General features: G+C 59.1%; 54 protein-coding genes, 1 tRNA gene and 1 pseudogene (2 of these 56 running past the window's edge). 24 read left to right on the top strand and 32 right to left on the bottom strand.

Annotation, left to right across the window (positions count from 1 at the left end; all coding sequences use genetic code 11):
* Positions 1-479, top strand: partial view of a CoA transferase gene (locus M5G26_RS25370; RefSeq protein ID WP_273916794.1) — the 3' end only. It extends 871 nt beyond the left edge of the window; only the last 479 of its 1,350 coding nucleotides appear in the window; its start codon lies beyond the left edge, outside the window; it ends in the stop codon at positions 477-479.
* Positions 480-688: 209 nt separating this feature from the next.
* On the opposite strand, the gene M5G26_RS25375 is transcribed toward M5G26_RS25370, so the two are convergent.
* Both M5G26_RS25375 and arcD (M5G26_RS25380) read right to left on the bottom strand, forming a co-directional pair.
* On the bottom strand, positions 689-1,552 hold the full coding sequence (locus M5G26_RS25375) for a DNA-3-methyladenine glycosylase family protein (protein WP_273916795.1): 864 nt from the start codon (positions 1,550-1,552) through the stop codon (positions 689-691).
* Entirely contained in the window at positions 1,549-2,976 is a 1,428-nt protein-coding gene (gene arcD, locus M5G26_RS25380; protein WP_007908041.1) for an arginine-ornithine antiporter, read from the bottom strand. Before arcD (M5G26_RS25380) ends, M5G26_RS25375 begins: the two co-directional genes overlap by 4 nt.
* 437 nt (positions 2,977-3,413) lie before the next feature.
* Between arcD (M5G26_RS25380) and arcD (M5G26_RS25385) the strand changes: the two genes are divergently transcribed.
* The 12 genes from arcD (M5G26_RS25385) (at position 3,414) to M5G26_RS25440 (ending at position 18,168) form a co-directional block, all read left to right on the top strand.
* A complete protein-coding gene (arcD, locus tag M5G26_RS25385) occupies positions 3,414-4,841 on the top strand; it encodes an arginine-ornithine antiporter (RefSeq protein WP_007908042.1) in 1,428 nt (475 codons plus the stop codon).
* Between the two features lie 33 nt (positions 4,842-4,874).
* A complete protein-coding gene (gene arcA, locus M5G26_RS25390; protein WP_038366599.1) occupies positions 4,875-6,131 on the top strand; it encodes an arginine deiminase in 1,257 nt (418 codons plus the stop codon).
* Between the two features lie 69 nt (positions 6,132-6,200).
* On the top strand, positions 6,201-7,211 hold the full coding sequence (locus M5G26_RS25395; protein WP_008086805.1) for an ornithine carbamoyltransferase: 1,011 nt from the start codon (positions 6,201-6,203) through the stop codon (positions 7,209-7,211).
* 141 nt (positions 7,212-7,352) lie between these two features.
* Complete coding sequence (arcC, locus tag M5G26_RS25400) at positions 7,353-8,282, top strand: carbamate kinase (RefSeq protein ID WP_273916796.1); 930 nt, start codon at positions 7,353-7,355, stop codon at positions 8,280-8,282.
* Positions 8,283-8,343: 61 nt separating this feature from the next.
* On the top strand, positions 8,344-8,706 hold the full coding sequence (locus M5G26_RS25405; RefSeq protein ID WP_007908047.1) for a DUF5064 family protein: 363 nt from the start codon (positions 8,344-8,346) through the stop codon (positions 8,704-8,706).
* Positions 8,707-8,968: 262 nt separating this feature from the next.
* Positions 8,969-10,477: a sigma-54-dependent transcriptional regulator gene (locus tag M5G26_RS25410; protein ID WP_122598777.1), complete on the top strand. Its 1,509-nt coding sequence runs from the start codon at positions 8,969-8,971 to the stop codon at positions 10,475-10,477.
* Between the two features lie 439 nt (positions 10,478-10,916).
* Positions 10,917-11,300 (top strand): glycine cleavage system protein GcvH, encoded by a 384-nt coding sequence (gcvH, locus tag M5G26_RS25415; RefSeq protein WP_016983835.1) that lies wholly within the window; start codon positions 10,917-10,919, stop codon positions 11,298-11,300.
* A gap of 11 nt (positions 11,301-11,311) precedes the next feature.
* Entirely contained in the window at positions 11,312-14,164 is a 2,853-nt protein-coding gene (gene gcvP, locus M5G26_RS25420; RefSeq protein ID WP_273916797.1) for an aminomethyl-transferring glycine dehydrogenase, read from the top strand.
* A 186-nt stretch (positions 14,165-14,350) separates the two neighbouring features.
* Positions 14,351-15,727 carry an L-serine ammonia-lyase gene (locus tag M5G26_RS25425; RefSeq protein WP_273916798.1) on the top strand — a complete coding sequence of 459 codons (1,377 nt, stop codon included), beginning with the start codon at positions 14,351-14,353 and terminating at the stop codon, positions 15,725-15,727.
* Positions 15,728-15,842: 115 nt separating this feature from the next.
* Positions 15,843-16,967, top strand: a complete 1,125-nt coding sequence (gcvT, locus tag M5G26_RS25430; protein WP_273916799.1) for a glycine cleavage system aminomethyltransferase GcvT — start codon at positions 15,843-15,845, stop codon at positions 16,965-16,967.
* 403 nt (positions 16,968-17,370) lie between these two features.
* A complete protein-coding gene (locus M5G26_RS25435) occupies positions 17,371-17,583 on the top strand; it encodes a cold-shock protein (protein WP_003227496.1) in 213 nt (70 codons plus the stop codon).
* Between the two features lie 96 nt (positions 17,584-17,679).
* On the top strand, positions 17,680-18,168 hold the full coding sequence (locus tag M5G26_RS25440; RefSeq protein ID WP_038366621.1) for an RDD family protein: 489 nt from the start codon (positions 17,680-17,682) through the stop codon (positions 18,166-18,168).
* Between the two features lie 134 nt (positions 18,169-18,302).
* On the opposite strand, the gene nadA is transcribed toward M5G26_RS25440, so the two are convergent.
* The 19 genes from nadA to M5G26_RS25535 form a co-directional block, all read right to left on the bottom strand.
* A complete protein-coding gene (nadA, locus tag M5G26_RS25445) occupies positions 18,303-19,361 on the bottom strand; it encodes a quinolinate synthase NadA (RefSeq protein ID WP_016773509.1) in 1,059 nt (352 codons plus the stop codon).
* Between the two features lie 271 nt (positions 19,362-19,632).
* Positions 19,633-19,708, bottom strand: a tRNA-Lys gene (locus tag M5G26_RS25450).
* Between the two features lie 62 nt (positions 19,709-19,770).
* Positions 19,771-20,463: a 7-cyano-7-deazaguanine synthase QueC gene (queC, locus tag M5G26_RS25455; protein WP_038366624.1), complete on the bottom strand. Its 693-nt coding sequence runs from the start codon at positions 20,461-20,463 to the stop codon at positions 19,771-19,773.
* 1 nt (position 20,464) lies between these two features.
* On the bottom strand, positions 20,465-21,112 hold the full coding sequence (queE, locus tag M5G26_RS25460) for a 7-carboxy-7-deazaguanine synthase QueE (RefSeq protein WP_273916800.1): 648 nt from the start codon (positions 21,110-21,112) through the stop codon (positions 20,465-20,467).
* 166 nt (positions 21,113-21,278) lie between these two features.
* Entirely contained in the window at positions 21,279-22,112 is an 834-nt protein-coding gene (gene ybgF, locus M5G26_RS25465; protein WP_007912724.1) for a tol-pal system protein YbgF, read from the bottom strand.
* Positions 22,113-22,118: 6 nt separating this feature from the next.
* Positions 22,119-22,616, bottom strand: coding sequence for a peptidoglycan-associated lipoprotein Pal (gene pal / locus M5G26_RS25470; protein WP_003178634.1), 498 nt, complete (start codon positions 22,614-22,616; stop codon positions 22,119-22,121).
* Positions 22,617-22,668: 52 nt separating this feature from the next.
* The gene (gene tolB / locus M5G26_RS25475; protein WP_162835979.1) at positions 22,669-23,949 is read right to left on the bottom strand and encodes a Tol-Pal system beta propeller repeat protein TolB; all 1,281 of its coding nucleotides are present in this window, start codon (positions 23,947-23,949) and stop codon (positions 22,669-22,671) included.
* Between the two features lie 17 nt (positions 23,950-23,966).
* Positions 23,967-25,049, bottom strand: a complete 1,083-nt coding sequence (tolA, locus tag M5G26_RS25480) for a cell envelope integrity protein TolA (RefSeq protein ID WP_273916801.1) — start codon at positions 25,047-25,049, stop codon at positions 23,967-23,969.
* A complete protein-coding gene (gene tolR / locus M5G26_RS25485) occupies positions 25,049-25,501 on the bottom strand; it encodes a protein TolR (protein ID WP_161806672.1) in 453 nt (150 codons plus the stop codon). Before tolR ends, tolA begins: the two co-directional genes overlap by 1 nt.
* A gap of 23 nt (positions 25,502-25,524) precedes the next feature.
* Positions 25,525-26,220 (bottom strand): protein TolQ, encoded by a 696-nt coding sequence (tolQ, locus tag M5G26_RS25490; protein ID WP_008080223.1) that lies wholly within the window; start codon positions 26,218-26,220, stop codon positions 25,525-25,527.
* Positions 26,210-26,677, bottom strand: coding sequence for a tol-pal system-associated acyl-CoA thioesterase (gene ybgC / locus M5G26_RS25495; RefSeq protein ID WP_077574280.1), 468 nt, complete (start codon positions 26,675-26,677; stop codon positions 26,210-26,212). Before ybgC ends, tolQ begins: the two co-directional genes overlap by 11 nt.
* 127 nt (positions 26,678-26,804) lie before the next feature.
* Complete coding sequence (gene ruvB / locus M5G26_RS25500; protein WP_007912736.1) at positions 26,805-27,866, bottom strand: Holliday junction branch migration DNA helicase RuvB; 1,062 nt, start codon at positions 27,864-27,866, stop codon at positions 26,805-26,807.
* Positions 27,867-28,475 carry a Holliday junction branch migration protein RuvA gene (ruvA, locus tag M5G26_RS25505; protein WP_034153418.1) on the bottom strand — a complete coding sequence of 203 codons (609 nt, stop codon included), beginning with the start codon at positions 28,473-28,475 and terminating at the stop codon, positions 27,867-27,869.
* Positions 28,476-28,591: 116 nt separating this feature from the next.
* On the bottom strand, positions 28,592-29,119 hold the full coding sequence (ruvC, locus tag M5G26_RS25510) for a crossover junction endodeoxyribonuclease RuvC (protein WP_007962095.1): 528 nt from the start codon (positions 29,117-29,119) through the stop codon (positions 28,592-28,594).
* A gap of 156 nt (positions 29,120-29,275) precedes the next feature.
* Positions 29,276-30,022, bottom strand: coding sequence for a YebC/PmpR family DNA-binding transcriptional regulator (locus M5G26_RS25515; RefSeq protein WP_007912738.1), 747 nt, complete (start codon positions 30,020-30,022; stop codon positions 29,276-29,278).
* A gap of 128 nt (positions 30,023-30,150) precedes the next feature.
* Positions 30,151-31,926 (bottom strand): aspartate--tRNA ligase, encoded by a 1,776-nt coding sequence (gene aspS, locus M5G26_RS25520; protein WP_134176736.1) that lies wholly within the window; start codon positions 31,924-31,926, stop codon positions 30,151-30,153.
* 101 nt (positions 31,927-32,027) lie between these two features.
* The gene (locus M5G26_RS25525) at positions 32,028-32,249 is read right to left on the bottom strand and encodes an FmdB family zinc ribbon protein (RefSeq protein ID WP_064119106.1); all 222 of its coding nucleotides are present in this window, start codon (positions 32,247-32,249) and stop codon (positions 32,028-32,030) included.
* 132 nt (positions 32,250-32,381) lie between these two features.
* Complete coding sequence (locus tag M5G26_RS25530) at positions 32,382-32,720, bottom strand: ribbon-helix-helix domain-containing protein (RefSeq protein ID WP_150693349.1); 339 nt, start codon at positions 32,718-32,720, stop codon at positions 32,382-32,384.
* A 185-nt stretch (positions 32,721-32,905) separates the two neighbouring features.
* The gene (locus tag M5G26_RS25535) at positions 32,906-33,376 is read right to left on the bottom strand and encodes a Dps family protein (protein ID WP_273916802.1); all 471 of its coding nucleotides are present in this window, start codon (positions 33,374-33,376) and stop codon (positions 32,906-32,908) included.
* 312 nt (positions 33,377-33,688) lie between these two features.
* On the opposite strand from M5G26_RS25535, the gene M5G26_RS25540 reads away from it, so the two are divergent.
* Complete coding sequence (locus tag M5G26_RS25540; RefSeq protein WP_008080216.1) at positions 33,689-34,291, top strand: cold-shock protein; 603 nt, start codon at positions 33,689-33,691, stop codon at positions 34,289-34,291.
* 70 nt (positions 34,292-34,361) lie between these two features.
* Here M5G26_RS25540 and M5G26_RS25545 read toward each other — a convergent pair whose 3' ends face one another.
* Positions 34,362-34,568 (bottom strand): SlyX family protein, encoded by a 207-nt coding sequence (locus M5G26_RS25545; protein ID WP_038366649.1) that lies wholly within the window; start codon positions 34,566-34,568, stop codon positions 34,362-34,364.
* 3 nt (positions 34,569-34,571) lie between these two features.
* A complete protein-coding gene (locus M5G26_RS25550; protein ID WP_038366655.1) occupies positions 34,572-34,997 on the bottom strand; it encodes an HIT domain-containing protein in 426 nt (141 codons plus the stop codon).
* 895 nt (positions 34,998-35,892) lie between these two features.
* Between M5G26_RS25550 and M5G26_RS25555 the strand changes: the two genes are divergently transcribed.
* Positions 35,893-37,245 carry an OprD family porin gene (locus M5G26_RS25555; protein ID WP_134176734.1) on the top strand — a complete coding sequence of 451 codons (1,353 nt, stop codon included), beginning with the start codon at positions 35,893-35,895 and terminating at the stop codon, positions 37,243-37,245.
* Between the two features lie 231 nt (positions 37,246-37,476).
* Here the strand turns inward: M5G26_RS25555 and M5G26_RS25560 are convergent, their stop codons facing one another.
* Together M5G26_RS25560 and M5G26_RS25565 are read right to left on the bottom strand one after the other, a co-directional pair.
* Positions 37,477-38,319 (bottom strand): mechanosensitive ion channel family protein, encoded by an 843-nt coding sequence (locus M5G26_RS25560; RefSeq protein ID WP_150693276.1) that lies wholly within the window; start codon positions 38,317-38,319, stop codon positions 37,477-37,479.
* A gap of 138 nt (positions 38,320-38,457) precedes the next feature.
* Positions 38,458-38,943 carry a YajQ family cyclic di-GMP-binding protein gene (locus M5G26_RS25565; RefSeq protein ID WP_008080210.1) on the bottom strand — a complete coding sequence of 162 codons (486 nt, stop codon included), beginning with the start codon at positions 38,941-38,943 and terminating at the stop codon, positions 38,458-38,460.
* 140 nt (positions 38,944-39,083) lie between these two features.
* On the opposite strand from M5G26_RS25565, the gene M5G26_RS25570 reads away from it, so the two are divergent.
* The 3 genes from M5G26_RS25570 to M5G26_RS25580 are packed head-to-tail and all read left to right on the top strand — an operon-like array spanning position 39,084 to position 42,671.
* The gene (locus tag M5G26_RS25570; RefSeq protein WP_273916803.1) at positions 39,084-40,001 is read left to right on the top strand and encodes a putative 2-dehydropantoate 2-reductase; all 918 of its coding nucleotides are present in this window, start codon (positions 39,084-39,086) and stop codon (positions 39,999-40,001) included.
* 45 nt (positions 40,002-40,046) lie between these two features.
* Positions 40,047-42,083 (top strand): sensor histidine kinase, encoded by a 2,037-nt coding sequence (locus tag M5G26_RS25575; protein WP_273916804.1) that lies wholly within the window; start codon positions 40,047-40,049, stop codon positions 42,081-42,083.
* A gap of 3 nt (positions 42,084-42,086) precedes the next feature.
* Positions 42,087-42,671: a cob(I)yrinic acid a,c-diamide adenosyltransferase gene (locus M5G26_RS25580; protein WP_273916805.1), complete on the top strand. Its 585-nt coding sequence runs from the start codon at positions 42,087-42,089 to the stop codon at positions 42,669-42,671.
* Between the two features lie 120 nt (positions 42,672-42,791).
* Here the strand turns inward: M5G26_RS25580 and M5G26_RS25585 are convergent, their stop codons facing one another.
* From M5G26_RS25585 to secA, 4 genes are all read right to left on the bottom strand, one after another.
* A complete protein-coding gene (locus M5G26_RS25585) occupies positions 42,792-43,739 on the bottom strand; it encodes a Nudix family hydrolase (protein WP_134176731.1) in 948 nt (315 codons plus the stop codon).
* Complete coding sequence (locus tag M5G26_RS25590; RefSeq protein ID WP_134176730.1) at positions 43,736-44,368, bottom strand: glutathione S-transferase family protein; 633 nt, start codon at positions 44,366-44,368, stop codon at positions 43,736-43,738. The genes M5G26_RS25585 and M5G26_RS25590 overlap by 4 nt, the downstream gene beginning before the upstream one ends.
* A 153-nt stretch (positions 44,369-44,521) precedes the next feature.
* Positions 44,522-45,739: a bifunctional glutamate N-acetyltransferase/amino-acid acetyltransferase ArgJ gene (gene argJ / locus M5G26_RS25595; protein WP_134176729.1), complete on the bottom strand. Its 1,218-nt coding sequence runs from the start codon at positions 45,737-45,739 to the stop codon at positions 44,522-44,524.
* A gap of 122 nt (positions 45,740-45,861) precedes the next feature.
* The gene (gene secA / locus M5G26_RS25600; RefSeq protein WP_134176728.1) at positions 45,862-48,597 is read right to left on the bottom strand and encodes a preprotein translocase subunit SecA; all 2,736 of its coding nucleotides are present in this window, start codon (positions 48,595-48,597) and stop codon (positions 45,862-45,864) included.
* 308 nt (positions 48,598-48,905) lie between these two features.
* Between secA and M5G26_RS25605 the strand changes: the two genes are divergently transcribed.
* Entirely contained in the window at positions 48,906-49,361 is a 456-nt protein-coding gene (locus tag M5G26_RS25605; RefSeq protein ID WP_038366691.1) for a DUF721 domain-containing protein, read from the top strand.
* 90 nt (positions 49,362-49,451) lie between these two features.
* Here M5G26_RS25605 and M5G26_RS25610 read toward each other — a convergent pair whose 3' ends face one another.
* Positions 49,452-50,939 (bottom strand): helicase HerA-like domain-containing protein, encoded by a 1,488-nt coding sequence (locus tag M5G26_RS25610; RefSeq protein WP_273916806.1) that lies wholly within the window; start codon positions 50,937-50,939, stop codon positions 49,452-49,454.
* A 189-nt stretch (positions 50,940-51,128) separates the two neighbouring features.
* Between M5G26_RS25610 and M5G26_RS29675 the strand changes: the two are divergent.
* The 5 genes and pseudogenes from M5G26_RS29675 to M5G26_RS25630 all read left to right on the top strand — a co-directional run.
* A pseudogene (locus tag M5G26_RS29675) lies at positions 51,129-52,160 on the top strand (HAMP domain-containing protein); the annotation flags it as partial.
* A gap of 93 nt (positions 52,161-52,253) precedes the next feature.
* Complete coding sequence (locus M5G26_RS29680) at positions 52,254-53,018, top strand: methyl-accepting chemotaxis protein (RefSeq protein ID WP_371043227.1); 765 nt, start codon at positions 52,254-52,256, stop codon at positions 53,016-53,018.
* 403 nt (positions 53,019-53,421) lie between these two features.
* Entirely contained in the window at positions 53,422-54,513 is a 1,092-nt protein-coding gene (locus M5G26_RS25620; protein WP_273916857.1) for a glycosyltransferase family 4 protein, read from the top strand.
* Positions 54,506-55,282, top strand: coding sequence for a DUF2334 domain-containing protein (locus M5G26_RS25625; RefSeq protein WP_273916807.1), 777 nt, complete (start codon positions 54,506-54,508; stop codon positions 55,280-55,282). Before M5G26_RS25620 ends, M5G26_RS25625 begins: the two co-directional genes overlap by 8 nt.
* The gene (locus M5G26_RS25630; RefSeq protein WP_150693270.1) at positions 55,279-56,274 is read left to right on the top strand and encodes a lysylphosphatidylglycerol synthase transmembrane domain-containing protein; all 996 of its coding nucleotides are present in this window, start codon (positions 55,279-55,281) and stop codon (positions 56,272-56,274) included. The genes M5G26_RS25625 and M5G26_RS25630 overlap by 4 nt, the downstream gene beginning before the upstream one ends.
* Before the next feature lie 71 nt (positions 56,275-56,345).
* Here M5G26_RS25630 and M5G26_RS25635 read toward each other — a convergent pair whose 3' ends face one another.
* Positions 56,346-56,522: a hypothetical protein gene (locus M5G26_RS25635; protein WP_166674980.1), complete on the bottom strand. Its 177-nt coding sequence runs from the start codon at positions 56,520-56,522 to the stop codon at positions 56,346-56,348.
* An 85-nt stretch (positions 56,523-56,607) separates the two neighbouring features.
* Positions 56,608-57,352, bottom strand: the 3' portion of a protein-coding gene (purU, locus tag M5G26_RS25640; protein ID WP_007912774.1) for a formyltetrahydrofolate deformylase. Its footprint extends 104 nt past the window's final position; only the last 745 of its 849 coding nucleotides appear in the window; its start codon lies off the right edge, out of view; the stop codon is at positions 56,608-56,610.

Here is a 57,352-nt window from a genome sequence, read left to right on the forward strand (position 1 = left end):
GCCAAATCGCACCGGGCCTGATCGATGTCGGTCTCAACGCTTACGGCTGGAGCGGCCCGTGGCAGAACCGTCGAGGTTTCGACAGTCTGGTGCAGATGAGCAGCGGCATTGCCGAGGCCGGGCAGCAATGGATGCAGGCCGACAAACCGACGCCGTTGCCGGTGCAGGCGCTGGATCATGCGACCGGGTATTTGCTGGCGGCCAGTGCGCTCAGGTTGCTGACTGAGCGGTTAGCGAATGGCCGCTCGGGCTCGGCGCGGTTGTCGCTGGCGCGGACGGCGAAGTTGTTGATCGAGCATGGGCCGGGGACAACACAAGCATTGCGCGTCGAGGATGAACAGGATCAGAGCACGTCGATAGAGCAGACCCCGTGGGGCCCGGCGCATCGTTTGCAGGTGCCGGTGAAGATCAGCGGCACACCGATTCAGTGGGCGTTGCCGGCTACAGAATTGGGTTCCCATCGACCACAGTGGGTTTAAAAAACCCCTCACCCTAACCCTCTCCCAGAGGGAGAGGGGACCGATCGGGGGATATTCGAGAGATTCACCGACTTGAACGATTGGCTCGGAATCCATAATCGACTCGGTCTTTCAGGTCGATGTACAACGCAACACACCTCGGTCGGCCCCCTCTCCCTCTGGGAGAGGGCTGGGGTGAGGGCTGCAATTTCAAGTCGAACGATGATGTATCAATCAGCACGGCTCAAGGACGTCCACAAAAGCTGCGCCGCATACCCCCGATAAGGCCGCCAGCCATCAGCGCGCAAAGACAATTCCCGCGCTGTCGGCCGCACTCCTTCCAGCACTTCCAGGGCTCTCAGCAACCCGACATCGCCATGGGGAAACCCATCCAGATCACGCAACTGCCGCAACGCAACGTACTGCGCCGTCCACTCGCCAATCCCGTGCAACGCCAACAACAGCGCCACGCCGCCTTCGCGATTCGGCGCAAATAACCAAGGATCATCCAGCGATGCCTGTGCGACGCCCGACAGCGTGCGCCCACGACTTTTCGGCATGCCCAGCGCCGCCAGATCTGCCGCTGCCAACACGTGCGCCTCGGGAAACACATGGGTCAGTCCAGCCACGCCCGAATCCAGCGGCGCGCCATATTGCGCAACCAGTTTCCCCGCCAAACGAATCGCCGCCACCACCGTAATCTGCTGCCCAAGCACCGCGCGAAAGGCCAACTCCAACCCATCCCACGCACCGGGAATGCGCAACCCCGGACGCTCGACAATCAATCGCGCCAGCAACGGATCATTCGCCAGATGCCCTTGCATCAACACCACATCAGCATCCAGATCAAACATCCGCCGCAACCTGACAACGATCTCAGGCACGGCTGCCGGATCAGGAAAGTCCAGCTCGACCTCCAGCGCATCCGCCGTCCCAAGCCACACCGAAACCGTGCCGTGAACACCGTTCAACCCGATGCTGCGCGAGTACACACCCTCGACCACAACCTCCATCCCGACCACCGCCCGCGCCGCGAGAAACCCCAACATCGCCTCCCAGTCATACGGCGGCGCATAGGCAAGCGATAACCTCACAACGACAGCACACCGCTGTACAACCCATACGCCGCCAGCCCCGCGCCGATGACCACGCAGGTGAAAATGCCCTTCTCGACATGAGTGAACAACGGCTCGCCCGCCTCATGTTTGGCCTTGGCAAACAGGATCACCCCCGGCGCATAGAGCAACGCTGACAACAGCAAATACTTCACCCCGCCGGCATACAACAACCACACCGCATAACCGAGGGCGATGCCGCCGATCAGCAGGTCCTTGGTGCGCTCCGCCGAGGCGTGTTCGTAAGTTTCGCCGCGCCCGCTGAGCAGCACCGCGTAGGCCGCCGACCACAGGTACGGCACCAGAATCATCGACGACGCCAGATAAATCAGGCTGGTGTAAGTGCCTGCGGAAAACAGCGTGATCAACAGGAAAATCTGGATCATCGCGTTGGTCAGCCACAACGCGTTGACCGGCACATGGTTCTTGTTTTCCTTTTTCAGGAACGCCGGCATGGTCTTGTCCTTGGCCGTGGCGAAGAGGATTTCCGCGCACAGCAAGGCCCAGGACAGCAACGCGCCGAGCAGTGAAATCGCCAGGCCAATGCTGATCAGCAACGCGCCCCACGGCCCGACAATGTGCTCGAGCACCGCCGCCAGCGACGGGTTCTGCAAATTCGCCAGCTCCGGCTGGCTCATGATCCCCAGCGACAGCACGTTGACCAGCACCAGCAGCGCCAGCACGCCGATAAATCCGATCACCGTGGCGCGGCCGACGTCACTGCGTTTCTCCGCCCGCGCCGAGTACACACTGGCGCCTTCGATGCCGATGAACACGAACACCGTGACCAGCATCATGTTGCGCACCTGATCCATCACCCCACCGAAATTCGGGTTGCTGGTGCCCCAGATGTCGCGGGTAAAAATGTCAGCCTTGAATGCCACCGCCGCGATGACGATGAACATGATCAGCGGCACGACTTTGGCCACCGTGGTCAGTTGATTGATCAGCGCCGCCTCCTTGATCCCGCGCATCACCAGAAAATGCACGGCCCACAGCAGCACCGATGCACAGCCGATGGCGATCGGCGTATTGCCTTGGCCGAACACCGGAAAGAAGTAACCGAGGGTGCTGAACAGCAGCACGAAATAACCGACGTTGCCCAGCCAGGCGCTGATCCAGTAACCCCAGGCGGACGAGAAACCCATGTAGTCGCCAAACCCGGCCTTGGCGTAAGCGTAGACACCCGAGTCCAGTTCCGGCTTGCGGTTGGCCAGCGTCTGAAAGACGAACGCCAAAGTCAGCATGCCGATCGCGGTAATCCCCCAACCGATCAGGATCGCCCCGGCATCGGCGCGTGCCGCCATGTTCTGCGGCAGCGAGAAAATCCCCCCGCCAATCATCGAACCCACCACCAGGGCGATCAACGCGCCTAATCGCAGCTTTTGCGTCGGTTGCGACATTTCAGTTTCCCTTTGAAGTGTGGTGAGCGTGCATTTGTAACAACTATTAACTAAACGGATAAAGGTAGATGACGTTTATCAGGTAACGCCAATTAACGCCTGTTTATATATAGCCGATGACGCTAACGCCTAGCACGTTAAGACAGTTTTGTGCGCTGATTCCGATAATTCAATTCTGTACTGAAAACAGACGCTGAAAATTTGCCAAAAGCTGAAAAAGAACTAGCGTGATAATTCGAAAGTAATAATAGCCATTCCCAACAATGTAGCCACAACGCCTCTAGGACGGGCCTTGCGGGCAGAGTATTTATGCCTTCAGTCGAAGCCTAAGTCATTCATTAACAATGGAATGTGACCATGCACTGATCTAAGTCAGCTGTTTGAACAGACAACAGAACTACGCTGTGATCTCTTCTCTCCTGCAATGGAGTCATGCAATGTCTGAAGCTCCCGGAAAACTACGACTAGGTGCACTGGTTGCATTGGTAGTCGGCTCGATGATCGGTGGCGGGATATTTTCTTTGCCACAAAACATGGCGGCCAGCGCCGATGTCGGTGCCGTACTGATCGGCTGGGCCATCACCGCTGTCGGTATGCTCACCCTCGCTTTTGTCTTTCAAACCCTCGCCAATCGCAAGCCTGACCTGGACGGCGGTGTCTACGCCTACGCCAAGGCCGGTTTCGGCGATTACATGGGTTTCTCGTCCGCCTGGGGCTACTGGATCAGTGCCTGGCTGGGCAACGTCGGTTACTTCGTTCTGCTCTTCAGCACCCTCGGTTACTTCTTCCCGATTTTCGGTGAAGGCAACACCGTTGCGGCGGTAATCGGCGCCTCGGTGCTGCTGTGGGCCGTGCACTTTCTGGTGCTGCGTGGGATCAAGGAAGCGGCGTTCATCAACCTCGTGACCACGGTCGCCAAGGTCGTACCGCTGCTGCTGTTCGTGTTGATCGCGGTGTTCGCCTTCAAACTGGACATCTTCACCGCCGACATCTGGGGCATCAAAAACCCGGACCTGGGCAGTGTGATGAACCAGGTGCGCAACATGATGCTGGTCACCGTGTGGGTGTTCATCGGCATCGAGGGTGCAAGCATCTTCTCGGCCCGTGCGGAAAAACGCTCGGACGTCGGCAAAGCCACCGTGATCGGCTTCATCACCGTGCTGCTGTTTCTGGTGCTGGTCAACGTGCTGTCGCTGGGGATCATGACCCAACCGGAACTGGCGAAACTGCAGAACCCGTCGATGGCCGCCGTGCTTGAGCACGTGGTCGGTCACTGGGGCGCGGTGCTGATCAGCGTTGGTCTGATCATCTCGCTGCTGGGTGCGCTGCTGTCGTGGGTGCTGCTGTGTGCGGAGATCATGTTCGCCGCCGCCAAAGACCACACCATGCCGGAGTTCCTGCGTAAGGAAAACGCCAACCACGTACCGGTCAACGCCCTGTGGCTGACCAACGCGATGGTGCAGATTTTCCTGATCATCACCCTGTTCTCGGCCAGTACTTACCTGTCGCTGATCTACCTCGCCACCTCGATGATTCTGGTGCCGTACCTGTGGTCGGCGGCCTATGCCCTGCTGCTGGCGGTGCGCGGCGAGAGCTACGAAGGCTTCGCGGCCGAGCGACGCAAGGATCTGATTATCGGCGGCATCGCGCTGATCTATGCGGTGTGGCTGCTGTATGCCGGCGGGGTCAAGTACTTGCTGCTCTCGGCCCTGCTCTACGCACCTGGCGCGATCCTGTTCGCCAAAGCCAAGCTGGAACTCAAACAACCGATTTTCACTAACGTCGAGAAGCTGATTTTCGCCGCAGTGGTCGTGGGTGCCCTGGTGGCTGCCTACGGTCTCTACGACGGCTTCCTGACTCTGTAATCCCTGATTGATTTGTTATCTGGAGGATCTGAAATGACCACGGAAAAAGTTAAGTACGGCGTCCACTCCGAAGCCGGCAAACTGCGCAAAGTCATGGTGTGCTCCCCAGGTCTGGCCCATCAGCGGCTGACCCCGAACAACTGCGATGAACTGCTGTTCGACGACGTGCTCTGGGTGGCTCAGGCCAAGCGCGACCACTTCGACTTCGTCACCAAAATGCGTGAGCGCGGCATCGATGTGCTGGAAATGCACAATCTGCTGACCGATATCGTCGCCATCCCGGAAGCGCTGGACTGGATTCTTGAGCGCAAGGTCACCGCCGATTCGGTGGGCCTGGGCCTGATCAACGAAGTCAAATCCTGGCTGAAAAGCCTTGAGCCACGGCACATCGCCGAATTCCTGATTGGCGGCGTGTCCGCCGATGATCTGCCGGACAGTTTCGGCGGCAAGACCATCCAGATGTTCCGCGACTTCCTCGGCCACTCCAGCTTCATTCTGCCGCCGCTGCCGAACACTCAGTTCACCCGTGACACCACCTGCTGGATCTACGGTGGCGTGACGCTGAACCCGATGTACTGGCCAGCGCGTCGTCAGGAAACCCTGCTGACCACCGCCATCTACAAATTCCACCCGCAGTTCACCAACGCCGAATTCGAGATCTGGTACGGCGACCCGGACAAGGATCACGGCAGCTCCACCCTTGAGGGCGGCGACGTCATGCCGATCGGCAACGGCGTGGTGTTGATCGGCATGGGCGAGCGCTCATCGCGTCAGGCCATCGGCCAACTGGCGCTGAACCTGTTCAAGAACAAAGCCGTGGAAAAAGTCATCGTCGCCGGCCTGCCGAAGTCCCGCGCCGCGATGCACCTCGACACCGTGTTCAGCTTCTGCGACCGCGACCTGGTGACGATTTTCCCGGAAGTGGTGAATCAGATCGTCGCGTTCACCCTGCGTCCTGACGAAAGCAAACAGGGCGGCATCGACATCCGTCGCGAAGAAGGCACCTTCCTCGACACCGTGGCCAAAGCCCTCAACCTGCCGAAGCTGCGCGTGGTGGAAACCGGTGGCAACAGCTTCGCCGCCGAACGCGAGCAATGGGACGACGGCAACAACGTGGTGGCCGTGGAGCCGGGCGTGGTCATCGGCTACGACCGCAACACCTACACCAACACCCTGCTGCGCAAGGCAGGCGTGGAAGTCATCACCATCAGCGCCGGTGAACTGGGCCGAGGCCGTGGCGGCGGCCACTGCATGACCTGCCCGATCATCCGCGACCCTATCGATTACTAAACGACCATCTCCCCGGCCGCACCCATCCCGTAGCGGCCGGGCCGATTACCGAATCCAAGGAGAATCATCATGGCGTTCAACATTCACAACCGTAACCTGCTCAGCCTGGAACACCACACCCCACGTGAGCTGCGTTACCTGCTCGACCTGTCCCGCGATCTCAAACGCGCGAAATACACCGGCACCGAGCAGCAACACCTGAAGGGCAACAACATCGCCCTGATCTTCGAAAAAACCTCGACCCGCACCCGTTGCGCGTTCGAAGTGGCGGCCTATGACCAAGGCGCCAACGTCACCTACATCGACCCGAACTCGTCGCAGATCGGCCACAAAGAAAGCATGAAAGACACCGCCCGCGTACTGGGGCGCATGTACGACGCCATCGAATACCGTGGCTTCAAACAGGAAATCGTCGAAGAGCTGGCCAAGTTCGCCGGTGTGCCGGTGTTCAACGGCCTGACCGATGAATATCACCCGACTCAGATGATCGCCGACGTGCTGACCATGCGTGAACACGCCGACAAGCCGATCCATGAAATCAGCTACGCCTACCTCGGCGATGCGCGCAACAACATGGGCAACTCGCTGCTGCTGGTCGGCGCCAAGCTCGGCATGGACGTGCGCATCTGTGCACCGAAAGCGCTGTGGCCACTGGATGATCTGGTCGAGCGCTGCCACAAATATGCGGAAGAAAGTGGTGCGCGCATCACCCTCACTGAAGACCCGAAAGCCGCCGTCAAAGGCGTCGACTTCATCCACACCGACGTTTGGGTATCGATGGGCGAACCGGTGGAAGCCTGGGCCGAGCGTATCCAGCAACTGCTGCCGTATCAGGTCAACGCTGAACTGATGAAAGCCAGCGGCAACCCGCGCACCAAGTTCATGCACTGCCTGCCGGCGTTCCACAACAGCGATACCAAGGTCGGCAAACAGATTGCCGAGCAGTATCCGCATTTGAAAAACGGCATCGAAGTGACCGACGACGTGTTCGAGTCGCCCGCCTGCATCGCCTTCGAGCAAGCGGAAAACCGCATGCACACAATCAAGGCGATTCTGGTCTCGACCCTGGCTGATCTGTAACCACTGCTGATCCATGATCGTTCCCACGCTCCTGCGTGGGAATGCATCCCGTGACGCTCTGCGTCACAGCGGACGCGGAGCGTCCGTGGCGGCATTCCCACGCAGAGCGTGGGAACGATCAACACGAAAAGGACATGCATTATGCGTATCGTCGTAGCGCTGGGCGGTAACGCCCTGCTCCGCCGTGGTGAACCGATGACCGCTGACAATCAGCGCGCCAACATCCGCATCGCCACCGAGCAAATCGCCAAGATCCATCCCGGCAACCAACTGGTCATCGCCCACGGCAATGGCCCGCAAGTCGGCCTGCTGTCGTTGCAAGCGGCGGCCTACACCTCCGTCACCCCTTACCCGCTGGACGTGCTCGGTGCCGAAACCGAAGGCATGATCGGCTACATCATCGAACAGGAACTGGGCAACCTGCTCGACTTCGAAGTGCCGTTCGCCACCCTGCTGACCCAGGTTGAAGTCGACGCCAAGGATCCGGCCTTCCAGAACCCGACCAAACCGATCGGCCCGGTCTACGACAAGGCCGAAGCGGAAAAACTCGCCGCAGAAAAAGGCTGGGCGATTGCTCCGGATGGCGACAAATTCCGCCGCGTGGTCGCCAGTCCACGGCCAAAACGCATCTTCGAAATCCGCCCGATCAAATGGCTGCTGGACAAGGGCAGCATCGTGATTTGCGCCGGTGGTGGCGGCATTCCGACCATGTACGACGAGAACCGCAATCTCAAAGGTATCGAAGCGGTGATCGACAAGGACCTGTGCTCGTCGCTGCTCGCCGAGCAACTGGAAGCCGATCTGCTGGTGATTGCCACGGACGTCAACGCGGCGTTCATCGATTACGGTAAAGCGACGCAGAAAGCCATTGCCGAAGCGCACCCGGACGAACTCGAACGCCTCGGCTTCGCCGCCGGCTCGATGGGGCCGAAGGTGCAGGCAGCCTGCGAATTTGCGCGCCATACTGGCAAGGTCGCGGTGATCGGTTCGCTGGCGGATATCGAAGCGATTGTCCAGGGTACTGCCGGTACTCGAGTGACCACAGCGAAGCCGGGCATCACTTACCGATAATTAGAAACTCCGGGGCAGGCCCCAGGTCTGCCCTTCTCCCATGCCTTGAAAGGAGTAAACCATGGCCCAGTTTGAACCCGGTCATTTGCATATCGAGCGGCACGCGTTGACGCCGGATGACGTCAGTTACAACGTGCACCTCGACTATGAAGTGTTCACAGATCCGCAGAAAGGCAAAGGCATCCAGTTCACGATGCATGGCAACCTTCAGGGCAAGGACATGAAAGAGACCTTCTTCCTGCCCAAAGAGGAGGCCTACAACTTTGCCAACAATGTGACGAAAATCGCCGAGAAGTACGGCATTCCCAAGACGCACAGCCAGATCGGCTCGGTTCACAAGCATTACGACATGATGTTTGAAGACATCCGCAAGCAACTTGATATGAAGTCCGGCGACCCGGTCAATCTTGAGCACTTCGAATAACCCGCAAAAGCCCCTCACCCTAGCCCTCTCCCAAAGGGAGAGGGGACTGACCGAAGTGTCTGATGGCAGACATCGACCTGAAAGACCGAGTCGATTATGGATTCACAGCCGTATTTTCAGGTCGGCGTACCTCGTGAGCATTCCACAATCGGCCCCCTCTCCCTCCGGGAGAGGGCTGGGGTGAGGGTGCTTTTGCTTTCACCTCTCTCCAAGCCCAAGGCATACTTGCCACCCTCCGCTCTGCAGATCACTGAACCGCCCCATGCGTATCCACGTCAGCTTCATCGACCGCGTCGGCATCACCCAGGAAGTCCTGGCTATCCTCGGTGGGCGCAATCTCAATCTGGATGCGGTGGAGATGATCCCGCCCAACGTCTACATCGACGCGCCGACCCTGAGCCCGCAAGTGCTCGAAGAGCTGAAAGATGCTTTGTTCCGCGTGCTCGGCGTGGAGGCGGTAACCGTGGTCGACATCCTCCCCGGCCAGCGCCGGCACTTGCAGCTCGATGCGTTGCTGGCGGCGATGACCGACCCGGTACTGGCGCTCGACAGCGCCGGCAAGGTGCTGCTGGCCAACCCGGCGTTGATCGCCTTGTACGGTCGTGAACCGGCGGGGGAAAGTGTCGCTGAACTGTTCAACGATCCCGGCCTGCTCGACACGTTGCTTGAGCACGGCTTCCGCCTGCCATTGCGCGAAATCACCGTTAACGGTCAGACCTTGCTGCTCGATGCCACGCCGATCACCGACGCCGGCGCGCTGCTGACGCTCTACCAACCAAACCGTATCGGCGAACAACTCTCGGCATTGCACCACGACCATGCCGAAGGTTTCGATGCGCTGCTCGGCGAGTCCCCGGCAATCCGCACACTCAAGGCACGCGCGCAAAGAGTCGCCGCCCTCGACGCCCCCCTGCTGATCCAGGGCGAAACCGGCACCGGCAAAGAACTGGTCGCCCGTGCCTGCCACGCCATCAGCGCTCGCCACAGCGCACCGTTTCTCGCCCTGAACTGCGCGGCGTTGCCAGAGAACCTCGCCGAAAGCGAACTGTTCGGCTACGCCCCGGGAGCCTTCACTGGCGCGGCGCGCGGCGGTAAACCGGGGCTGATGGAACTGGCTAACCAGGGCACGGTGTTTCTCGATGAAATCGGCGAAATGTCGCCGTACTTGCAGGCCAAACTGCTGCGCTTTTTGAACGACGGCAGCTTCCGCCGCGTGGGCGGTGATCGTGAAGTAAAGGTCAACGTGCGCATCCTCAGCGCGACCCACCGTGATCTGGAAAAAATGGTCAGCGAAGGCTTGTTCCGCGAAGACCTGTTTTATCGCCTCAACGTACTCAACGTCGAAGTGCCGCCGCTGCGCGAGCGCGGCCAGGACATTCTGTTGCTGGCACGCTATTTCATGCAGCAGGCTTGTGCGCAGATTCAGCGCCCGGTCTGCCGCCTCGCCCCGGGGACTTACCCGGCGCTGCTCGGCAATCGCTGGCCGGGCAACGTACGACAATTGCAGAACGTGATCTTCCGCGCGGCGGCGATTTGCGAGAGCAGCCTGGTGGATATCGGCGACCTCGACATTGCCGGCACCTCGGTGGCGCGGCAAACCGACAGCGATGTCGACAGCCTCGAACAAGCGGTCGAATCTTTCGAAAAAACGCTGCTGGAAAAACTCTACGTCAGCTACCCCTCGACCCGCCAACTGGCCAGCCGCCTGCAAACTTCGCACACGGCCATCGCCCATCGCCTGCGCAAATACGGCATTCCCAACAAGCCCTGAAAGCACCACAAATTCCCTTGTAGGAGCTACCGGAGGCTGCGATCTTTTGACTTTGGATGTGTATTGCCCGGGTCAAGATCGCAGCCTTCGGCAGCTCCTGCAGTCCGGGTTTCCAATTCAAAAAATCAGGGTTCCCAGTTTAAAAGCGACCTCCAACTGTACTGAAAGCGCTACAGCGGAACGATATCGATACACCATCCTCCGATCACCGCTGTGCAAGGCTTTGATCCCGTTCAGCTTTTATCCTCGCTCCAGGCTGTAGCGATTTCGCTACAGAGATGCCTCCCGTGCCGGCCCCTTTAATATCTAAATCATTGATTTATAAAGATAAACAAACCTTGGCCGCATTCTTGCTAATCAACCCCTCATAAATAAGGGCCTTCGCGCCCGACTATTCCACCGCGTCCACCAGACGAGTCTGGCCCCCTGAGGAGTTTCCATGAGCGAGTTGCGTTTTACTGAAGATCACGAATGGCTGCGCACCGAAGCTGACGGCAGCGTTACTGTCGGCATCACCGCTTTCGCGCAAAACGCCCTGGGCGACGTGGTGTTCGTGCAACTGCCTGAGCTGCAGGCCTACGAAAAAGGCGCCGAAGCCGCCACCGTGGAATCGGTAAAAGCCGCCAGCGGCGTGTACATGCCGCTCGATGGCGACGTACTGGCCGTCAACCCGGCGCTGGAAGACGCCCCGGAACTGGTCAACGAAGATCCGCTGGGCGAAGGCTGGTTCTTCCGCTTCCAGCCAAGCGACGCCGCCGCTGTCGGCAAACTGCTCGACCAGGACGCATACGACCGTCTGATCAAAGCCCAAGCCGAAGCCTGAGGAATACCGACATGACTCAAGTAAACCTTGGCACCGCCAACGAATTCATCGCCCGTCATATCGGCCCGCGCGCCGGTGACGAGCAAGCCATGCTCAACAGCCTCGGCTTCGATTCGCTCGAAGCGCTGAGCGCCAGCGTCATCCCGGAAAGCATCAAGGGCACCAGCGTGCTCGGCATGGACGACGGCCTGAGCGAAGCCGATGCACTGGCGATGATCAAATCGATCGCTGGCAAAAACCAGCTGTTCAAAACCTACATCGGCCAGGGCTACTACAACTGCCACACGCCGTCGCCGATCCTGCGCAACCTGCTGGAAAACCCGGCCTGGTACACCGCTTACACGCCGTACCAGCCAGAAATTTCCCAAGGCCGTCTCGAAGCGCTGCTGAACTTCCAGACCATGATCAGCGACCTCACCGGCCTGCCGATTGCCAACGCCTCCCTGCTCGACGAGGCCACCGCCGCTGCCGAAGCCATGACCTTCTGCAAACGCCTGAGCAAGAACAAGGGCAGCCACCAATTCTTCGCCTCGATCCACAGCCACCCGCAAACCCTCGACGTGCTGCGCACCCGTGCCGAGCCGTTGGGCATTGAAGTTGTGGTCGGCGATGAGCGTGAACTGACTGACGTGACGCCGTTCTTCGGCGCGCTGCTGCAATACCCGGCGAGCAACGGTGATGTGTTCGACTACCGCGAACTGACCGAACGCTTCCACACCGCCAACGCTTTGGTGGCCGTGGCCGCTGACCTGCTGGCTCTGACCCTGCTGACCGCGCCGGGCGAGTTCGGCGCTGACGTTGCCATCGGTTCGGCACAACGCTTCGGCGTGCCGCTGGGCTTCGGTGGCCCGCACGCGGCTTACTTCTCCACCAAAGATGCGTTCAAACGCGACATGCCGGGCCGTCTGGTCGGCGTTTCGGTTGACCGCTTCGGCAAGCCGGCGCTGCGTCTGGCGATGCAAACCCGCGAGCAACACATCCGCCGCGAGAAGGCCACCTCGAACATCTGCACCGCGCAAGTGCTGCTGGCCAACATCGCCAGCATGTACGCCGTCTACCACGGCCCGAAAGGCCTGACCCAGATCGCCAACCGCGTACATCACCTGACCGCGATTCTGGCCAAGGGCCTGAACGCGCTGGGCGCTAACGTCGAACAAGTCAGCTTCTTCGACACCCTGACCGTCGCCACCGGCGCACAAACCGCCGCACTGCATGACAAGGCGCACGCTGCGCAGATCAACCTGCGCGTGATCGACGCTCAGCGTCTGGGCCTGTCGGTCGACGAAACCACCACCCAGGCTGACATCGAAACCCTGTGGAGCCTGTTCGCCGACGGCAAAACCCTGCCGGATTTCGCTGCCCTCGCCGCTTCGGTTCAAAGCACTATTCCTGCGTCGCTGGTGCGTCAGTCGCCAATCCTCAGCCACCCGGTGTTCAACCGTTATCACTCGGAAACCGAGCTGATGCGCTACCTGCGCAAACTGGCCGACAAGGACCTGGCACTGGATCGCACCATGATCCCGCTGGGCTCGTGCACCATGAAACTCAACGCCGCCAGCGAAATGATCCCGGTGACCTGGGCTGAATTCGGTGCCCTGCACCCGTTCGCCCCGGCCGCGCAAAGTGCCGGTTACCAGCAACTGACCGATGAACTGGAAGCGATGCTCTGCGCCGCCACCGGTTACGACGCGATCTCGCTGCAACCGAACGCCGGTTCGCAAGGCGAATACGCAGGCCTCTTGGCGATCCGCGCCTATCACCAGAGCCGTGGCGATGAGCGTCGCGACATCTGCCTGATTCCGTCGTCCGCCCACGGCACCAACCCGGCTACCGCCAACATGGCTGGCATGCGCGTGGTCGTGACCGCGTGCGATGCGCGCGGCAACGTCGACATCGAAGACCTGCGCGCCAAAGCCATCGAGCACCGCGAGCACCTCGCCGCGCTGATGATCACTTACCCGTCGACCCACGGCGTGTTCGAAGAAGGCATCCGCGAAATCTGCGGGATCATTCATGACAACGGCGGCCAGGTGTACATCGACGGCGCCAACATGAACGCAATGGTCGGCCTCTGCGCACCGGGCAAGTTCGGCGGCGATGTTTCCCACCTGAACCTGCACAAAACTTTCTGCATCCCCCACGGCGGTGGCGGCCCGGGCGTTGGCCCGATTGGCGTCAAGTCGCACCTGACCCCGTTCCTGCCGGGCCACGGCCAGATGGAACGCAAGGAAGGCGCGGTCTGCGCAGCACCGTTCGGCAGCGCGAGCATTCTGCCTATCACCTGGATGTACATTCGCATGATGGGTGGCGCCGGTCTGAAGCGCGCTTCGCAGTTGGCGATCCTCAACGCCAACTACATTTCCCGTCGCCTCGAAGAGCACTATCCAGTGCTGTACACCGGCAGCAACGGTCTGGTGGCGCACGAATGCATCCTCGATCTGCGCCCGTTGAAAGACAGCAGCGGCATCAGCGTTGATGACGTCGCCAAGCGCCTGATCGACTTCGGTTTCCACGCGCCGACCATGTCGTTCCCGGTAGCGGGCACGCTGATGATCGAGCCGACCGAAAGCGAATCCAAGGAAGAACTGGACCGCTTCTGCGACGCGATGATCCGCATCCGCGAAGAAATCCGCGCGGTGGAAAACGGCACGCTGGACAAGGACGACAACCCGCTGAAGAACGCGCCGCACACGGCGGCAGAACTGGTTGGCGAGTGGACTCACCCGTACAGCCGCGAGCAGGCCGTTTACCCGGTAGCGTCGTTGATCGAAGGCAAATACTGGCCACCGGTCGGTCGCGTCGACAACGTCTTCGGCGATCGCAACCTGGTGTGCGCCTGCCCGTCGATCGAAAGCTACGCTTAAACGTGGTGGGGGCGAATTTCTCGCCCCCACCGCTTCACCTGTAGGAGCTGCCGAAGGCTGCGATCTTTTGATCTTGCTGTTGAAAGATCAGGATCAAAAGATCGCAGCCTTCGGCAGCTCCTACAGGGGAACGCATCAAGCCTGATGTTTCGCCAATTCCTATAACAAGAAACCGGAGAACCACTCATGTCGTTAAGCGTGTTCGACCTGTTCAAGATTGGCATCGGCCCCTCCAGCTCCCACACCGTCGGCCCGATGCGTGCTGCTGCGCGTTTCGCCGAAGGTTTACGCCGTGAAAACCTGCTAACGGCCACCGCCAGCGTTCGCATTGAGCTCTACGGTTCCCTCGGCGCCACCGGCAAAGGTCACGGCAGCGACAAAGCCGTGCTGCTCGGCCTCGAAGGCGAACATCCCGATACCGTTGATACCGAAACCGTCGCCGCACGCCTGCAAGAGATTCGCGGCAACGGCCGGCTGAACCTGCTCGGTGAACACAGCATTGCGTTCAACGAGAAAGAACACCTGGCGATGATCCGCAAGCCACTGGCCTATCACCCCAACGGCATGATCTTTCGCGCCTTCGATGCTGCCGGGATTCAGATCCGCAGCCGCGAGTACTACTCGGTCGGTGGTGGTTTTGTCGTTGATGAAGATGCCGCGGGTGCCGACCGCATCGTCGAAGACGCCACGCCGCTGACCTTCCCGTTCAAAAGTGCCAAGGACTTGCTGAGCCATTGCGCCACCTATGGTTTGTCGATCAGCCAAGTAATGCTGACCAACGAAAGCGCCTGGCGCCCGGAAGCGGAGACCCGTACCGGCCTGCTCAACATCTGGCAAGTGATGCAGGACTGCGTCGCAGCGGGATGCCGTAACGAAGGTATTTTGCCCGGTGGTTTGAAGGTCAAACGTCGTGCGGCGGCGCTGCATCGGCAACTGTGCAAAAACCCGGAATCGGCGTTGCGCGATCCGTTGTCGGTGCTTGATTGGGTCAACCTCTACGCCTTGGCGGTCAACGAAGAAAACGCCAATGGTGGCCGCGTAGTCACCGCACCCACTAACGGTGCAGCGGGGATTATTCCGGCGGTGCTGCATTACTACATGCGCTTTATCCCCGGCGCGAATGACGACGGCGTCGTGCGCTTTCTGCTGACCGCGGCGGCCATCGGCATTCTCTACAAGGAGAATGCCTCGATCTCCGGCGCTGAAGTCGGTTGTCAGGGTGAAGTCGGCGTCGCCTGTTCGATGGCGGCCGGGGCGTTGTGCGAAGTGCTCGGCGGCAGCGTTCAGCAAGTCGAGAACGCCGCAGAAATCGGCATGGAACACAACCTCGGCCTGACCTGCGACCCGATTGGCGGACTGGTGCAGGTGCCGTGCATCGAGCGCAATGCGATGGGCTCGGTGAAAGCGATCAACGCGGTGCGCATGGCCATGCGTGGCGACGGCCAGCATTTCGTCTCCCTCGACAAAGTCATCCGCACCATGCGCCAGACCGGCGCCGACATGAAAAGTAAATACAAAGAGACCGCCCGCGGCGGTCTGGCGGTCAACATCATCGAATGCTGATCACGAAACGTAACTAGCCCCCTCTCCCTCTGGGAGAGGGCTGGGGTGAGGGGCTTTTGATCTTGATCTTAATCTAGCCCCATCCCCCCCAACTCAAATTTTCAAGGAGCCACGCATGTCCACCGAACCACTGTCGAAAACCCCGCTGCACGCTCTGCACATCGAACTCGGCGCTCGCATGGTGCCGTTCGCCGGCTACGACATGCCAGTGCAATACCCGCTCGGCGTGATGAAAGAACACCAGCACACCCGTGAGCAGGCCGGACTGTTCGACGTCTCGCACATGGGCCAGATTCGCCTGACCGGCGCCAACGCCGCCAAAGCATTGGAAACCCTGGTGCCGGTGGACATCATCGATCTGCCGGTGGGCATGCAGCGTTACGCGATGTTCACCAACGAGACCGGCGGCATCCTCGATGACCTGATGGTCGCCAACCTCGGCAACGACGAGCTGTTCCTGGTGGTCAACGCCGCGTGCAAGGATCAAGACCTGGCTCATCTGCAACAACACATCGGCGACCAGTGCACCATTACGGCGCTGTTCGAAGAGCGCGCGCTGCTGGCGTTGCAAGGACCGGCAGCCGTCACCGTGCTGGCGCGACTGGCGCCGGAAGTGGCGAAGATGACCTTCATGCAGTTCAACCGCGTGTCGTTGTTGGGCGTGGATTGCTTTGTCAGCCGTTCGGGCTACACCGGTGAAGACGGTTTTGAAATCTCGGTGCCGGCCGCCGACGCGGAAAAACTCGCCCGCGCCCTGCTCGCCGAACCGGAAGTCCAGGCCATCGGCCTCGGTGCCCGCGATTCGCTGCGTCTGGAGGCCGGCCTGTGCCTGTACGGCCACGATATGAACACCGAGACCACGCCAATCGAAGCGAGCCTGCTATGGGCGATTTCCAAGCCGCGCCGCGCTGATGGCGCGCGGGCCGGCGGTTTCCCGGGGGCGGAGACTGTTTTCGCGCAACAACAGAACGGCGTCGCGCGCAAACGCGTCGGCCTGCTGCCGCAAGAACGTACGCCAGTGCGTGAAGGCGCAGAAATCGTCAACGAAGCCGGCGAAATCATCGGCAGCGTGTGCAGCGGCGGCTTCGGCCCAACGCTGGGTGGGCCATTGGCAATGGGTTACCTCGATAGCGCCTATGTCGCCATCGATACACCGGTTTGGGCCATCGTTCGTGGGAAAAAGGTGCAAATGCTTGTAAGCAAAATGCCATTTGTTCCACAACGCTACTATCGCGGCTGATTGACTGTTTCTATAAGTAACGCGATTGCGTTATGCGTGCACTAATGTGTAACGCAATCGCCACAAAAAAGTGCATTCTCCAACACTCGATTCGAATATGAACTTTGCTTATAACGTTCGAAAACAATTGAACAAGCGAATCGTCTAAGACCGCACTAGTGAATGGATTAACTTGCTAAAGCTCAGTAAAACCGGGGCTTCGCAGGGGCTTGTTTTTTCTCCCGTAGTTGGCGTAGAGTTTGTCCACTGTGTTTGCATGGGTCAGCTTGGAATCGTGACCTGGGCAGTAGCCTACAAGTTAGCTACATCCCGTTCGACGTCTTCTTACTCTCCTGCAACCAGCCCCAGTACTCTTTCATGAGAAAGAGACTGTCATCAATTTTTGCGTCAAAGGAAATAAGAAATGTCCACACGTCAGAGCGGTACCGTCAAGTGGTTTAACGACGAGAAAGGTTTTGGTTTTATCACTCCAGAAAGCGGTCCGGATCTGTTCGTGCATTTCCGCGCCATTCAGGGCAACGGCTTCAAAAGCCTGAAAGAAGGCCAGAAAGTGACCTTCGTTGCTGTGCAGGGCCAGAAAGGCATGCAGGCTGACGAAGTACAAGCAGAAGCCTGATTTCTGTTACGAAAAAGCCCCTGATATTGATATCAGGGGCTTTTTTGTGCGCGCGAATCCGTAAAATGGCGCTTCATTTTGCGTCCAGAGGCTGCCATGTCGAAAAACCTGCTCACGCCCCAAGGGGATTTCCCTCCGGTAGGCCTTGGCCGTCGTCTGGCTGCAATGTTCTACGACTTTCTGCTGTGCACCGCTCTCCTGATCGTCACCGGATTCGTTTACAAGTTGATCCAGGCAGCGATCATTGGCGAAGAGCGCCTGCGGGTGATGACCGATGCCGGGCAACTGGACGGTGATCCGCTCTACTCGACGGTGCTGGTATTGGTGCTGTTCGGATTCTTTGCCAAGTTCTGGACCCATGGCGGGCAGACACTGGGCATGCAGGTGTGGGGCATTCGCGTGCAGAACGCCAATGGCACGGCAATCAGCCTGTGGCAGGCGCTGTTGCGGTTTATGGTGTCGATTGCGTCGTGGCTGTGCGTAGGGCTGGGTTTCTTCTGGTCACTGTATGACAAGCAGAAGCGCACGTGGCATGACATCTACTCCGATACCCGCCTCGTCCGGGTCCCGAAGAAGACCAAATAATTTCCAGACTCTGAAAACCACTGTGGGAGCGAGCCTGCTCGCGAAGGCGGCGTATCAGTCGATTTCAATGGTGACTGATACACCGCTTTCGCGAGCAGGCTCGCTCCCACAGGTTTTGTGGCGCTTTTCAGAATTCAGGCGTTACCGGCCAGCTTCATCCGTGCGGCCTGGGTGAAATCCAGCATCCGCTTGAGCGGCCGAATAGCCTGCGGAATCAACGCCGGATCGACAAAGATCTCGTTCGTGCCTTCCTTCAAGCTCTTCAGCGTGCGCTCAAGGGTATTCATGGCCATCCACGGGCAATGTGCACAACTGCGGCACGCGGCGCCGTTACCGGCGGTTGGCGCTTCGATGAAGACCTTGTCCGGGCACAACTGCTGCATCTTGTAGAAGATGCCACGGTCAGTCGCAACGATCAGCGTCTTGTTCGGCAGGCTCTGCGCGGCAGCAATCAGCTGGCTGGTGGAACCGACAGCGTCCGCCAGCTCGATCACCGACGTTGGCGACTCCGGGTGTACCAGAATCGCAGCGTCCGGATACAGCGCCTTCATGTCTTCGAGCTGCTTGGACTTGAACTCTTCGTGAACGATGCAGGCACCGTCCCACAGCAGCATGTCGGCACCTGTCTTGCGCTGAATGTAAGTGCCGAGGTGCTTGTCCGGGCCCCAGATGATGGTCTCGCCGTTGTCCATCAGGCTTTCGACGATTTCCAGTGCGCAACTCGACGTCACTACCCAGTCAGCCCGGGCTTTGACCGCCGCAGAGGTGTTGGCATAGACCACCACCGTGCGCTCCGGGTGCTGATCACAGAACGCCGAGAACTCGTCGACCGGGCAACCCAGGTCCAGCGAGCAAGTCGCCTCAAGCGTCGGCATCAACACACGTTTTTCCGGATTAAGGATCTTCGCAGTCTCGCCCATGAACTTCACGCCGGCGACCACCACGGTCTTCGCCGGGTGGGCGTTGCCGAAGCGGGCCATTTCCAGGGAGTCAGAGACACAGCCACCGGTTTCTTCGGCCAGAGCCTGAATCACCGGGTCGCAATAAAAGTGAGCCACCAGCACCGCGTCCTGAGCCTTGAGCTCGGCGGCAATGGCGGAACGGTAATAAGCCTCTTCCTCGGCGGTCAGCGGTTTGGGCTGTTTGGCATCGAGGTGGGCTTGAACCAGAAGGCGTTCGGAAATCTGCGTCATGTTCGCAAGACCTGCAGGCGCGTTCGCGCGAAAGTCGAGTATACACCCGGCTCCGGACCGCTTGAGGGTACCGCCGGGAGAGTGAGTATTATCAGGCACGGACAGCATTGAAGCTGCGCAAGGCTACAGAATATCCCGTTGATACAAAAGATGATTCTGACCTGCGTCAGCGCTGCGGGTAGTGAAATAACGCGGAGCGAAATTACAGGCAAAAAAAAACCCGGAAATCCTCACTTTCGTGGGCCTTCCGGATTTTCTAAACCGCCAAATATGGTGGGTCGTGTGGGATTCGAACCTACGACCAATTGGTTAAAAGCCAACTGCTCTACCAACTGAGCTAACGACCCGCTGTGTGGTGGCGCGTATAATACTGATTTTTAAGGACTATTCAACACCTTTTTGAAAATAATCAAAAATAAGGTGTTGGATCGTCCACACCAGCGGCCGCGAAGCCTTCTGCGCGCAGGCGGCAGCTGTCGCATTTACCGCACGCGCGGCCGTCATCGTCGGCCTGATAGCAGGAAACGGTGAGGCCATAATCAACGCCGAGCTTCACGCCCGCCTGAACAATCTGCGCCTTGCTCAGGTTCTGCAGGGGCGCCTGAATGCGGAAACCGTTGCCTTCAACGCCAGCCTTGGTCGCCAGATTGGCCATGCGCTCGAACGACTCGATGAACTCCGGACGGCAATCCGGATAGCCCGAGTAATCCACCGCATTAACACCAATGAAGATATCGCGGGCGCCGAGCACTTCCGCCCAACCCAATGCCAGCGACAAGAACACCGTATTACGCGCCGGCACGTACGTCACCGGAATGCCTTCGCCCAGCTCTTCGGGGATGTCGATGCTGGTGTCGGTCAGTGCCGAGCCGCCCATGCCATTCAGGTTGAGGCCGATTACTTTGTGCTCAACCACACCCAAGTCGCGGGCGACGCGGGCAGCGGCGTGCAGTTCAGCGTGCGAGCGCTGACCGTAATCGAAGCTCATGGTGTAGCAGCGGTAGCCTTCGGCGCGAGCCATGGCCACGACGGTGGCCGAATCGAGGCCGCCGGACAGCAGGATGACCGCACGTTTTTCGGTGGTGTTCAGTTGTTCGGTCATCTCAGCGCCCCGGCTCGTCGTTCCACAGATATTTATGCAACTGCAATTGCAAGCGCACCGGCAGGTTGTCCGCCACCACCCAGTCCGCCAGATCCCGAGCATTGAGGTCATGGTGGCTTGGGGAAAACAGCACTTCACCGGCACGCCGATCGAGACCGTACTGAATCAGTTTGGAGACGGCCCAGTCATAGTCGTCCCGCGAGCAGATAACAAACTTCACCTGATCGTTGGGCGTCAGCAGTTCGATGTTCTCGTAACGGTTGCGATGGGCTTCTTTCGAATCCGGCGTCTTCAGGTCGACAACGCGACTGACGCGCGGATCGACAGCCGAGACGTCGAGGGCGCCACTGGTTTCCAGCGAGACCTCATAACCGGCGTCACACAACTGCTTGAGCAAAGGAATGGCATTCGGCTGCGCCAGCGGCTCACCGCCGGTGACACAAACGTAGCGCGGACGAAATCCGGCCACTTGCTCGAGGATGTCGTCGAGGCTGCGCACGGTGCCGCCACTGAACGCATAGGCGCTGTCGCAGTATTGGCAACGCAAAGGGCAACCGGTCAGGCGCACAAAAACAGTGGGCAGCCCGGCAGTCCGCGTTTCCCCCTGCAAAGAGTAGAAAACTTCGGTGATTCTCAATGTGTCTTGCATAGTCGCCACGGGCGTAACAGCTAAACAGGCTGTCCGCCTCCGTCAGGCACTTCAGGCAATCCCGCCAACGCGTAGACCGCAAGAAGCGTGTTTCAGAAAAAGGGCGTGAATTCTAACGAAAAAACCCGCGACAAGCGCGGGTTTCTTCTTGAAAGGTCAAACGGCCTTACATGCGTTGCAGATCGCGTTGGGCCAACTGAGCGGCGGAGGTACCCGGATATTGGGCCACCACCTGCTGCAGAATGCCTTTGACCTTGTCGGTGTGACCAAGGCGGCGCTCTACATCAGCCAGCTTGTACAGCGAATCCGGCACTTTGGCGTGCTTGGGATACAGCTGCGAAACCTTGGCGAAAGCCTGACCCGCACCTTGCAGATCGCCTTTGGCCAGGTTCACTTCGCCCAACCAGTACTGGGCGTTGCCCGCGTATTGGCTGTTCGGGTATTTGCGCAGGAAAGCGGCAAAAGCCTGGCTGGCCTTGTCGAAATCCTTGGCTTTGATCAGGTCGAAAGCGGCATCGTAATACAGCTTTTCCTTGGCCGGATCACCCGGTTCACTGCTTGCAGCAGGCGCCTGGGCAGCAGCCCCGGCGCCAGCGGCAGCACCGGCAGCAGCACTTGCATCGCCACCGGCAGAAGAATTCTCAGGAGTCGCGGCAGGTGCAACGCCGGATCCTATGCGCCGATCAAGATCCTGGTATCGCTCCAGGGATTCCTGCTTCATGCGCGCAACCTGATTCTGCAGTTCTTCAATCACACCTTGCTGGCGCGATATCTGATCCTGCATTTGTTGCAGTTGGTTGAACAGCATGCCTTGTGCCGAGGCAGGGGCCGAAGCCGCTCCCCCGGCATAGGCGCCGTTCGTACCGTAACCTGCAGGCGGATAACTGCTCCCGCTATTGTTATAACCGGAGTTGTCATCGACCACAGGAACCGCAGCCCACGCCGCAAGCGGCGCGAGGCTGAGAGCCAGAACAGTTACAGCACGACGGCACGTTCGCATATCGAATTACTTACGCAGTTCGACGCGACGGTTTTGAGCCCAGGACTGCTCGTCGTTGCCGGTAGCAACTGGACGCTCTTCGCCGTAGGAAACCAGTTCCAGCTGAGCCGGGGAAACACCTTGCAGTACCAGGTAGCGCTGAACGGCTTTCGCACGACGCTCGCCCAGTGCCATGTTGTACTCACGAGTACCACGTTCGTCGGTGTTGCCTTCCAGAACAACGCGAGCGCCGTTTGCTTTCAGGTCTTTGGCGTGAACGTCCAGAGCGCGCATGGCTTCTGGCTTCAGGTCCGAGCTGTCGTATTCGAAGTAGAAGGTGGTGATTGCGCGCAGAGCAGCTTCTTCGCTCAGGGAACCGTCAACGGCACCAGTGTTTGCGCCGTAACCAGCGTTTGGATCAACAGCGCCTTCACCGGCGTTGTCGCCGCCTTTGGACGAGCAACCTACAGCTACAGCCATGGCCAGAGCCAGCGCAGCAAATTTACCAAACTTCAGCATTTCCATCGTGAAACTCCTAATGAACCCCAGTGTGTTAAGTAAAACGTGTAGCGCCCGCTCACTTCAGGTAAGGGGACCAGGACGGTTCTCTGACTTCGCCTTGAGCGGTAGGAAGCGGGAGCCTAACGCGTCCATTAATGGACACGAGCATCAAGACTCCCCGGCCCTGTTGGCGGGTGGCGTAGATTACCATGGTGCCGTTGGGCGCAACAGTAGGTGACTCGTCCAGAGTGCTATCAGTGAGGATCTTTACACTCCCTCGCTGCAGATCCTGAGCTGCCACCTTGAAATTGGTGAAGCCATCCTGACGATGGATCATCACCAAAGTCTTTTCATCTGCCGAAAGTTTCGGGTTGGCGTTGTAGTTACCCACAAACGTCACACGCTCGGCACCACCGCCACTGGCGCTGGTTTTGTAGATCTGAGGCTTGCCGCCGCGGTCCGAGGTGAAGTAGATGGTCGAGCCATCCTTGCCCCAGTACGGTTCAGTGTTGATACCAGGACCTGCGGTCACGCGGGTGATCTGGCGCGAAGCAAGATTCATCACGTAAATGTCCGGGTTACCGTCTTTCGACAGTACGAACGCCAGGCGATCGCCGTTCGGCGACCAGGCTGGCGCGCCGTTCAGACCTTCGAAGTTGGTGATCTGCTCGCGGCGACCGGTATCGATGTTCTGCATGAAGATACGCGGACGCTTCTGCTCGAACGATACGTAAGCGATGCGCTTGCCATCCGGTGCGAAACGCGGCGACAGGATCGGTTCGCGCGATTGCAGCAGAGTCACGGCGCGGGCACCGTCATAGTCAGAACGTTGCAGGGTGTAACGCGTGTTCTTCTCGGAGAAACGCTCGGCTGTCACGTACAGCAGACGCGTCGAGAACGCACCTTCGATACCGGTCAGCTTCTGGAACGACTGGTCAGAGATGTAATGCGCCATGTCACGCAGTTGCTCGGTGGTGCCGGAAACACTGCCGTCAGCCACTTTCTGCTCGGTGGCAACGTTGAACAGTGCCCACTGCACCTGCAGGCGACCGCCTGCTGGAACAATACTGCCGACCATCATGTATTGAGCACCCACCGCCTTCCAGTCACGGAAGATGATTTCGCTCGGCTGGCTTGGCTGGCTGATCATGTTTTGCTTTGGAATCGGCGAGTAGTAGCCCGAGTTACGCAAATCGTTACCAATGATTTCTGCCATGTCGTCCGGCAGCACTGCACCGCCCTGGAAACCGAACGGTACAACGGCGATCGGTGTTGCCCGATCGCTGCCGCTGGTGACCAGAATGTTCTTTTCATCTGCCATCGCGATCCCTGCCATGCAGCAGATCACGACCAGCATTCCTCGAAGAAGGTTTCTCACAAGGCTAGATCCTCAGGTGTGAATGTCATCTTGAATGAACGATACGGAGCGAAATCGCTCGGCTTCATTCCCTGCATTTCTGTCAAACGTCCAATATTCTTCACTGCCGCGACTGCCGAAGCATCAAACGGACCGTCGCCACTGGACTTGGCCACGCTGACCGAAGTCACCGTACCGTCCGGCAACATGCCGATTTGCAGCACGACCGTCATGCCTTTGCGTGCCGAAGGAGGACGAGCCCAACCTTCTGCCGCTCGCGCACGAATCAGGTCATCGAAACTGCCCGCGACTTCGTCACCCTGTTCATCGGCCAAGGCCTGCTGACGCTGCGGCGTGTCGGAAAGCAGATCGGCCAAGGCCTGAGCCTTTTTGTCTTCGGTCGATTTACGTGCCGCATCCTGCGCTTTCTTCTTCGCAGCATCGGCAGCAGCTTTCTTCTTCGCTTCGTCGGCGATTTTCTTCTTCGCCTCTTCAGCTTCAGCTTTCTTCTTGGCGTCTTCGGCGGCTTTCTTCTTCGCGTCTTCGACGATCTTCTTCTTGGCTTCTTCAGCAGCGGCTTTCTTGGCCTCTTCTTCAGCAGCCTTTTTCGCTTCTTCTTCAGATTTCTTCTTGGCTATATCAGCCAATTGTTTCTCTTCAGCCTTCTTGGTTTCGGCGGTCTTCTTGGCTTCGTCGGCTTTTTTGGCTTCGTCAGCCTTTTTCGCCTCGTCTGCTTTCTTCGACTCGTCGGCCTTCTTGGCTTCCTCGGCTTTTTGAGCCGCTTCTTCTTTCTTTTGTTCCGCAGCGGCCTTGATCTCTTCCTGCTCGACCTTCTTCTGCTCCATCTGCTCGACTTCGGTCTGGCGCGCGGCGGATTTCTTCGCCTCACCCGCAATCTTCTGATTGGTCTGGGTGGTTGCCTGACTTTTCGATTTCAGCTGGTAGAGGGTCGCCTGGACAATCGGTTTGGCCGGCGGCAGCTCTGGTGTGAAGGCAAAACTGACGAACAGCATGCCGAACACCAGCACGTGCAGGACAATTGCCAGAACACTAGGCCAGAAGTAGCTCTCCGAGGCGGACGGCTCTCGCTGTTGCTGCATCAGGGGGCCTCGGTAATCAAACCAACATTACCGACCCCGGCTTTCTGCAACCCGCCCATGGCGCCCATGACGGAACCATAGTCGACGGTTTTGTCACCGCGGATGAAGACCTGGGTTCGCTTGCCGCCTTCAGTGCCGGCACGAATGATCTTGGTCACCGCGTCGGTCATTTGCGGCAGGGTCATGGCCCTGTCCTGTTGCTTCTCGGTATCGACTTCGCTGCCAAGGTTCCAGTAATAGGTCTTGTCAGCCTTGATCGAAATGGTCAGGACCTGAGTGTTGTTGTCCTGCGGCAAGGCTTCGCTGGAAACCTTGGGCAGATCAACTTTCACGCCCTGATTGAGCATCGGCGCGGTCACCATGAAGATGACCAGCAGTACCAACATCACGTCGATGTAGGGCACCACGTTCATCTCGGCGACCGGCTTGCGCTTTTTGCGAGCTCGAGCGATTAAAGCCATTGGAAATTACCTGCTTATTCTTCGCTGGTGTGCACTTTGCGGTGCAGGATCGCCTGGAATTCATCGGCGAAGGTGTAGTAGCGGCCCAGCAAGGTTTCGCTGCGAGCGGCGAAACGGTTGTAAGCGATTACCGCAGGGATCGCGGCGAACAGACCGATCGCGGTGGCGATCAGGGCTTCGGCGATACCCGGGGCCACGGTGGCCAGGGTTGCTTGCTGGGCGCTGGCCAGACCGCGGAAGGAGTTCATGATGCCCCAAACGGTACCGAACAGACCGATGTACGGGCTGACCGAACCGACAGTGGCAAGGAACGGCAGGCTCTGCTCCAGTTTCTCTTCTTCGCGGGAAATGGCTACGCGCATGGCACGGGCCACGCCTTCCATGACCGCTTCAGGGTCGACACCTGGCTGCTGACGCAGACGGGAGAACTCTTTGAAGCCAGCGCGGAAGATCTGCTCGACGCCCGAATCCGGGTCAGGGTTGCTACCCGCCTGACGGTACAGTTTGGACAGATCGATACCCGACCAGAAGCGCTCTTCGAAGCTCTCCAGGGCGCGTCGACCGGCGCGCAGCAGATTGCTGCGCTGAAAGATCATGATCCATGAGGTCACCGATGCGGCCACCAGGGTCAACATTACCAACTGCACCACGATGCTGGCATTGCTGACCAGGCTCCACATGGAGGAATGGTCGACGACGTTAGCTTCCACGCTTTATCTCCTGCTTTGAGTGTGTACCCGGGCCGACCGCGTCGGCGAAGGCCGCACGCAAGTCTTCGGGAAGGGCCCGGGGTTTCAAACTGTTAGTGCGCACACAGGCCACCAAAAACTGCCCTTCACAGAGCAGCACATTATCCGTCGCCCGCCTGACCTGCTGTTTAAAGCGCAGGCTGGCACGGTTCAATTCGATTACATCAGCGCTTACCAGCAGTTCGTCGTCCAGTCGCGCCGGCGCGTGATAGCGCGCTTCGCTGGAGTGCACGACAAACAACAGGTCCTCCCCTGCCAGCTGCGACTGGGCAAAGCCCAGCTCGCGAAGCCGCTCGGTTCGAGCCCGTTCCATAAACTTGAGGTAATTAACGTAATACACGATGCCGCCCGCATCGGTGTCCTCGTAATAAACGCGACAACGATGTGCGAACGGCTCAAGCCCGTTTTGCGCGCGCATACTCTAGTGCTTACTCCTCAGGTTGCCAATCCGGCCAGGCAACTGTTTTTCATGGTTTCAGAGCTTTACCGCAAAAGTACCGTCCTATGACCGTACAAACCCTGAATAAATCGACAACAAATGTGTATCAGTCGTCCACGGCATCGAGAAACTCGTCTGCCACGGGCATTTCACCCATTCGTGACGGAATGTTTAAACCGAAGTGCAGGTACGCATGCCGCGTCACCACCCTGCCCCGTGGTGTGCGCATGATGTAGCCCTGTTGAATCAGGTACGGCTCCAGCACATCTTCAATGGTGTGGCGCTCTTCGCTGATGGCCGCAGCCAGACTGTCGATCCCGACCGGGCCGCCATCGAACTTCTCGATCATGGTCAACAGCAGACGCCGATCCTGATGATCAAAACCGTGTTCGTCGACGTCCAGCAGATTCAGCGCCAGATCCGCCACCGCTTTGGTGATGTGCCCCTTGGCGCGCACTTCGGCGAAGTCACGCACCCGGCGCAGCAAACGGTTGGCGATTCGCGGCGTGCCACGGGCGCGACGAGCGATCTCGAAAGAACCTTCCGGATCCAGCGGCAGACCGAGAATCGCCGCCGAACGACTGACAATCGTCGCCAGATCAGCCGTGCTGTAGAACTCAAGACGCTGGACGATACCGAAGCGGTCACGCAAAGGATTGGTCAGCATGCCGGCGCGAGTGGTTGCGCCCACCAGAGTGAACGGCGGCAGATCGAGCTTGATCGAACGCGCGGCCGGACCTTCACCGATCATGATGTCCAGCTGGAAATCTTCCATCGCCGGGTACAGCACTTCTTCAACGATCGGCGACAGACGATGGATTTCGTCGATGAACAGCACGTCATGCGGCTCAAGATTGGTCAACAACGCCGCCAGATCACCCGGACGCTCAAGCACCGGCCCGGATGTGCTTTTGATCGACACGCCCATTTCCTGGGCGATGATGTTGGCCAGCGTGGTCTTGCCCAGACCCGGCGGGCCGAAGATCAGCGTGTGGTCGAGGGATTCGCTACGACCACGGGCAGCCTGAATGAACAGCTCCATCTGCTCGCGCACGGTCGGCTGGCCAATATAGTCGGCCAGACTGACCGGGCGAATGGCCCGGTCCTGGACTTCTTCGCGCTCGCGCGGGCTGTGCGCGGCGGTGATCAGACGATCAGCTTCAATCACTTAAATCATTCCCTTCAGGGCGCGGCGGATCAGGTCTTCACTGCTCAAATTCTTGTCCTTGATGGCGGTAATCGCCTTGCTCGCTTCCTGCGGCTTGTAGCCCAGGGAAATCAGCGCGCTGACCGCATCGTTCTCGGCAGTATTGACCGGCGCGGGGCCGTCCGGCTGATTCGGTACCAGCGCGAACATGGCCGGCGTAGTTTCCCACGCCTTGAAGCGGTCTTTCAGCTCGACCAGCAGACGCTCGGCAGTTTTCTTGCCGACCCCCGGCACCTTGGTCAATGCCGAGGTGTCCTGAGACTGCACGCAGCGGATCAGTTCGTCGACTTCCAGACTCGACATCAAGGCCAGGGCCAATTTCGGCCCGACACCATTGAGACGGATCAACTCGCGAAAAAAGTCTCGCTCACGCTTGCCGGCAAAACCATAGAGTAACTGCGCGTCTTCGCGTACGACCAAATGGGTGTGCAGGGTCAGCGGTTCACCGACCGACGGCAGACGATAAAGGGTGGTCATGGGCACTTCCAGCTCATACCCGAGGCCGTTTACATCCAGAATCAGGTGCGGCGGCTGTTTCTCAGCCAGGGTGCCGCGCAAGCGTCCAATCACGTTTCAGATCCTTGAGCGTTGGCCAACCGTGGGCTGGCGACTATCGAAAGGCGAATTTCGCGCCGACGACTCAGGCGCAGGAAATCCTGCTTTCAAGAAAATTGATGCTGATGCTATCAGAGACGCAGGCGCCCGCCACGACTGCGTGCCGTTCCCAAGCCGTGTGGCAGCAGACTGGAACGTGTGTGCGCGTGGCAAATGGCAATGGCCAGGGCGTCCGAGGCATCGATTTGCGGTTTGCTGGTCAGTTTGAGCATGTGCATGACCATCATCTGCACTTGTTCTTTATTGGCGGCGCCGGTGCCGACCACCGCCTGTTTGACCTGAGTGGCCGTGTACTCGGCGATCTCCAGACACTCTTCCGCACCGGCGACAATCGCCGCACCGCGCGCCTGGCCGAGCTTAAGCGCCGAATCGGCGTTTTTTGCCATGAACACCTTTTCGATGCCCATGGTCACCGGACCGTAGGTCTGGATGATTTCGCGTACGCCGCGATAGACGATTTGCAGGCGTTCGTGCAGCTCGCCCGCACCGGTACGGATGCAGCCGGAAGCCACATAGATACAGCCGCCACGCCCGGTATCGCGAACAATCCCGTAACCGGTGATGCGCGAACCGGGGTCGATACCAAGAATTAAAGTCATAACGCCTGCAGAAATTGATGCGAAAGCTGAGGGTACATGTAGGAGCTGCCGAAGGCTGCGATCTTTTGATCTTTCAAAAACAGAAAGATCGCAGCCTTCGGCAGCTCCTACAGGTGAAGTGTAGAGCCAGCAAAAACTGCGACCTTTCTATTTGCATCAACCGAGCTGAGCGGCCACGTCTTCCGGAATATCAGCGTTGGAATAGACGTTCTGCACGTCATCCAGGTCTTCAAGCATGTCGATCAGCTTGAGTACCTTCTCCGCACCTTCCAGATCCAGTTCGGCGCTGGTGGTCGGCTGCATGACGATTTCCGCGTCATCACCCTTGAATCCAGCCGCTTCCAGCGCGTTACGCACCGCATAGAAGCTGGTGAACGAGGTGAACACATCGATCGAACCGTCTTCGTGGCTGACCACGTCATCGGCATCGGCTTCCAGAGCCGCTTCAGTCAGCGCGTCTTCATCGACGCCCGGCGCGAAGCTGATCTGGCCTTTGCGCTCGAACAAGTAAGCCACCGAACCGTCGGTGCCGAGGTTGCCACCACACTTGCTGAACGCATGACGCACAGCGGCTGCGGTACGGTTACGGTTGTCGGTCATGCACTCGACCATCACCGCCACGCCGCCCGGGCCGTAACCTTCATAGGTCAGCTCTTCAACGTTGTCCGCTTCGGTGGCACCGGCGCCGCGCGCGACGGCACGGTCGATGATGTCGCGGCTCATGTTCGCGCTCAGGGCTTTGTCCAGCGCCAGACGCAGACGCGGATTGGAACCCGGATCACCGCCGCCCTGACGGGCCGCAACAGTCAGTTCACGGATCCACTTGGTGAAGATCTTGCCTCTCTTGGCATCCTGACGTTCTTTGCGGTGCTTGATGTTCGCCCACTTGGAATGACCTGCCATAACTCGCTCCGAATTCTCTTTGAAACGTTGCCCGCCCTGCTCATGCAGCGGCCAGCAAACAAAAAATCTCGACCTGCTCTCTATAGAAAGAAAAAAGGCGCATCCGAAGATGCGCCTTCAGGCCCGTCTTACTCAGCCTTTGGCGTTTCGCGTAAACGAATGTGCAGCTCACGCAGTGCCTTGGCATCCACCACACCCGGCGCCTGCGTCATCACGTCAGCAGCACTCTGGGTTTTCGGGAAGGCGATCACTTCACGGATCGACTGGGCGCCAGTCATCAGCATTACCAGACGATCCAGACCGAAGGCCAGACCACCGTGCGGCGGTGCACCGTACTTCAGCGCGTCGAGCAGGAAGCCGAATTTCTCTTCCTGTTCCGCTTCATTGATACCCAGCAGACGGAATACCGCTTGCTGCATTTCCTTGCGGTGGATACGGATCGAACCGCCACCCAGCTCGGTGCCGTTCAACACCATGTCGTATGCGCGGGACAACGCGCCAGCCGGGTTGGCTTCCAGCTCTTCAGGAGAGCACTTCGGCGCGGTGAACGGGTGGTGCAACGCGGAGAAGCTGCCGTCGTCGTTCTCTTCGAACATCGGGAAGTCGACGACCCACATTGGCGCCCACTCGCAGGTCAGCAGCTTGAGGTCGTGACCGAGCTTGATACGCAGTGCGCCCAAGGCTTCGCTGACGATCTTGGCCTTGTCGGCACCGAAGAACACGATGTCGCCATCGACTGCGCCAACGCGATCAAGGATCACGTTCAGCTTGTCTTCAGGGATGTTTTTCACGATCGGCGATTGCAGGCCTTCAACACCGGCAGCACGCTCGTTGACCTTGATGTACGCCAGGCCCTTGGCACCGTAGATGCCGACGAACTTGGTGTAGTCGTCGATCTGCTTGCGCGGCATGCTCGCCCCGCCTGGAACGCGCAGTGCGGCAATACGGCACTTCGGATCGTTGGCCGGGCCGCTGAACACTTTGAAATCGACTTCTTTCAGTTGATCGGCAACGTCGACCAGTTCCAGCGGGTTACGCAAGTCTGGCTTGTCGGAACCGTAACGACGCATGGCTTCTTCGAAAGTCATGTGCGGGAAGTCGCCGAATTCCAGACCCAGCACTTCCTTGAACAGGTTGCGGATCATTTCTTCGGTCAGGCCCATGATCTCCTTTTCATCGAGGAAGCTGGTCTCGATGTCGATCTGGGTGAATTCTGGCTGACGGTCGGCACGCAGATCTTCGTCGCGGAAGCACTTGGCGATCTGGTAGTAACGGTCGAAACCGGCAACCATCAACAGTTGCTTGAACAGCTGTGGCGACTGCGGCAAGGCGAAGAACGAACCGGCGTGGGTACGGCTAGGCACAAGATAGTCACGCGCGCCTTCAGGAGTCGCACGGGTCAGGATCGGCGTTTCAACGTCGAGGAAGCCGTTCTCGTCGAGGAAGCGACGGATGCTGGTGGTCATGCGCGAGCGCAGACGCAGCTTCTCGGCCATTTCCGGACGACGCAGGTCAAGGAAGCGATAACGCAGACGGGTTTCTTCACCAACGTCGGAGAACTCGTTCAGCGGGAACGGCGGGGTTTCCGACTCGTTCAGCACTTCCAGTTCATAACCCAGCACTTCGATCATGCCCGACGCCATGTTGGCGTTGGTGGCACCGGCCGGACGCAGACGCACCTTGCCGGTGATCTTCACGACGTACTCGCTGCGCACGCGATCGGCAGCGGCGAAGCTCTCGGCGCGATCCGGATCGAAAACCACCTGGGCCAGACCGTCACGATCACGGATATCGAGGAAAATCACCCCGCCGTGGTCGCGGCGACGGTGAACCCATCCGCAAAGGGTAATTTCCTGGCCTTCCAGGCTTTCGTTCAGTTGGCCGCAATAGTGGCTGCGCATCATGGTCGTGGTTCGCTTCTCGTAATTCGAAAAATTCGGTGGAGCTCCCGTTGCTTTCAGGCAATGCGGAAACTCACGCGTGTCGTTCAACCTGGGGTTGAACCCTAGTCAGATTTGTCGCCACCGGCCAGATTCTTCTTGGTCCCGGTCTTGAAATCGGTTTCGTACCAACCGCTGCCGCTGAGGCGAAAGCCTGGCATGGACAGCTGTTTCTTGAGCTCTGGCGCCTGACAGGCAGGGCAGTCGACCAGCGGTGCCTCGCTGATCTTTTGAATGGCTTCCAACTGATGACCACAGGAAGCACATTGATAATCGTACATCGGCATGGGGGGTGTCTCGGCGATCAGATTGCCACCGCGCGCAGGGCTTTGCGGCGAAAGAGCGGGATTATATCGATTAAATGCGGCCTGTGCAGCCGTAAGACTGCACAGGCCGCGCCCTTGTTTGCAACCGCCGCTTCAGAGCGATTCGGCAGGTGTTGCTTGCTTGATGCCGTTCATGACGCACACCACCCGCACCAGCGCGCTGAAATTTTTCACCCCGCCGTGACGCAAATGCACTTCACGGTCGACATGGGACAGCAGCGAGCTGATCGAACAGCAGTTGTCTGCTGCCATATTGCCGAGGATGTTCCAGTAGACCCGCTCCAGCCGCAAGCAGGTTGCGTAACCGTTCAGACGCACGGATCGCGACGATGGCTGAACCAATGCCATGTCGAACTCGTTGACGAACGGATCGACTTTCAATTCATGTGGCAAGCTGACAATCCTGTCGCCTCGCCTGTCTCCCTCTACCATATCGGTGACACTCCTTTGCCATCTCTGCTTGTTTGAAAAGTCACATCCTGTGGCTTTCATAAAAGCGCAGACACAAAGTTATATCTAGACGACTTATTGACCGTCTCCGTAGGATAAGCCAACGATACAGGTAAGATTTCGGACAGCGCGCGAGCCTGACACCACTGGCCCGCGCGTCCGGCTACTTACGCCTCCAGCAGCGCGCGCAACATCCACGCGGTTTTCTCGTGAACCTGCATGCGCTGGGTCAGCAGGTCTGCGGTCGGCTCATCGCTGACCTTGTCGAGCAGCAGAAAAATGCCGCGCGCCGTGCGGGTCACGGCTTCCTGGCCATCGACCAATTGCTTGATCATGTCTTCGGCACTCGGCACCCCCACCTCCTCCTTGATGGAAGAAAGGCGTGCGTACGTGGCATAGGCACCCGGTGCCGGAAAGCCCAGGGCGCGAATCCGCTCGGCGATCGAGTCCACGGCCAGCGCCAGCTCGTTGTACTGTTCTTCGAACATCAAGTGCAGCGTGCGAAACATCGGGCCGGTGACGTTCCAGTGGAAGTTATGGGTTTTCAGATACAGCACGTAGGTGTCCGACAACAGACGGGATAGTCCTTCGACGATGGACTTGCGATCTTCTTCACTGATACCGATATCGATTGCCATGTTTACCCCCTAACGGCGATTGAATTCATCCAACAGGTGCAGACCCACTCTAGCAAGGCAACCGCCCCCCCGCAGCCCTGATTGGCTGCAAACGCTGCGACAAATCGACCGACGCCATGCCGCTGGCCGGGCTGATTTGAGTAGCCGCAGGCTTTGCTGTTAAATAGGCAGTGTGTCGCCATGCCCCATTTTTCGGGGTGTTGCGCATAGGCTGATGCCGTGAACGTGTCCACCGCCTCTTATTTTGTTCCGAAGCGAACCGTGCGCCTTCAGCTCTTCCTTGTGAGCCGTCATAAACGTGAGCCAATCAAAATGTTGAAAATCGTCCACCTGCTAATGGGCGCAGCAGCATTGCTGCTGTCGTTCATACCCAGCTTGAAATCCGAAGCCGTTCCCTACCTGCAACAACCCGATGCACTTTACCTGGCCTTTTTCGGCCTGCTGAACCTGGTGATTGCCCCAGTGATTCCTTACTGGAACAAAGGCCCTCGTCAGCATCTGCAAAACCTCGTCAGCGCTCTTCTGGTACTGACCGTCGTCCTGCAAACCTTGACCCTGATCGCCCCGATGCCCGTCATCGCCGGCCAGCCAGCCGTGCTGTTCACCCTGGTGATTGCACTGGTTGCCGTGGTCTTGCATCTGGCTGTGAGCTTCTATCGTTCTTCACCTGCTGCCGCTCCAACCAGCTATGACATGACCAATCGCGATACCGGTACCGTCAAGTGGTTCAACACTTCCAAAGGCTTCGGTTTTATCTCCCGGGATTCCGGCGATGATATTTTCGTGCACTTTCGCGCGATCCGTGGTGAAGGTCATCGCGTACTGGTCGAAGGCCAGCGCGTGGAGTTCTCGGTGATGAACCGCGACAAAGGCCTGCAAGCCGAGGACGTGATCGCCGCTCTGCCGCGACGCTGATCCAGGCATAAAAAAACCGCGAGCAGCATGCTGTTCGCGGTTTTTTTACGCCTGCTGAAAAGTACCTGCCTCAGTAGTGCGGCGGTGGCGCCTCATCCTCAAAGGACTCGAACTGGCCAACCATCTCTTCCTGACGCTTGAGCAGGGCCGCCATCTGCAACTGCAGACGCTCGACCACACGCTGCTGGGCCACCAGCACGTCGTTCAACGCCTGAATGGTGTCATCCTGAAACGCCAAGCGGCTTTCCAGATCGGTAACGCGTTCTTCCAGACTCATGACTCAGCCCTCCACAAAGGTGAAATGCTCGGTCAGGACCAGCCGCAACCGTTCGCGAATGGCCGCGACCTGCTCGGCACTATATGGCTTGGCCGGGTGCTTGCCCCAGACCGGTGCCGGCCAGGCTGCGTCGTCGCGTTTGCGCACAATCACATGCATGTGCATCTGGCTGACAACGTTACCCAAGGTCGCGACGTTCATTTTGTCGGCATCGAACAGGTCCTTGAGCAGCTCCGCGAGCGCGGTGGTTTCCTGCCACAACTGCTGTTGATCGGCGACATCCAACTGAAACAACTCACTGATATCGTCGCGACGAGGCACCAGGATGAACCAAGGGTAGTTGGCATCATTGGACAGCAGCAGTCGGCAAAGAGGGAAATCACCGATCGTCAGCGTGTCCTGTTGAAGTCGTGAATCTAAAGCAAACACTGCGCGCACTCCCGGCTGATCTTCATTATTCAGCTTAGCGGCCGTCCTCGCGAACGGCGCAACCAAGCGACAGGACGGCAGCATACCTGCGAATGCGCCAGCCTTCACGAAGGCGTGATTTCGAACCGCTGCGAATGCCCCCGGATGGGACATTTACTCGCGCCGCGCACCAACACAGCACCAACAGCAGCAGAAAACACAATGAAATGACCGTAGAACCCTGATTCGTTCAGTTCTCAACCCGATCTCGACTGTATGAATCCGGAACAGCTACAAATTTTTTTGCACCAAAACCGCACAGTGCGTCTACGCTCACTGCGTCGGGCATCCGCCAAATACTCACCGGCGGGGTGAACCGGTAACGTTTTTGGTTGTCACGCTCGTTTCTCGGCGTGGCAACACCATAGGAGCAATGGCGTCAAGCCCTGAGCCAAAGGGGCTTGGCGCCCAGTATTTATGAGGTTTTTACAGACAGAGGCAAGCGTTCAGAAAAATAACCGCAGCGAAATTGCGGTTTGAGCACGCTTGTTGCATTCGTACCCATATGGACTATAAGCGCACCACTGGAAGTGGATGCCTTAAGCCCCATAAGAACAGTGGCAGGGTTGCCCGATGGAGATTCAAGTGTTTTGCCAGGGACTCTTTTTTAGCGATGCAAACGGCTAAAAAAACAGCGAGAAAGTTGTAGGCCCGATTGCATCGGTTCTGTGAATTTGCGACATCTACACACCAGTTTGCGACAGCGTCGTAAAGAAGGTGAAAGGTTAGATTCGCAAGTATCGCCAACATTGTCGGCGTGATATAAGTTTGCGCCGACACAAAAAGAAAGAGCCGCCCAGATAATAAAACAGGTGGGACGGCAGTACTCTTCTAAAAACCAAAGGAGCAAATCACGATGCGCGTGATGAAGTGGAGCATGATCGCCCTGGCTGTTGCAGCAGGCACCTCGCAGTTCGCAATGGCGTCTTCTCAAGACGAGTCCAAAGGTTTCCTGGAAGACCAGAGTCTGAAACTGAAGACTCGTATGGAATACATGAACCGCGACTACAAAAACGGCGCGGGTAACGTTTCCAACGGTGACGGCACCTTCAAAAGCGGCTATCGCCAGGACACCGGCGTAAGCCAACTGCTGACTTACGAGTCGGGCTTCACTCAAGGCACTGTAGGCTTCGGTCTCGACGCCATGGCCATGGGTTCGGTCAAACTGGACGGCGGTTCGGGTCGTCGCGGTAACGGCCTGTTCGCAGTCGACAGCGACGGCAACCCGGAAAAATCCCAGGGCAAAATCGGCGGCGCAGTTAAATTCCGCGTATCCGACACTGTGCTGAAATACGGCCAGCAATTCGTTGCCAGCCCGGTATTCGCCACCGACGACAGCCGTCTGCTGCCAGAAGTCGCCACCGGTACCCTGATCACTTCCAAAGAGATCAAAGGTCTGGAATTGAGCGCAGGTCGCTTCACGTCACTGAGCAAGCAAACCGGTATGGGCCGCGACAGCATCGGCGGTCTGCCGGATGAAGATGGCAATGGCGGCAAAGGCCTGACCAGCATCAACATCTTCGGTGCCAGCTACGCCTTCACCGATAACTTCACCGGCGCCCTGGCTGCTTCCGACGCTGAAGATTACTTCAAGAAGTACTACGTCAACCTGAACTACACCTTGCCAATCAACGACGATCAGTCGCTGAACTTCGACCTGAACGGTTACCACACCAAAGGCGAGAAACGTGGCGACCTGGTTAGCGCAATCGGTGACGAAAGCGACGAGAACGATACCCGCGGCGTAGACAACAACCTGTGGTCCCTGGCAGCAGCGTACAGCCTCGGCGCCCACAAGTTCACCGTTGCCTATCAGCAATCGAGCGGCGACAACGCTTACTACTACGGCGTTGACGGTAACAGCACCATCTTCGTAGCCAACTCCATCCAGATCTCCGACTTCGTCGGCCGCGAAGAGAAATCCTGGCAGGCTCGTTACGACCTGAACATGAAAACCTACGGCGTACCAGGCCTGAGCTTCATGACCCGTTACGTAATGGGTGACAACATCAAGACCAACGGTCTGGGTGAAGGCAAAGAGAACGAGTGGAACGCCGAATCCAAGTACGTGATCCAGGAAGGCCCGGCCAAAGATCTGTCGTTCCGTCTGCGTTATGCCATGTACCGCTCCAACGGCGCGTACAGCGGCTACTCGGCTGACAACAACGATACCCGTCTGATCGTTGAGTACCCACTGAACATTCTCTAATAAGAGATGTACGGCTGACGTACTGTAGAGCTCTGCTCTAATAAAAACCGCTCACCTGATTCAGGTGTGCGGTTTTTTTATGCATTCAGAAACACGCTTCCAAACAACAAACATTAGCCAGCTATCTATTAGCTGACAAACTTTCACGGCGGACATAAAAAAACCCAAGAGTGCGAACATCTCTTGGGTCGGACACTAATTAACTGACCGCAAGGCCAGATATCAATGTTGTTACTGCACAGCGCTTTCCTGAACTACGCGAATCACCCGCTGCGGAAAAGGAATATCAATCCCGGCAGTCTTTAAACGATCACGCGACTGTTCGTTAAACATGAACATCACGTCCCAGTAGTCTGCAGTTTTCACCCACACACGCAGGGAAACAGTGATCGAACTGTCACCCAAGGTCGAAATCACGGCCTGTGGCGCCGGATCCTGCAATACGCGCTCATCCTTGGCCAGATCCAGCAGCACCTGACGGGCCTTTTGCAGATCAGCTTCGTAATCCACACCCACATCGAACACAACCTTACGGGTTGGCTGACGGTTGGTGTTGGTGATGATGCCGTTCGACAGGTTGCCGTTTGGCACGATGATGGTCTTGTTATCGCCGGTACGCAGCACCGTGTGGAAAATCTGGATGCTGTCGACTGTACCCGACACGCCTTGCGCTTCGATCCAGTCGCCGATACGGAACGGACGGAACAGCAGAATCAGCACGCCACCGGCGAAGTTCGCCAGGCTGCCCTGCAAGGCCAGACCGATGGCCAGACCGGCCGCACCGATCGCAGCAACGAACGAGGTGGTTTCAACGCCGATCATCGAAGCGACGCTGACAATCAGCAGCACCTTGAGAATGATGTTCGCCAGGCTGCTGATAAAGCCTTGCAGTGCCAGATCGGCATTACGCAGAGCCAGCAGGCCGCCGAGTTTTTGCGTGACCTTGTTGATCAGCCACCAGCCAATGGCCAGCGTGATCACTGCCAGCAGCACGCGGCTGCCGTATTCCATGATCATCGGAATCCACGCCTGGGATGCCTTGACCAGGTTGTCCACCTCAGCATTCAAATCCATGTTCTATCTCCTGATTTCCGGCTTCCCGGGCTGTAAAAAATCAGCGGCAGAAAGACCGAACCCGCTGGGGCTCAATCGTTTCTGCCGTTGCTTGGGCCTCGGACGCTGAAAACGCCGAGAGGTTCCCGACCGAAAAGCTTAGTCGCGGAAGTTGTTGAACTGCAGGGGCATGCCGAATTCCTTGGCCCGCAGGGCCGCGATGGCCTCTTGCAGGTCATCACGCTTCTTGCCGGTCACGCGTACCTGCTCGCCTTGAATGGCGGCCTGCACTTTCAGTTTGGCATCCTTGATGTGGCCGACGATTTTCTTCGCCAGTTCCTTGTCGATACCTTCCTTGAGGATGGCGTCCTGCTTCATCAGTTTGCCCGATGCGTAGGCGTCCTTGACCTCAAGGCACTGCACATCGATCTTGCGCTTGACCAGCGCCAGCTTGAGGATTTCGATCATTGCTTCCAGCTGGAATCCGGCTTCAGCAGTCAGGCTGACGGTGAGGTCTTTTTCCTTGAACTCGAAGCTGCCTTTGCCTTTCAGGTCATAACGACGATCGAGTTCCTTCACGGCGTTCTCGACCGCGTTGGTGAGTTCGTGTTTGTCCAGTTCGGATACCACGTCGAACGACGGCATGTAATCTCTCCAATAAAAAGGCGCGCTCGATGTGGATGGAGCGCGCTTGGCTTGCGGTTAAAATCGGGCTCATTATAACGGGTCTTTTCCCACCGACACGGCGAGCCGCACATGCCTGTACGCAATCGAGCAAAAAACTGATGGCCACCACCTGGCATGTATTGGGCGCCGGCAGCCTCGGCACGCTGTGGGCCACCCGCCTGGCCCGCGCCGGTCTGCCGGTCAGGCTGATCGTGCGTGATGCCGAGCGCTTGCACAGCTATGTGGCTGCGGGCGGGCTGACGCTGGTTGAACAAGGCCAGGCCAGTACCTACGCGGTGCCGGGGGAAACGCCCGACAACCCCGAGCCGATCCACCGTTTGCTGGTGGCCTGCAAGGCTTACGATGCCGAAAACGCCGTCGCCCGCCTCGCCCCACGACTGACAGCGGACGCCGAACTGATCCTTCTGCAAAACGGCCTCGGCAGTCAGGACGCCGTCGCCAACCGGGTGCCACTGGCACGGTGCATCAGCGCTTCAAGCACCGAGGGTGCGTTTCGCGATGGCGACTGGCGCGTGGTGTTTGCCGGCCACGGCTTTACCTGGCTCGGCGACGCTGGCCATCCGGTCGCGCCGATCTGGCTGGACGATCTGGATGCCGCGAAAATCCCCCACGAATGGAGCACCGATATCCTTACGCGTCTGTGGCGCAAACTCGCACTCAACTGCGCGATCAATCCGCTCACCGTGCTGCACGACTGCCGTAATGGCGGACTGCAGGAGCATCACTGCGAAGTCGCCACGCTGTGCAGCGAACTGGCCGAGTTACTCGAGCGTTGCGGCCAACCCGCCGCCGCCGACAATCTGCAGCAGGAAGTCGAACGGGTGATCCACGCAACCGCCGCCAATTACTCCTCAATGTACCAGGACGTGGCCAACCAGCGCCGCACCGAAATCAGCTATCTATTGGGCCACGCCTGCAAAGTCGCCGCGCGCCACCAACTGAACCTGCCGCACCTCAGTCAATTGCAGCAACGACTGGTCGCTCATCTGCGCAGCCTCGGATTGCCCAGCGACTGAGCAGCGGCTACGCTGGCCACTTGTTCCTCTGCTGCGATAAACCTGATGCCATTGCGCCAGCGTCTCGAAAACCTGCCGGTCGGCCAGAAACTGCTGGCCGCCCTGCTGGTGCTGTTGACCACTGTGTTGCTGGTCGCCAACCTGACCTTTATCAGCGCCGCCTATTACATCTCCCAGGAAAGCATGGCACCGCAGGCCTTGCAGACCATCGGCCGGCTGATTTCCAACCCGAGCCTGGTCAGCGAAGCCCTGCAATCACCGCAAAACGCCGAGCGCCTGCTCAAAGAACTCGACAGTTACTCACCGCTACGCGCCGCTGCGCTGTACGACGGCAAGGGCGAACGCCTGGCGCAAGTGCAGCGCGGCGACAAACTCAGCCTGCCGGAACGATATCGGCACATCGAAGCGTGGCAACTGACCGAATTTCGCAGCAACCAGTTGATCACCCTGCCCCGCCCCGGCACCGCTCCGGGCCACTTGTTACTGGTGGCCAGCAGCGAACTGCCGATGGCGTTCTACACCGGCACCCTGACCGCGAGCCTTGGCATTCTGATTTTCAGCGTGTTGTTGTGGCTGGTGATTGCCCGGCAGATCAAACGCCTGATTACCCGACCGATTCATCAGCTTGAGGAATTGTCGCGTCAGGTGACCCGCGAAGAGAACTACGCCCTGCGCGCCTCACGCGGCAATCATGACGAAATCGGCAGCCTCGCCGAGGCGTTCAACACCATGCTGTCGCGCATCGAAGCCCGCGAGCAGCAACTCAAGCGCGCCCGCGATGACTCGCAAGCGGCCTACGATCAGGCCCAGGGGCTGGCCGAGGAGACCCGCCACACCAACCGCAAGCTGGAACTGGAAGTCCAGGTGCGCAGCAAGATCGAGAAAAAGCTCACTGGGTTCCAGAACTACCTCAACAGCATCATCGACTCGATGCCCTCGGCGCTGATTGCCCTCGACGAGCAGCTCTACGTCACCCAGTGGAACCAGGAAGCCAGTGCCCTCTCCGGCACACGACTGGACGAGGCACTGAACCAACCCATCTTTCTCGCCTTCGAACCGCTCAAGCCGTTTCTGCCGCAACTCAAGCAGACCGTCGAGCAGCACACCGTGGCGAAAATCGAGCGAGTAACGTGGTTCAAGGACGATGAACCGAAGCATTATGCGCTGACCTTCTACCCGTTGATGGGCGGCGCCGGGCGTGGTGTGGTTATCCGTATCGATGACATCACCCAGCGCCTGTCGCTGGAAGAAATGATGGTGCAGTCGGAAAAAATGCTCTCGGTCGGTGGCCTCGCCGCCGGCATGGCCCACGAAATCAATAACCCGCTGGGGGCGATCCTGCACAACGTGCAGAACATCCGCCGACGCCTTTCCGCCGATTTGCCGAAGAACCTCGAAACCGCCGAGCAACTGAACATCGAGCTGGACACCGTAAATCGCTATTTGCAGGGCCGCGAAGTCCCGCAATTGCTCGACGGTATCCAGCAGGCTGGCGCTCGCGCGGCGAAAATCGTCACGCACATGCTCAGCTTCAGCCGCCGCAGCACCCGACAAATGGCGCCGTGTGATCTGCCGGCATTGATCGATCAAGCGGTGGAAATCGCCGGCAACGACTTCGATCTGGCCATCGGTTTCGACTTCAAGGGCCAGGCGATCATCCGTCAGTTCGACCCGGCGCTCGGTCCGGTGCCGGGCACCGCCAATGAACTTGAGCAAGTGCTGCTCAACCTGTTGAAAAACGCCGCGCAGGCCATCCATCAGCGTGAAGACGACAGCGAACCGGGACGGATCATCCTGCGCACCAAGCTCAATCCACCGTGGGCCGAAATCCAGGTCGAGGACAACGGCATCGGCATGAGCGAGAACGTGCGCAAACGCACCTTCGAGCCGTTCTTCACCACCAAGGAAATCGGTCAGGGCACCGGGCTTGGCTTGTCGGTGTCGTATTTCATCATTACCAACAATCACAAAGGGCAGATGGAGGTGCAGTCAGCACCGGGCCAGGGCACCTGTTTCACCTTGCGCCTGCCGTTGTCGCAACCGCTGCCCATCGCTGCCGAAACCAATCAATTATCGAGGTAACCCATGGGCTTTCGCCTGTCGAAAATCTACACCCGCACCGGCGACAAGGGCGAAACCGGCTTGGGCGATGGCCGCCGCGTGCCCAAGGATCACCCGCGCATCGAAGCGATTGGTGAGGTCGATACGCTGAACAGTCAGGTCGGCGTGCTGCTGGCCGGGTTGATTGCCGAGCGCGACACGTTTCCGGGGCTGAATGAACTGATCGAGGTGTTGGCGCCTTGTCAGCATCGCTTGTTTGATCTGGGTGGCGAGTTGGCGATGCCGGCGTATCAGGCGTTGAATGCAGCGGAAATCGAACGACTGGAAGCAGCGATTGATGTGTGGAATGAGGAGTTGGGGCCGCTGGAGAATTTCATTTTGCCGGGCGGGTCGATGCTGATTGCCCAGGCGCATGTTTGTCGCAGCCTGGCGAGGAGTGCCGAGCGGCGCTGTCAGCATTTGAATGCGATTGAGCCGTTGGCCGGGGTCGGGCTGGCGTATATCAATCGGTTGTCGGATTTGCTGTTTGTCGCGGCGCGGTTGATTGCGCGGCGGCAGGGCATTGCGGAGATTCTTTGGCAACCGGCTGCCAAACCTGCAGAGATATAGTGTTTGATCGGCCGCCATCGCTGGCAAGCCAGCTCCCACAGGTTTCGTGGTGTACACAACATTTGTGAACGACACAAAACCCTGTGGGAGCTGGCTTGCCAGCGATGAGGCCAGCAGCCTTTACAGAGAATCAGGCCAGAACGCGCGAATTCCCGCCACACCCTGCGCGCCAACGCCCCAAGCCTTCTCCCGCTCCGCCGGACCAACCCCGCCCAACAGAAACACCGGTTTACTGAAGCCTTCAATCAGCGCCTCAGCCTGCTCCCAGCCCAGCGGCTGCGCATCCGGGTGGGTCAGCGTCGGCTGCACCGGCGACAGCGTGACGAAATCCACGCCCATCTGCTCGGCCAGTGCCAGCTCTTCAGCGTTGTGGCACGAAGCCGCCAGCCAGCGTTCTGCGGGCAACGGACGTCCCGCAGCGGCGTACTTTCGCAATTGCGCGGAGGTGATGTGCCAACCGGCAGAGGGGAAATCACCGAGCCATTCGAACGGCCCCTTGATCATCAGTTGCGCCTTGCCCGCACACAGCCCGGCCGCATCGACCGCCAGATCGCGATACTTGGGGTCATAGCCGTTCGGTGCGCGCAGCTGGATCAGTTTGATCCCGCCGGCAATCGCCTTCTGGATACCGCGCAGCAGAGCCGGGGTTTCCAGGTCTTCCGGGGTAATCAGATATTCCGCGGGCAAACGCGCGGCGGCAACGATCGGCTGGTTGGCGGCCGGGAACTCGTAGTTCGCCAGTTCTTTCGCGGTAACCCAGGCCAATGGCTGGCCTTCGGCACCGTGCGGTTCACCGGTGAATGCCGAAACTTCCCAGACATCCAGCAACACTTGCTTGTCCGGGTAGTCGTGACGCACTTTGATCAGCGGTCGGGCGGCGCCAACGACGATACCCAACTCTTCGTGCAGCTCCCGGGCCAGCGCAGTTTCGACCGACTCGTCAGCCTCGACCTTGCCACCGGGAAACTCCCACAGACCGCCCTGATGCTGGGTGTCGGCACGGCGGGCGATAAGGATTTTGCCACTGTCATCACGAATGACGGCGGCGGCGACGTGGACGCGTTTCACGGATTCAACTCCTCCAGTCCAGCCTTTTGCCACGCCTTGAAGGCGGGCCATTGGTAGACGGTTTCAACATAGGCTTCGTCGGCGGCCGGCAGCTTCACCTGATAAGTGCGCAGACGCACGGCAATCGGTGCGAAGAAGGCATCGGCCAGGCTGACGCGACCAAACAGATACGGCCCGCTCTCGGTGGCGGCGGCACGGCACTCGGCCCACAGCGCGAGCATGCGTTCGATGTCGACTTTCACTTCCGGCGGCACCGGGTTCAGCGGTGCGTCATGGTTGAGGTTGAACGGCATGTGATTGCGCATGGCGAAGAAGCCGCTGTGCATTTGGGCGCAGGCGGATCGCGCCTGGGCACGGGCGAAGATATCGCTCGGCCAGAGCTGCTCGGACGGAAACTGTTCAGCGAGGTATTCGGCGATGGCCAGTGAGTCGGCAATGGTGCCGCGCGCCGTTTGCAGCAGCGGGACTTTGGCGGTGGGCGAATGCTTGAGCAGCAGCTCGCGGGTATCGGGCTTGCCGAGCTTGATCAGTTCTTCGCTGTAGGGAGCGCCGGTCAGCTCAAGCGCCAGGGCAGCGCGCAGGGACCAGGAGGAAAGCAGTTTGTCGCCGATGATCAGGTGCAGGGACATGGGTGTGGCGCCTTTTCGTCAGTGGAGAAACCTGGAGACTTGCATACTTGAGCTGCCGTCTTCGCGAGCAGGCTCGCTCCCACATTGGATCGTGTTGTCACAAATCCCCTGTGGGAGCGAGCCTGCTCGCGAAAGAAGCGACCCGGTCTTGGATCAAGTCCGGTATTCGGCGTTGATCTTCACGTATTCATGCGACAGGTCGGTGGTCCAGATGGTTTCGCTGCAATCGCCGCGACCCAACTCGATGCGGATGGTGATTTCTTCCTGCTGCATCACCGCCGAGCCCTGCGCTTCAGTGTAGGTCGCCGCACGGGCGCCACGGCTGGCGATGCACACGTCACCGAGGAACACGTCGATCTTGCTCACGTCCAGATCCGGCACGCCGGCACGGCCAACGGCAGCGAGGATACGGCCCCAGTTCGGGTCGGAGGCGAACAGCGCGGTCTTGATCAGCGGTGAATGCGCCACGGTGTAGCCGACGTCGAGGCATTCCTGATGATTGCCGCCGCCATTCACTTCAACGGTGACGAACTTGGTCGCGCCTTCGCCGTCGCGCACGATGGCCTGGGCCACGTCCATGCACACTTCGAACACCGCTTGCTTGAGCTTGGCGAACAGCTCGCCTTCGGCGCGGGTGATTTCCGGCAATGCAGCCTTGCCGGTTGCGATCAGCATGCAGCAGTCGTTGGTCGAGGTGTCGCCGTCGATGGTGATGCGGTTGAACGACTTGTTCGCGCCGTCGAGCATCAAATTGTGCAGCACGTCGCGTGAGACTTTGGCGTCGGTAGCGATGTAGCCGAGCATGGTCGCCATGTTCGGGCGGATCATGCCCGCGCCTTTGCTGATGCCGGTGACGGTGATGGTCACACCGTCATGCTCGAACTGGCGGCTGGCGCCCTTCGGCAGGGTATCGGTGGTCATGATCCCGGTGGCAGCGGCTTCCCAGTTGTTTTCCGACAGATCGTCCAGCGCGGCTTGCAGTGCGCCTTCGATCTTCTCGACCGGCAGCGGCTCACCGATCACACCGGTGGAGTACGGCAGGATCTGGCTGGCATCGACGCCAGTCAGCTCGGCCAACTTCGCAGTGGTGCGTTCAGCGGCGGCCAGGCCAGGTTCACCGGTGCCAGCGTTGGCATTGCCAGTGTTGGTCAGCAGATAGCGCACAGCATTGTGCACGCGTTTTTTTGCCAGGATCACCGGTGCCGCGCAAAACGCGTTCAAGGTGAACACGCCCGCCACGGTCGAGCCTTCGGCGCAGCGCATCACAACGACATCTTTGCGCCCCGGGCGCTTGATGCCGGCCGAGGCGATACCGAGTTCAAAACCGGCAACCGGGTGCAACGTTGGCAAAGGACCAAGACCAACAGCCATGAATGCGCTCCTTACTCAATGATGTCAGCACCGTCACGCGCAGCAACGGTGGTTTAAATGGCAAAACGCCGCGACGGCAGGAGCCGGTCGCGGCGCGGGTATTTCAGCGATTGAAACGGGTTTTACTGGATCTGCCCGTGGCAATGCTTGAATTTCTTGCCCGAACCGCAGTAGCACAGTTCGTTGCGGCCCAGCTTCTGCTCATTGCGAACCGGGGCGGTGGCGAGGGCTACATCAACCTCTTCACCCAGTACTTCCGGTTGCTCCAGACCTGGCGCTTCGGCGTGTTCGAACTGCATGCGGGCGGCCAGTGCTTCGGCTTCCTGACGCAGACGCTGCTCTTCGGCTTCCGGGTCTTCGCGGCGTACCTGAACGTGCGACAGCACACGGATCGAGTCGCGCTTGATCGAATCCAGCAGCTCGGAGAACAGCGTGAACGACTCGCGCTTGTATTCCTGCTTCGGGTTCTTCTGAGCGTAGCCACGCAGGTGGATGCCGTGACGCAGGTGATCCATGGTCGACAGGTGGTCTTTCCACAGGTCGTCCAGCACGCGCAGCACGATTTGTTTCTCGAACGAGCGCAGTGCTTCGGCACCGGCCTGGTCTTCTTTCTCGTTGTACGCCGCCATCAGCTCGGTCATGAGCTTCTCGCGCAGGGTTTCCTCGTACAGATGGTCGTCTTCGTCGAGCCATTGCTGGATCGGCAGTGTCACGCCGAAATCGCTGGCAATCGACGCTTCCAGACCGGCCACGTCCCACTGCTCTGGCAGCGATTGCGGCGGAATGTGTGCGCTGACGGTGGCGTTGAGCACGTCCTGACGGAAGTCAGCGATGGTCTCACCGATGTTGTCAGCGGCCAGCAACGTGTTACGCATGTGATAGATCACTTTACGCTGTTCGTTGTTGACGTCGTCGAACTCGAGCAGTTGCTTGCGAATATCGAAGTTACGGCCTTCAACCTTGCGCTGCGCCTTCTCGATCGCGTTGGTCACCATGCGGTGCTCGATCGCTTCGCCCGGCTGCATGCCCAGGGCTTTCATGAAGTTCTTCACCCGGTCAGAGGCGAAAATGCGCATCAGGCTGTCTTCCAGCGACAGGTAGAAGCGGCTCGAACCGGCGTCACCCTGACGACCGGCACGACCACGCAGCTGGTTGTCGATACGGCGCGATTCGTGACGCTCGGACGCAATCACTTGCAGACCGCCGGACTCCAGCACTTGCTGGTGACGCTTCTGCCAGTCGGCCTTGATCTGGGCAATCTGCTCAGGGGTCGGGTTTTCCAGCGACGCGACTTCCACTTCCCAGTTACCGCCCAACAGGATGTCGGTACCACGACCGGCCATGTTGGTGGCGATGGTCAGGGCGCCCGGACGACCGGCCTGCGCGATGATCTCGGCTTCTTTTTCGTGGAACTTGGCGTTGAGAACCTTGTGTTCGATGCCTTCCTTCACGAGCAGTGCGGACATGTGCTCGGAGGTTTCGATGGTGGCAGTACCCACCAGCACCGGACGACCGGCAGCCATGCTTTCCTTGATGTCCGTAACGATTGCCGCGTATTTCTCTTCGGCGGTCAGGAACACCAGGTCGTTGAAGTCTTTACGCGCCAATGGTTTGTTCGGCGGAATGACCATCACTTCCAGACCATAGATCTGGTGGAATTCGAACGCTTCGGTGTCAGCGGTACCGGTCATGCCGGACAGCTTGGTGTACAGACGGAAGTAGTTCTGGAACGTGGTCGAAGCCAGGGTCTGGCTCTCGGCCTGGATGTTCAGGCCTTCTTTGGCTTCGATGGCCTGGTGCAAGCCTTCGGACAGACGACGACCCGGCATGGTACGACCGGTGTGTTCGTCGACCAGTACGACCTGGCCATCCTGCACGATGTATTCGATGTTGCGATTGAACAGCTTGTGCGCACGCAGACCGGCATACACGTGTGTCAGCAGGCCCAGGTTATGTGCCGAGTACAGGCTCTCGCCTTCAGCCAGCAGGCCGACGCGGGTGAGCATGTCTTCGATGAACTGGTGACCGGCTTCGTTGAGTTCGACCTGACGGGTCTTCTCGTCAACGGTGTAGTGGCCAGCCTTGGTGACTTCGCCTTCGACTTCTTCAACGTGCAGTTCCAGCTGCGGGATCAGTTTATTGATCTCCATGTACAGCTTGGAGCTGTCCTCGGCCTGACCGGAGATGATCAGCGGGGTACGCGCTTCGTCGATGAGGATGGAGTCGACTTCGTCGATCACGGCAAAGTTGAGTTCGCGCTGGAATTTTTCTTCCATGCTGAACGCCATGTTGTCGCGCAGGTAGTCAAAACCGAATTCGTTGTTGGTGCCGTAGGTGATGTCGGCGGCGTAGGCCAGACGTTTCTCTTCCGGCGGCTGGAACGGCGTCACGACGCCGACGGTCAGGCCGAGGAATTCATACAGCGGACGCATCCAGTTGGCGTCACGACGCGCCAGGTAGTCGTTCACCGTCACAACGTGCACGCCCTTGCCGGACAGTGCGTTGAGGTAAACACCCAGGGTCGCTACGAGGGTTTTACCCTCACCGGTGCGCATTTCGGCGATCTTGCCTTCGTGCAAGGTCATGCCACCGACGAGTTGCACGTCGAAGTGGCGCATACCCATGATGCGCTTGCCGGCTTCGCGGGCGACCGCAAAGGCTTCTGGCAACAGCTTGTCGAGGGTTTCCCCTTTGGCGATGCGAGCCTTGAACTCATCGGTCTTGGCGCGCAATTGATCGTCCGAAAGGGCCACCATTTGCTCTTCGAAGGCATTGACGAGCTGCACCGTCTTGAGCATGCGTTTGACTTCACGCTCGTTCTTGCTTCCAAAAAGTTTCTTTAACAAAGGCGCAAACATATCGGCAGGATCTTCCACACTAAAGGGATGGAGGGCGGCCCCGTGAGCGTCGCCCGTGCAGCCCTCATGGCCGCATGCGAACGAGCATTCTACCCGGAAACGGAAGTGAGGAAAGTGGCGATGTTCCACGATGCTGGCACTGCGCTTTGACGGGGCTCACTTAAAATAGGGGCGTTTTGCTCAACTTCAAGTCATACAAGGAAGAAGTTAGTCGTTGATTTAATGGGTAAAGCGGGGGCAAAAGCAATGGGCGAGTGAAATAGTGCTTTCTGCTACCATGGCGTTTCTGTTACTTCAGGTGTTCGATCATGGCATTTCGCCCTCTTACGGCCAGAGCACCCGCCGTTTTGCTACGCGAAGCCAAGCCGCTCAAAGCCATCCTCGGCCATGCCCAGCGATTGGGGCATTTGCAACGCCTGCTCGAAAGCCAACTGCAACCTGCCGCCCGTGAACATTGCCATGTAGCGTCGTGGCGTGAGGGCAGTCTGTTGCTGATTGTCACCGATGGCCACTGGGCCACACGTCTGCGTTACCAGCAAAAACGCTTGCAGCGGCAATTGCAGATGTTTGACGAGTTCGCCAGTCTGACGCGGATTCTGTTCAAGGTGCAGCCGCCGACGGTTCAACGTGGCGCGGCCGGGCACACGATGGATTTGTCCACGGATGCCGCGGCGACGATTCAGGCCACGGCGGACGGGATCACTGATCCGGGGTTGCGCGCGGCGCTGGAGCGTCTGGCGGCGCACGCCAAGGCCAAAACCTGAAGAAGAAACAAAAGATCGCAGCCTGCGGCAGCTCCTACAGATGAAACGCAATTCTCCTGTAGGAGTTGCCGCAGGCTGCGATCTTTGCTTTTAGCGGCGTTTGCTGCCTCCGAGTAATGAGCCCATCAAGCCGCGCACCAATTGCTTACCGAGGTTATTGGCAGCCTGGCGCATCGCCGACTTCAGCGCCTGCCCGGCTGCCGTCCCGAGAAACTCCCCTGCCCTGTCTGCCAGGCTAGGCTCTTCAACGGCCGGTTTGCCTGCGGGTGCCTCGGCTTCAGGCGCCAGGCCTTTACGCCCCATGAGAATTTCATACGCCGACTCCCGATCGATCGGCTTGTCATAGCGGCCTTTGAACGGCGAGCCCGCGATCAGCAGCGTACGCTCGGTCTCGGTCAACGGCCCGATTCGCGATTGCGGCGGTGCGACCAGTACGCGCTGGACCATCTCCGGCGTGCCTTTTTCGGTCAGCGTACCGACCAAGGCCTCGCCAATCCCCAGTTCAGTCAACACCGACAAACTGTCGAACGCCGGATTCGGCCGGAAGCCGTCCGCCACCGCACGGAGGGATTTCTGCTCTTTGGCAGTGAAGGCGCGCAAACCATGCTGGATGCGCAGGCCAAGTTGCGCCAGCACGTCATCGGGCAAATCCGCCGGCGACTGTGTGACGAAATACACGCCAACACCTTTGGAACGAATCAAGCGCACCACTTGCTCCAGCCGCTCCTGCAAGGCCTTGGGCGTATCGCCAAAGAGCAAATGCGCCTCGTCGAAAAACAGCGCCAGCAGCGGTTTGTCGGCATCGCCGCGCTCCGGCAACTGCTCAAACAGCTCAGCCAGCAGCCACAACAGGAACGTTGCGTAGACCTTCGGCGCCTCGTGCACCAGGCGACTGGCGTCGAGCAAGTGAATACGCCCACGGCCGTCGGCGGTCGGTTGCAGAATGTCTTCGAGTTGCAGCGCCGGTTCGCCAAACAAGGCTTCGGCGCCCTGCTGCTCGAGGATCGCCAAGCGGCGCAACAGCGCCTGACTGGAGCCGGTGGTCATCAGCGCCGCGTCATCGCCCAATAGCTGCGGATTGTCCTTGAGGTGATTGAGCAGCGCTTTCAGATCCTTCAGATCAAGCAGCAACAAACCTTCACGATCTGCGACCTTAAAGGCTGCGTACAGCGCCGACTGCTGACTGTCGGTCAACTCCAGCAGGCTGCCGATCAGCAGCGGCCCCATTTCGCTCAGCGTGGTGCGCAATGGATGACCGGACTCACCGTGGATATCCCACAAGGTCACCGGATACGCCTGTGGCTTGTGGTTTAGCCACGACATCCCGGCGATACGCTCGGCGACCTTGCCTTGCGGGTTGCCGGCCGCACCGAGGCCACACAGATCGCCCTTGATGTCCGCGGCAAACACCGCGACCCCGGCGTCACTGAACGCCTCGGCCAAACGCTGCAAAGTGACGGTTTTACCGGTACCGGTGGCGCCCGCGACCAGTCCGTGGCGGTTCGCCAGGCGCATGGCCTGAGCTATCTGCTGGCCTGCGAGATCGGCGCCGATTACGAGTTGCGAGGAGTCAGGCATTTTGTCACCCAATGGTTAATCTTTGATTACGCATGGCCGATACAGAAGAGTGAGAGACCCGACCATAAGTCAGGCCGGACATTTCCCTAAGGAGAGACGGAAATATCAGCTTACTTTCACCCTTGCCCATTTTGCGCGCTTCTATAAAAGCACGCCCTGGACATTAAGACCTTAGCGGAACCCCAAGCCATGAACAAAAATCTGCGCTTCAGCCATAAAATTTTGCTTGCCGCCGCCCTCATCGTCATCGCTGCCTTCGCCTCGTTTACGCTGTACAACGACTGGTTGCAGCGCAATGCGATCCGCGATGACCTGAACAACTACCTCAACGAGATGGGCGAGGTCACCGCCGGCAATATCCAGACCTGGCTCAGCGGCCGCATTCTGCTGATCGAGAACGCCGCCCAGAACATCGCTATCAATCCCGAACCTGCCAACGTCGCCAGCCTGCTGGAACAGAAAGCCCTGACGTCGACGTTCATGGCGTCCTACCTCGGTGATGCCACCGGCCACTTCACCATCCGCCCGGATGCGAAGATGCCGGACGGTTTCGATCCACGGGTGCGCCCTTGGTATAAAGGTGCCGAAAGCAGCAGCACCTCGACCCTGACCGAACCGTACATCGACGCCGCCACCGGCCAGTTGATCATTTCCATCGCCACCGCCTCGAAAAAGGCCGGTCAGAGCGTCGGTGTGGTCGGCGGCGACCTGAGCCTGCAATCGCTGGTCGATACCCTCGCCGCCCGGGATTTCGACGGCATGGGTTATGTGTTCCTGGTCAGCGCCGACGGCAAGATCCTCGTGCACCCGGACAAGGCGCTGGTGATGAAATCACTGAAAGAAGCCTATCCGCAGGACACCCCACGCATCAGCAGCGACTTCAGTGAAGTCACCGTCGACGGCAAAACCCGCATCGTCACCTTCGCGCCGATCAAAGGCCTGCCGTCGGTGAACTGGTACATCGGTCTGTCGGTGGACAAGGATCAGGCCTTCGCGATGCTCAGCGAATTCCGCACCTCGGCAGTGATCGCGACCGTGATTGCCGTGGCGATCATCATTGCCCTGCTCGGCATGCTGATCCGCCTGCTGATCCAGCCGCTGCATGTAATGACCCGCGCCATGGAAGACATTGCCGATGGCGAAGGTGATCTGACCAAACGCCTGACCATCGTCAACAACGATGAATTCGGCATCCTCGGTACCGCGTTCAACCGTTTCGTCGAGCGTATTCACGGTTCGATCCGCGAAGTGTCGTCGGCGACCGGGCAAGTCAACGAAGTCGCCCTGCGCGTGGTCGCGGCGTCGAACTCGTCGATGTACAACTCCGACCAGCAAGCCTCGCGCACCAGCAGTGTCGCTGCAGCGATCAATCAGCTTGGTGCTGCGGCGCAGGAAATCGCCCGCAATGCCGCCCAGGCTTCGAATCAGGCCAGCGACGCACGCGGTCTGGCTGAAGACGGCCAGCAGGTGGTGGATCGCAGCATTAAAGCGATGAATCAACTGTCGAGCATGCTCAGTGCTTCGAGCAGCAACATCGAGTCGCTGAACAGCAAAACCGTGAACATTGGCCAGATCCTCGAAGTGATCACCAGTATTTCCCAGCAAACCAACCTGCTGGCGCTCAACGCAGCCATTGAAGCGGCGCGCGCCGGTGAAGCCGGCCGTGGGTTTGCCGTGGTCGCGGATGAAGTGCGCAATCTGGCGCACCGCACGCAGGAATCGGCGCAACAGGTGCAAACCATGATCGAGGAGCTGCAAGTCGGCGCCCGTGAATCGGTGAGCACCATGAGCGACAGCCAGCGCCACAGTCAGGACAGCGTAGAGATTGCCAACCTCGCCGGGGAGCGCTTGAACAGCGTGACTCAGCGCATTGGCGAGATCGACGGGATGAACCAGTCGGTGGCGACCGCGACCGAGGAGCAGACGGCGGTAGTCGAGTCGATCAACGTCGATATCACCGAGATCAACACGCTGAACCAGGAAGGCGTGGAGAACCTGCAGGCGACGTTGCGGGCGTGTTCGGACCTGGAACAGCAGGCTTCGCGTCTGAAGCAGTTGGTTGGCAGCTTCCGGATCTGAAGATCAAGAGCTTCACCCCCTCACCCCAGCCCTCTCCCCCAGGGGGGCGAGGGGGAAAGGGAGCCGATCGGGGGATTTTCCAGACCTGAGTTCGACTCAGGTCTCTCAAGTCGGCTTACCTCCAACATCCTTCTCGGTCAGTCCCCTCTCCCTTAAAAGGGCGAGAGGAAAAGGAGCAGGTCTTCATTCCCCTCAAAACCTGAGTTCGACACAGGACGCTCAGGTCGGCGTATCTCCAATATCCACCTCGATCAGTCCCCTCTCCCTCCGGGAGAGGGTTAGGGTGAGGGCGCTCTTCAGCTCCACCGCGCAATCCCGACCGAACATCTATTCTTGATAAAGGTCAACCAAGGGAGAACCACGCAGCGGAGGGTTGTTCACCGTGCATATCGCCGACATCACCATGTTCTACGCCCCGGCCAGCGGTGGCGTGCGGACTTATCTGGATGCCAAACACCGGCGGCTCGGGGTCAAGCCCGGCATTCGCCACAGCCTGTTGATTCCCGGCGCGCATTTCGGCGAACACGACGGTATTTACACGGTTCCCGCCCCCGCCCTGCCCTTTGGCAAAGGTTATCGCTTTCCGCTGCGCCTGGCGCCATGGCGAAATGTCCTGCGGGATTTGCAGCCCGATCTGATTGAAGTCGGCGACCCTTACCTGACGGCCTGGGCCGCGCTGGATGCGCGACGGCAGCTGGATGTGCCGGTGATCGGTTTCTATCACTCGGATCTGCCATTGCTCGTCGGTAATCGCATGGGCCATTGGCTCACGCCAAATATCGAGGCGTATGTCACCAAGCTTTATGGCAACTTCGACCGGGTGCTCGCACCCAGTCAGGTCATGGCCAACAAGCTTACCGACCTCGGCGTACGCAATGTCTTCGTGCAGCCGCTGGGCGTCGATCTGCAGACTTTTCGCCCCAATGCCCGCGACCCGCAACTGCGCGCAGAACTGGGCATCGCCGAAGACACCCGGCTGTTGATTTTCGCCGGACGCGGTTCGAAAGAGAAAAACCTGCCGGTATTGCTCAAATGCATGCAGCGCCTTGGCCCGCGCTATCACTTGCTGCTGGTCGGTTCGTCGATGCCCGCCGCCGTACCGGACAATGTCAGCGTGTTCGATGAATTCTGCCCCGCGCCGCGCGTCGCGCAGTTGATGGCCAGTGCAGATGCATTGCTGCATGCCGGCGATCAGGAAACCTTCGGCCTGGTGATCCTCGAAGCCATGGCCTGCGGCATTCCGGTGGTGGCGGTGGCCGCTGGCGCCTTCGAAGAAATCATTACCGAGTCCTGCGGCCTGCTCTGTGCGCCGAACAACCCGCAAGCAATGGCCAATGCCGTGCGTGAACTGTTCAGTCGCGGCTGCACGAAACTTGGCGCACAGGCGCGCCAACATGTCGAAACACACTATGCGTGGGAGACGGTGGTCGAAAGCCTGCTGGGCCACTATCACGCGGTTCTCGGAGCTACGCTGCCACGGGTGGCCAATGGCTGAATCGATGGATAACCCCGCGGTCTTGTTGGTGCTGCACGATGTAGCACCTTCGACGTGGGCGGATTACCAACCGTTTATCGAGGCGGTCGACGCATTGGGCAACGTGCCGATGACGTGGCTGGTCGTACCCGACTTCCACCGGCGCAATGCCCTCGACGATCACCCGGCATTTTGCCGACGGCTCGATACGCGTATCGAACGTGGCGATGAGTTGGCGTTGCACGGTTATTTCCACGATGACCAAGAGCCCGGCCCGACAACACCGCGCGACTGGTTCATGCGCCGGGTTTACACCCATGAAGGCGAGTTCTATCGTTTGTCCCGCGAAACCGCCCTCGCCCGCCTGCACGACGGCTTCGAAGTCTTCCAGCGCCACGATTGGCCGTTGCACGGTTTCGTTGCCCCGGCGTGGTTGATGAGCGACGGCACGCGCCAGGCCCTGCGCGAGTTACCGCTGAGCTATACCAGCGATCCGCAGCATCTTTATCGCTTGCCTGATTTCACTGCGATCGATGTGCCGGGTCTGGTCTGGAGCGCCCGCAGCGCCTGGCGACGAGGTTTGTCGAAGATTGTCTGTGAGCAGCGTCAACGGCGTTGGCGTCAGGCGCCGGTGATTCGTCTAGGCTTGCACCCGGTGGACATGCGCCACCGCTTCTCCCGTGATTACTGGCTACACACCCTTGAACGCTTGTTGACCGAAGGACGCCTACCGATGACCAAAATGCACTGGCTCGCTCAACAGCGCGGTCAACGGGGGCGCGCCGCATGAGTCGCAGCATTCTGTTGCTGATCGGCCTGCTCGCGGCGGTGCTGATTCCGGTGGTGCTCGGTGGCGGCGAAACCTGGTCGCGGCTGCAACGTTTCCCGCTGCAATGGCTGTTGGTGATGTTCGGCATGATCCTGCTTTGCTGGGTGATCAATACCCTGCGTTTGCGCTTGTTACTCGGCGATCAACGCGAGCGCGTCACGCCGCTGAAGAGTCTTGGCGTGGTCATGGCCGCTGAATTCGCCTATTGCGCGACACCCGGCGGCAGCGGCGGTCCGTTGACGATCATGGCCCTACTGGCCCGATCGGGCGTTCGCCCGGCCCGGGGCAGCGCAGTGTTTGCCATGGATCAGCTGAGTGATTTGCTGTTCTTTCTCTGCGCCCTGAGCGGGATTCTGATCTATGCGCTGTTTCAGCACCTCAGCGATCGCCTGGAGTGGCTGCTGACGGTCAGCGCCGTGTCGCTGTTTGGCGGCCTGTTCAGTTGCGTCCTGGTCGCGCGTTATCACCGCGCCCTGATTCGCCTGAGCGGACGCCTGTTGGCGAGGATGAACGTCACGGCCAGCACCCGACGCCGCTGGGCGCGCAAGTTGCTGCACTTTCTCGCCGCGTTCACCGACACGTTGAAGCTGCCCTGGCAAACATTGATCAAAGTATTCGCCCTGACCTGTGTGCATTGGTTGCTGCGTTACAGCGTGCTGTATCTGGCGCTGCGTGGCTTGGGCGCCGACTTGCAGTGGGCCTGGAGTTTTCTGGTGCAGATGCTCTCGCTGGGCGCTGGCCAGTTCAGTCTGTTGCCAGGGGGTGCGGGCGCGGCGGAACTGACGTCGGCGGCGCTGCTCGCGCCGATGGTGGGTAAATCCACCGCAGCGGCGGCGATTCTGATTTGGCGGGTGGTGACGTACTACTTCTATCTCGTGGTGGGTGGTCCGGTATTTCTCTTGATGCTCGGGCGGCCGCTCTTGCTGAAATTGATGAAGGTGCCACAGACATAAAAGATCGCAGCCTTCGGCAGCTCCTACATTGAAACGCATTGCTGTAGGAGCTGCCGAAGGCTGCGATCTTTTCAGCTGTTAACGTCCCTCTCGCCGGACTCATCCTGCAACTGCTTCCACAATTGCGCGGCGTCGGGAAACTCGGTGCCGTCCTCGGGGCTCATGTCCTCGGGGTCATATCGACTCAAACAACCCTCACCCAAAGTCGCCGGTGCTTTGGAGGTGGCTTTGTCCAGTGGATCACTCATGAAGGTTTCCTCGGGGCATAAATGAACAAGGGTCCGGGCGATTGAACGCCCAGACCCTTGGTTTTTCAAGCCTGCGTGGTTTGAATCAGAACACCACAGTCTTGTTGCCGTGCACCAGCACGCGATCTTCGAGGTGATAGCGCAGGCCACGAGCCAACACCATCTTCTCGACATCACGGCCGAAACGCACCATGTCTTCGATGCTGTCACTGTGGCTGACGCGGACCACGTCCTGCTCGATGATCGGACCGGCGTCGAGCTCTTCGGTCACGTAGTGGCAGGTCGCGCCGATCAGCTTCACACCACGCAGCGACGCTTGGTGATAGGGCTTGGCGCCGACGAACGACGGCAGGAAGCTGTGGTGAATGTTGATGACCTTGTGTGCGTATTCGCGGCACATGTCCGGCGGCAGGATTTGCATGTAGCGCGCCAGCACCACCACTTCGGCATCGTGCTGTTTGACCAGGCGCGACACTTCGTCGAAGGCCGGCTGCTTGTCCTGCGGGTTGACCGGAACGTGGTAATAAGGAATGCCGTGCCATTCAACCATGCTGCGCAGGTCATCGTGGTTGGAAATCACACAGGAGATTTCACAGTCCAGTTCGTCGCTGTGCCAGCGGTGCAGCAGGTCAGCCAGGCAGTGGGATTCGCGGCTGGCCATAAGGACGACGCGCTTCTTCTGCTCGGTGTCGGTGATGCGCCAGTCCATCGAGAACTCTTCGGCGATCGGCGCGAACTTCTCGCGCAATACTTCAATACCGAAAGGCAGCGAATCGGCACGAATTTCGTGACGCATGAAAAACCAGCCCACTTGATTGTCCGAGTGATGG

Origin of the sequence: Pseudomonas sp. TNT2022 ID642, assembly GCF_028656995.1 — a bacterium.
In the GTDB taxonomy this organism is placed as follows: domain Bacteria; phylum Pseudomonadota; class Gammaproteobacteria; order Pseudomonadales; family Pseudomonadaceae; genus Aquipseudomonas.

Excerpts from the sequence above, each read along its gene's own strand:
- arcC (WP_273916796.1), top strand. The coding sequence starts at position 7,353 with ATGCGTATCGTCGTAGCGCTGGGCGGTAACGCCCTGCTCCGCCGTGGT.
- M5G26_RS25440 (WP_038366621.1), top strand. The coding sequence starts at position 17,680 with ATGTCGAAAAACCTGCTCACGCCCCAAGGGGATTTCCCTCCGGTAGGC.
- M5G26_RS25540 (WP_008080216.1), top strand. The coding sequence starts at position 33,689 with ATGTTGAAAATCGTCCACCTGCTAATGGGCGCAGCAGCATTGCTGCTG.
- aspS (WP_134176736.1), bottom strand. The coding sequence starts at position 31,926 with ATGATGCGCAGCCACTATTGCGGCCAACTGAACGAAAGCCTGGAAGGC.
- ruvC (WP_007962095.1), bottom strand. The coding sequence starts at position 29,119 with ATGACTTTAATTCTTGGTATCGACCCCGGTTCGCGCATCACCGGTTAC.
- M5G26_RS25575 (WP_273916804.1), top strand. The coding sequence starts at position 40,047 with ATGCCATTGCGCCAGCGTCTCGAAAACCTGCCGGTCGGCCAGAAACTG.
- nadA (WP_016773509.1), bottom strand. The coding sequence starts at position 19,361 with ATGACGCAGATTTCCGAACGCCTTCTGGTTCAAGCCCACCTCGATGCC.
- arcA (WP_038366599.1), top strand. The coding sequence starts at position 4,875 with ATGACCACGGAAAAAGTTAAGTACGGCGTCCACTCCGAAGCCGGCAAA.
- M5G26_RS25395 (WP_008086805.1), top strand. The coding sequence starts at position 6,201 with ATGGCGTTCAACATTCACAACCGTAACCTGCTCAGCCTGGAACACCAC.
- gcvP (WP_273916797.1), top strand. The coding sequence starts at position 11,312 with ATGACTCAAGTAAACCTTGGCACCGCCAACGAATTCATCGCCCGTCAT.
- M5G26_RS25535 (WP_273916802.1), bottom strand. The coding sequence starts at position 33,376 with ATGGCAATCGATATCGGTATCAGTGAAGAAGATCGCAAGTCCATCGTC.
- argJ (WP_134176729.1), bottom strand. The coding sequence starts at position 45,739 with ATGGCTGTTGGTCTTGGTCCTTTGCCAACGTTGCACCCGGTTGCCGGT.
- gcvH (WP_016983835.1), top strand. The coding sequence starts at position 10,917 with ATGAGCGAGTTGCGTTTTACTGAAGATCACGAATGGCTGCGCACCGAA.
- pal (WP_003178634.1), bottom strand. The coding sequence starts at position 22,616 with ATGGAAATGCTGAAGTTTGGTAAATTTGCTGCGCTGGCTCTGGCCATG.
- M5G26_RS25530 (WP_150693349.1), bottom strand. The coding sequence starts at position 32,720 with ATGGTAGAGGGAGACAGGCGAGGCGACAGGATTGTCAGCTTGCCACAT.
- M5G26_RS25610 (WP_273916806.1), bottom strand. The coding sequence starts at position 50,939 with ATGCCTGACTCCTCGCAACTCGTAATCGGCGCCGATCTCGCAGGCCAG.
- tolB (WP_162835979.1), bottom strand. The coding sequence starts at position 23,949 with ATGCTGGTCGTGATCTGCTGCATGGCAGGGATCGCGATGGCAGATGAA.
- M5G26_RS25630 (WP_150693270.1), top strand. The coding sequence starts at position 55,279 with ATGAGTCGCAGCATTCTGTTGCTGATCGGCCTGCTCGCGGCGGTGCTG.
- M5G26_RS25410 (WP_122598777.1), top strand. The coding sequence starts at position 8,969 with ATGCGTATCCACGTCAGCTTCATCGACCGCGTCGGCATCACCCAGGAA.
- M5G26_RS25580 (WP_273916805.1), top strand. The coding sequence starts at position 42,087 with ATGGGCTTTCGCCTGTCGAAAATCTACACCCGCACCGGCGACAAGGGC.
- secA (WP_134176728.1), bottom strand. The coding sequence starts at position 48,597 with ATGTTTGCGCCTTTGTTAAAGAAACTTTTTGGAAGCAAGAACGAGCGT.
- M5G26_RS29680 (WP_371043227.1), top strand. The coding sequence starts at position 52,254 with ATGTACAACTCCGACCAGCAAGCCTCGCGCACCAGCAGTGTCGCTGCA.
- ybgC (WP_077574280.1), bottom strand. The coding sequence starts at position 26,677 with ATGCGCGCGCAAAACGGGCTTGAGCCGTTCGCACATCGTTGTCGCGTT.
- queC (WP_038366624.1), bottom strand. The coding sequence starts at position 20,463 with ATGACCGAACAACTGAACACCACCGAAAAACGTGCGGTCATCCTGCTG.
- M5G26_RS25555 (WP_134176734.1), top strand. The coding sequence starts at position 35,893 with ATGCGCGTGATGAAGTGGAGCATGATCGCCCTGGCTGTTGCAGCAGGC.
- M5G26_RS25620 (WP_273916857.1), top strand. The coding sequence starts at position 53,422 with ATGTTCTACGCCCCGGCCAGCGGTGGCGTGCGGACTTATCTGGATGCC.
- arcD (WP_007908042.1), top strand. The coding sequence starts at position 3,414 with ATGTCTGAAGCTCCCGGAAAACTACGACTAGGTGCACTGGTTGCATTG.
- arcD (WP_007908041.1), bottom strand. The coding sequence starts at position 2,976 with ATGTCGCAACCGACGCAAAAGCTGCGATTAGGCGCGTTGATCGCCCTG.
- M5G26_RS25590 (WP_134176730.1), bottom strand. The coding sequence starts at position 44,368 with ATGTCCCTGCACCTGATCATCGGCGACAAACTGCTTTCCTCCTGGTCC.
- gcvT (WP_273916799.1), top strand. The coding sequence starts at position 15,843 with ATGTCCACCGAACCACTGTCGAAAACCCCGCTGCACGCTCTGCACATC.
- M5G26_RS25545 (WP_038366649.1), bottom strand. The coding sequence starts at position 34,568 with ATGAGTCTGGAAGAACGCGTTACCGATCTGGAAAGCCGCTTGGCGTTT.
- M5G26_RS25565 (WP_008080210.1), bottom strand. The coding sequence starts at position 38,943 with ATGCCGTCGTTCGACGTGGTATCCGAACTGGACAAACACGAACTCACC.
- ybgF (WP_007912724.1), bottom strand. The coding sequence starts at position 22,112 with ATGCGAACGTGCCGTCGTGCTGTAACTGTTCTGGCTCTCAGCCTCGCG.
- M5G26_RS25515 (WP_007912738.1), bottom strand. The coding sequence starts at position 30,022 with ATGGCAGGTCATTCCAAGTGGGCGAACATCAAGCACCGCAAAGAACGT.
- M5G26_RS25435 (WP_003227496.1), top strand. The coding sequence starts at position 17,371 with ATGTCCACACGTCAGAGCGGTACCGTCAAGTGGTTTAACGACGAGAAA.
- M5G26_RS25525 (WP_064119106.1), bottom strand. The coding sequence starts at position 32,249 with ATGCCGATGTACGATTATCAATGTGCTTCCTGTGGTCATCAGTTGGAA.
- M5G26_RS25405 (WP_007908047.1), top strand. The coding sequence starts at position 8,344 with ATGGCCCAGTTTGAACCCGGTCATTTGCATATCGAGCGGCACGCGTTG.
- M5G26_RS25605 (WP_038366691.1), top strand. The coding sequence starts at position 48,906 with ATGGCATTTCGCCCTCTTACGGCCAGAGCACCCGCCGTTTTGCTACGC.
- queE (WP_273916800.1), bottom strand. The coding sequence starts at position 21,112 with ATGCAAGACACATTGAGAATCACCGAAGTTTTCTACTCTTTGCAGGGG.
- M5G26_RS25425 (WP_273916798.1), top strand. The coding sequence starts at position 14,351 with ATGTCGTTAAGCGTGTTCGACCTGTTCAAGATTGGCATCGGCCCCTCC.
- M5G26_RS25570 (WP_273916803.1), top strand. The coding sequence starts at position 39,084 with ATGGCCACCACCTGGCATGTATTGGGCGCCGGCAGCCTCGGCACGCTG.
- M5G26_RS25625 (WP_273916807.1), top strand. The coding sequence starts at position 54,506 with ATGGCTGAATCGATGGATAACCCCGCGGTCTTGTTGGTGCTGCACGAT.
- tolA (WP_273916801.1), bottom strand. The coding sequence starts at position 25,049 with ATGCAGCAACAGCGAGAGCCGTCCGCCTCGGAGAGCTACTTCTGGCCT.
- M5G26_RS25560 (WP_150693276.1), bottom strand. The coding sequence starts at position 38,319 with ATGGATTTGAATGCTGAGGTGGACAACCTGGTCAAGGCATCCCAGGCG.
- M5G26_RS25635 (WP_166674980.1), bottom strand. The coding sequence starts at position 56,522 with ATGAGTGATCCACTGGACAAAGCCACCTCCAAAGCACCGGCGACTTTG.